At 65.5% G+C, this 50133-nt stretch carries 47 protein-coding genes, 1 tRNA gene, 1 other RNA gene and 1 riboswitch; of the genes, 21 read left to right on the top strand and 28 right to left on the bottom strand.

What is annotated here, in order from left to right:
- Positions 1-1218: S8 family serine peptidase (locus ACKAE7_RS08760; RefSeq protein ID WP_408978956.1), on the bottom strand; the 1218-nt coding region annotated here is incomplete at its 3' end.
- A gap of 514 nt (positions 1219-1732) precedes the next feature.
- Here ACKAE7_RS08760 and ftsE point away from each other — a divergent pair.
- From ftsE to ACKAE7_RS08730, 6 genes are all read left to right on the top strand, one after another.
- The gene (ftsE, locus tag ACKAE7_RS08755; RefSeq protein WP_408978955.1) at positions 1733-2512 is read left to right on the top strand and encodes a cell division ATP-binding protein FtsE; all 780 of its coding nucleotides are present in this window, start codon (positions 1733-1735) and stop codon (positions 2510-2512) included.
- Complete coding sequence (gene ftsX / locus ACKAE7_RS08750; protein ID WP_104184959.1) at positions 2509-3423, top strand: permease-like cell division protein FtsX; 915 nt, start codon at positions 2509-2511, stop codon at positions 3421-3423. The genes ftsE and ftsX overlap by 4 nt, the downstream gene beginning before the upstream one ends.
- Positions 3424-3449: 26 nt before the next feature.
- Positions 3450-4898: a peptidoglycan DD-metalloendopeptidase family protein gene (locus tag ACKAE7_RS08745; RefSeq protein ID WP_190610053.1), complete on the top strand. Its 1449-nt coding sequence runs from the start codon at positions 3450-3452 to the stop codon at positions 4896-4898.
- Between the two features lie 84 nt (positions 4899-4982).
- Positions 4983-5456 (top strand): SsrA-binding protein SmpB, encoded by a 474-nt coding sequence (gene smpB, locus ACKAE7_RS08740; RefSeq protein ID WP_050054575.1) that lies wholly within the window; start codon positions 4983-4985, stop codon positions 5454-5456.
- A 73-nt stretch (positions 5457-5529) separates the two neighbouring features.
- Positions 5530-5898: a transfer-messenger RNA gene (ssrA, locus tag ACKAE7_RS08735) on the top strand.
- Positions 5899-6090: 192 nt separating this feature from the next.
- On the top strand, positions 6091-7074 hold the full coding sequence (locus tag ACKAE7_RS08730) for a trypsin-like peptidase domain-containing protein (RefSeq protein ID WP_191034615.1): 984 nt from the start codon (positions 6091-6093) through the stop codon (positions 7072-7074).
- A 2-nt stretch (positions 7075-7076) separates the two neighbouring features.
- On the opposite strand, the gene ACKAE7_RS08725 is transcribed toward ACKAE7_RS08730, so the two are convergent.
- From ACKAE7_RS08725 to ACKAE7_RS08675, 11 genes are all read right to left on the bottom strand, one after another.
- On the bottom strand, positions 7077-7211 hold the full coding sequence (locus tag ACKAE7_RS08725; RefSeq protein ID WP_268238372.1) for a hypothetical protein: 135 nt from the start codon (positions 7209-7211) through the stop codon (positions 7077-7079).
- A gap of 94 nt (positions 7212-7305) precedes the next feature.
- Complete coding sequence (locus tag ACKAE7_RS08720) at positions 7306-7674, bottom strand: hypothetical protein (RefSeq protein ID WP_104184956.1); 369 nt, start codon at positions 7672-7674, stop codon at positions 7306-7308.
- A 53-nt stretch (positions 7675-7727) separates the two neighbouring features.
- The gene (locus ACKAE7_RS08715) at positions 7728-8147 is read right to left on the bottom strand and encodes a CrcB family protein (RefSeq protein ID WP_191034614.1); all 420 of its coding nucleotides are present in this window, start codon (positions 8145-8147) and stop codon (positions 7728-7730) included.
- Positions 8144-8572, bottom strand: a complete 429-nt coding sequence (locus ACKAE7_RS08710; RefSeq protein WP_408978954.1) for a fluoride efflux transporter FluC — start codon at positions 8570-8572, stop codon at positions 8144-8146. The genes ACKAE7_RS08715 and ACKAE7_RS08710 overlap by 4 nt, the downstream gene beginning before the upstream one ends.
- Positions 8569-9309 (bottom strand): metal-dependent transcriptional regulator, encoded by a 741-nt coding sequence (locus ACKAE7_RS08705; protein WP_188811815.1) that lies wholly within the window; start codon positions 9307-9309, stop codon positions 8569-8571. Before ACKAE7_RS08705 ends, ACKAE7_RS08710 begins: the two co-directional genes overlap by 4 nt.
- Before the next feature lie 49 nt (positions 9310-9358).
- Positions 9359-10117 carry a methyltransferase domain-containing protein gene (locus ACKAE7_RS08700; protein WP_191034612.1) on the bottom strand — a complete coding sequence of 253 codons (759 nt, stop codon included), beginning with the start codon at positions 10115-10117 and terminating at the stop codon, positions 9359-9361.
- A gap of 91 nt (positions 10118-10208) precedes the next feature.
- Positions 10209-11666, bottom strand: a complete 1458-nt coding sequence (locus tag ACKAE7_RS08695; RefSeq protein ID WP_191034611.1) for an aminotransferase class V-fold PLP-dependent enzyme — start codon at positions 11664-11666, stop codon at positions 10209-10211.
- A gap of 34 nt (positions 11667-11700) precedes the next feature.
- Positions 11701-11814, bottom strand: a riboswitch (SAM riboswitch).
- A 159-nt stretch (positions 11815-11973) separates the two neighbouring features.
- A complete protein-coding gene (gene hisN, locus ACKAE7_RS08690; protein ID WP_066277197.1) occupies positions 11974-12786 on the bottom strand; it encodes a histidinol-phosphatase in 813 nt (270 codons plus the stop codon).
- 47 nt (positions 12787-12833) lie between these two features.
- Positions 12834-13949, bottom strand: a complete 1116-nt coding sequence (locus ACKAE7_RS08685; protein ID WP_188811819.1) for a ribosome small subunit-dependent GTPase A — start codon at positions 13947-13949, stop codon at positions 12834-12836.
- A complete protein-coding gene (aroA, locus tag ACKAE7_RS08680) occupies positions 13939-15321 on the bottom strand; it encodes a 3-phosphoshikimate 1-carboxyvinyltransferase (RefSeq protein WP_191034610.1) in 1383 nt (460 codons plus the stop codon). Before aroA ends, ACKAE7_RS08685 begins: the two co-directional genes overlap by 11 nt.
- A 6-nt stretch (positions 15322-15327) precedes the next feature.
- Positions 15328-15876, bottom strand: a complete 549-nt coding sequence (locus ACKAE7_RS08675) for a DoxX family protein (protein WP_104184949.1) — start codon at positions 15874-15876, stop codon at positions 15328-15330.
- 349 nt (positions 15877-16225) lie between these two features.
- Here ACKAE7_RS08675 and ACKAE7_RS08670 point away from each other — a divergent pair, with 349 nt between their 5' ends.
- Both ACKAE7_RS08670 and rsrA read left to right on the top strand, forming a co-directional pair.
- Positions 16226-16990, top strand: a complete 765-nt coding sequence (locus tag ACKAE7_RS08670; RefSeq protein WP_188811821.1) for a sigma-70 family RNA polymerase sigma factor — start codon at positions 16226-16228, stop codon at positions 16988-16990.
- On the top strand, positions 16987-17247 hold the full coding sequence (rsrA, locus tag ACKAE7_RS08665) for a mycothiol system anti-sigma-R factor (protein WP_191034609.1): 261 nt from the start codon (positions 16987-16989) through the stop codon (positions 17245-17247). Before ACKAE7_RS08670 ends, rsrA begins: the two co-directional genes overlap by 4 nt.
- A gap of 89 nt (positions 17248-17336) precedes the next feature.
- Here rsrA and ACKAE7_RS08660 read toward each other — a convergent pair whose 3' ends face one another.
- The 5 genes from ACKAE7_RS08660 to ACKAE7_RS08640 form a co-directional block, all read right to left on the bottom strand.
- Positions 17337-17411 (bottom strand): 50S ribosomal protein bL37, encoded by a 75-nt coding sequence (locus ACKAE7_RS08660; protein WP_369299106.1) that lies wholly within the window; start codon positions 17409-17411, stop codon positions 17337-17339.
- Positions 17412-17534: 123 nt separating this feature from the next.
- Complete coding sequence (locus tag ACKAE7_RS08655; RefSeq protein ID WP_104184947.1) at positions 17535-18146, bottom strand: PadR family transcriptional regulator; 612 nt, start codon at positions 18144-18146, stop codon at positions 17535-17537.
- Positions 18146-18973, bottom strand: a complete 828-nt coding sequence (locus ACKAE7_RS08650; protein ID WP_191034608.1) for a DUF4097 family beta strand repeat-containing protein — start codon at positions 18971-18973, stop codon at positions 18146-18148. The genes ACKAE7_RS08655 and ACKAE7_RS08650 overlap by 1 nt, the downstream gene beginning before the upstream one ends.
- An 85-nt stretch (positions 18974-19058) precedes the next feature.
- A complete protein-coding gene (locus ACKAE7_RS08645; RefSeq protein ID WP_408978958.1) occupies positions 19059-19658 on the bottom strand; it encodes a GDSL-type esterase/lipase family protein in 600 nt (199 codons plus the stop codon).
- A 190-nt stretch (positions 19659-19848) separates the two neighbouring features.
- A complete protein-coding gene (locus ACKAE7_RS08640; protein ID WP_408978953.1) occupies positions 19849-23631 on the bottom strand; it encodes a multifunctional oxoglutarate decarboxylase/oxoglutarate dehydrogenase thiamine pyrophosphate-binding subunit/dihydrolipoyllysine-residue succinyltransferase subunit in 3783 nt (1260 codons plus the stop codon).
- Between the two features lie 552 nt (positions 23632-24183).
- Here ACKAE7_RS08640 and ACKAE7_RS08635 point away from each other — a divergent pair.
- The 5 genes from ACKAE7_RS08635 to ACKAE7_RS08615 all read left to right on the top strand — a co-directional run bounded on the left by ACKAE7_RS08635 (position 24184) and on the right by ACKAE7_RS08615 (position 29470).
- A complete protein-coding gene (locus ACKAE7_RS08635) occupies positions 24184-25590 on the top strand; it encodes a hemolysin family protein (RefSeq protein WP_408978952.1) in 1407 nt (468 codons plus the stop codon).
- Complete coding sequence (locus ACKAE7_RS08630; RefSeq protein WP_408978951.1) at positions 25587-26657, top strand: hemolysin family protein; 1071 nt, start codon at positions 25587-25589, stop codon at positions 26655-26657. Before ACKAE7_RS08635 ends, ACKAE7_RS08630 begins: the two co-directional genes overlap by 4 nt.
- 133 nt (positions 26658-26790) lie before the next feature.
- Positions 26791-27780: a metal ABC transporter solute-binding protein, Zn/Mn family gene (locus tag ACKAE7_RS08625; protein ID WP_408978950.1), complete on the top strand. Its 990-nt coding sequence runs from the start codon at positions 26791-26793 to the stop codon at positions 27778-27780.
- The gene (locus ACKAE7_RS08620) at positions 27777-28592 is read left to right on the top strand and encodes a metal ABC transporter ATP-binding protein (protein WP_190610080.1); all 816 of its coding nucleotides are present in this window, start codon (positions 27777-27779) and stop codon (positions 28590-28592) included. The genes ACKAE7_RS08625 and ACKAE7_RS08620 overlap by 4 nt, the downstream gene beginning before the upstream one ends.
- Positions 28592-29470 (top strand): metal ABC transporter permease, encoded by an 879-nt coding sequence (locus ACKAE7_RS08615; protein WP_408978949.1) that lies wholly within the window; start codon positions 28592-28594, stop codon positions 29468-29470. Before ACKAE7_RS08620 ends, ACKAE7_RS08615 begins: the two co-directional genes overlap by 1 nt.
- Here the strand turns inward: ACKAE7_RS08615 and ACKAE7_RS08610 are convergent.
- Entirely contained in the window at positions 29467-29931 is a 465-nt protein-coding gene (locus tag ACKAE7_RS08610; protein WP_188811828.1) for a Fur family transcriptional regulator, read from the bottom strand. The two genes, ACKAE7_RS08615 and ACKAE7_RS08610, sit on opposite strands and share 4 nt — an antisense overlap.
- 94 nt (positions 29932-30025) lie before the next feature.
- Between ACKAE7_RS08610 and ACKAE7_RS08605 the strand changes: the two genes are divergently transcribed.
- Positions 30026-30682 carry an MBL fold metallo-hydrolase gene (locus ACKAE7_RS08605; RefSeq protein WP_190610084.1) on the top strand — a complete coding sequence of 219 codons (657 nt, stop codon included), beginning with the start codon at positions 30026-30028 and terminating at the stop codon, positions 30680-30682.
- Here the strand turns inward: ACKAE7_RS08605 and ACKAE7_RS08600 are convergent.
- Complete coding sequence (locus tag ACKAE7_RS08600; protein ID WP_408978957.1) at positions 30679-31722, bottom strand: PLP-dependent cysteine synthase family protein; 1044 nt, start codon at positions 31720-31722, stop codon at positions 30679-30681. The two genes, ACKAE7_RS08605 and ACKAE7_RS08600, sit on opposite strands and share 4 nt — an antisense overlap.
- 136 nt (positions 31723-31858) lie before the next feature.
- On the opposite strand from ACKAE7_RS08600, the gene ACKAE7_RS08595 reads away from it, so the two are divergent.
- The 3 genes from ACKAE7_RS08595 to ACKAE7_RS08585 are packed head-to-tail and all read left to right on the top strand — an operon-like array spanning position 31859 to position 34322.
- Positions 31859-32755, top strand: a complete 897-nt coding sequence (locus ACKAE7_RS08595) for a sulfurtransferase (protein ID WP_408978948.1) — start codon at positions 31859-31861, stop codon at positions 32753-32755.
- Positions 32752-33900: an NAD(P)-dependent alcohol dehydrogenase gene (locus ACKAE7_RS08590; protein ID WP_408978947.1), complete on the top strand. Its 1149-nt coding sequence runs from the start codon at positions 32752-32754 to the stop codon at positions 33898-33900. Before ACKAE7_RS08595 ends, ACKAE7_RS08590 begins: the two co-directional genes overlap by 4 nt.
- Positions 33897-34322, top strand: a complete 426-nt coding sequence (locus tag ACKAE7_RS08585; RefSeq protein WP_188811838.1) for an HIT family protein — start codon at positions 33897-33899, stop codon at positions 34320-34322. Before ACKAE7_RS08590 ends, ACKAE7_RS08585 begins: the two co-directional genes overlap by 4 nt.
- Before the next feature lie 57 nt (positions 34323-34379).
- On the opposite strand, the gene hrpA is transcribed toward ACKAE7_RS08585, so the two are convergent.
- Both hrpA and ACKAE7_RS08575 read right to left on the bottom strand, forming a co-directional pair.
- The gene (gene hrpA / locus ACKAE7_RS08580; RefSeq protein WP_408978946.1) at positions 34380-38375 is read right to left on the bottom strand and encodes an ATP-dependent RNA helicase HrpA; all 3996 of its coding nucleotides are present in this window, start codon (positions 38373-38375) and stop codon (positions 34380-34382) included.
- Positions 38376-38465: 90 nt separating this feature from the next.
- Positions 38466-38633 carry a hypothetical protein gene (locus ACKAE7_RS08575; protein ID WP_188811843.1) on the bottom strand — a complete coding sequence of 56 codons (168 nt, stop codon included), beginning with the start codon at positions 38631-38633 and terminating at the stop codon, positions 38466-38468.
- 81 nt (positions 38634-38714) lie between these two features.
- On the opposite strand from ACKAE7_RS08575, the gene ACKAE7_RS08570 reads away from it, so the two are divergent.
- The gene (locus ACKAE7_RS08570; RefSeq protein ID WP_408978945.1) at positions 38715-39683 is read left to right on the top strand and encodes a GlxA family transcriptional regulator; all 969 of its coding nucleotides are present in this window, start codon (positions 38715-38717) and stop codon (positions 39681-39683) included.
- A gap of 56 nt (positions 39684-39739) precedes the next feature.
- On the opposite strand, the gene ACKAE7_RS08565 is transcribed toward ACKAE7_RS08570, so the two are convergent.
- The 7 genes from ACKAE7_RS08565 to ACKAE7_RS08535 all read right to left on the bottom strand — a co-directional run bounded on the left by ACKAE7_RS08565 (position 39740) and on the right by ACKAE7_RS08535 (position 45467).
- Complete coding sequence (locus tag ACKAE7_RS08565; RefSeq protein WP_408978944.1) at positions 39740-40072, bottom strand: protealysin inhibitor emfourin; 333 nt, start codon at positions 40070-40072, stop codon at positions 39740-39742.
- Between the two features lie 61 nt (positions 40073-40133).
- Entirely contained in the window at positions 40134-41186 is a 1053-nt protein-coding gene (locus ACKAE7_RS08560; protein ID WP_408978943.1) for a M4 family metallopeptidase, read from the bottom strand.
- A gap of 135 nt (positions 41187-41321) precedes the next feature.
- Positions 41322-42017, bottom strand: coding sequence for a hypothetical protein (locus ACKAE7_RS08555; RefSeq protein ID WP_408978942.1), 696 nt, complete (start codon positions 42015-42017; stop codon positions 41322-41324).
- Between the two features lie 369 nt (positions 42018-42386).
- Positions 42387-42462, bottom strand: a tRNA-Arg gene (locus tag ACKAE7_RS08550).
- 114 nt (positions 42463-42576) lie between these two features.
- On the bottom strand, positions 42577-44121 hold the full coding sequence (locus ACKAE7_RS08545; protein WP_408978941.1) for a ferredoxin--NADP reductase: 1545 nt from the start codon (positions 44119-44121) through the stop codon (positions 42577-42579).
- Entirely contained in the window at positions 44118-44990 is an 873-nt protein-coding gene (locus ACKAE7_RS08540) for an FAD:protein FMN transferase (RefSeq protein WP_190610099.1), read from the bottom strand. Before ACKAE7_RS08540 ends, ACKAE7_RS08545 begins: the two co-directional genes overlap by 4 nt.
- Before the next feature lie 3 nt (positions 44991-44993).
- The gene (locus ACKAE7_RS08535) at positions 44994-45467 is read right to left on the bottom strand and encodes an FMN-binding protein (protein WP_190610101.1); all 474 of its coding nucleotides are present in this window, start codon (positions 45465-45467) and stop codon (positions 44994-44996) included.
- Positions 45468-45646: 179 nt separating this feature from the next.
- Between ACKAE7_RS08535 and argS the strand changes: the two genes are divergently transcribed.
- From argS to ACKAE7_RS08520, 3 genes are read left to right on the top strand one after another with little or no spacing between them, the layout of a single operon-like run.
- Positions 45647-47311 carry an arginine--tRNA ligase gene (gene argS, locus ACKAE7_RS08530; RefSeq protein ID WP_188811857.1) on the top strand — a complete coding sequence of 555 codons (1665 nt, stop codon included), beginning with the start codon at positions 45647-45649 and terminating at the stop codon, positions 47309-47311.
- Positions 47312-47316: 5 nt separating this feature from the next.
- Complete coding sequence (lysA, locus tag ACKAE7_RS08525; protein WP_188811858.1) at positions 47317-48786, top strand: diaminopimelate decarboxylase; 1470 nt, start codon at positions 47317-47319, stop codon at positions 48784-48786.
- A complete protein-coding gene (locus ACKAE7_RS08520; RefSeq protein ID WP_188727864.1) occupies positions 48787-50115 on the top strand; it encodes a homoserine dehydrogenase in 1329 nt (442 codons plus the stop codon). It begins immediately after the preceding gene.
- The last annotated feature ends 18 nt before the right edge of the window (positions 50116-50133 follow it).

The following is a 50133-nucleotide window of genomic DNA, read 5'->3' as shown; positions in this document are numbered from 1 at the left end:
GGCGAGGGTTGGACGGTAGGTCTTAGTGCCGTTGGGTTCGGTCCAGCCGTTGCTGATCCCGTTGCCAGCGAGCCACGCTATCTCCTTGTAGAACACGTGATCGGGGGCCACGTCTGTGAAGGGCGACGCTGTAACCGGCGCCGAGGCCTTTGCCGGCCGCATATGCAGCAGTCGGTTTGGCGTGTTAGCCCCTGACCTTGCAATGACCCCTGTCACAGCTGCGGAGACTATAGTCTCGGATACCTGGGCAGGCGTCAGGAGGGGGTCCTGGGCCAGCAGGAGCACCGCGGCCCCAGCTACGTGGGGTGCCGCCATTGAAGTCCCGCTCGCCGACGCGGTCGCGGTTGTCGACGTGTGCCAAGCGGAACTGATTCCGACGCCCGGGGCGTACAAATCCACACAAACTCCGTAGTTTGAGAAGGAAGCCTGCCGGTCTGAAGAATCGCTGGCCGCGACACTGAGGGCAGCGGGAAGCCGCGCAGGAGAGCTGTTGCAGGCATCTATGGCAGAGTTTCCGGCAGCCACCACTGCGGCGACGCCGTCGTTGATGACGTTCTGGACAGCGACATCGAGCATTTTGCTGGTCGGGCCGCCCAGGCTGAGGTTGACTACGGCAGGGCTCCCGTCACGGTGGTCGGTGGCAACCCAGTCGAGCCCGGCTATTACATCTGAGTAGTAGCCCGAACCGTTACAGTCCAATACCCGGACTGGAACGAGCACCGCAGACTTGGCCACCCCGTGGATTTGCCCGCCGACGGTTGCAGCGACATGCGTGCCATGACCGTTGCAGTCGGTGGTTCCACGTCCGTCATTCAGTGCTGTCCAACCGGAAGTCACACGCCCGCCGAAATCTGAGTGGGATGCAAGGATCCCCGTGTCCACAACGTAGGCTCTGACACCTGACTGGCTGGAGGAGAAAGTAGTATAGGAGCCGGACAGGGGAAGGTTTTGCTGGTCCAACCTGTCCAATCCCCATGGAGCTGGTTGCTGGGTTTCGGAAATATTCACCCGTGCATCGATCTCCACGGCAGCGACCCTTTCTGAGCGGGCCAACGCCTCCGCTTGCCGCTCCGTTGCCTTGATTGCTGCACCGCGAAGTACTTTCCCAAACTTGTGGCTGACACCGATTCCCTTGGACTCCAGTGCGAGCACTTCCCGCGGGACGTCCACACCCGGTGCGAACTCAACCAGGTACCGTCCGGGCTCTTTCGCCGCCACAGGGCGTTCTGCTGCCGCCGTTATTTCCCCAGCTGCCGTCACCGGAGCTGAGATCAGCATGACGACTGAGACCAGGAGGACGACAAGGGCGCCGCGCCCCGGAAAAGCGAAATACATGTTTATTCCTCATGAAACTTGGGCGGGTGCTGAAAATGCACCGCTCGCCTTCGAATCTGAGCTTAGGGGGCGTCCCGTGCCCTCCAGACGAACCTCAGGATATTCTGTGGGGAATTTGTGGAACCTCGGCAAAAGCAAGCAAAGCAATCGGTTTTGGGCCGCATTCCCGCTCACGTAGCCACAGGACGGCCATTTGCCGGCACAGCGAAAAATAGGCCCCACAGCGGGGCCAGGCACACGGATCCGGCGACACGCCCCCTGAAACCGGTGTGATACGCGGGCACTCCTGCGTATAGTCGAGGGGCCGGGGCCCTACTTCCCCCACACGAAACCCGCGCACCGGCTGCAGAACTGGGCTGCATCAGAATCAGCCATGCCCTGCAGGGTACTTAGGGCCATGATCCGATTCGAAAATGTCACCAAGGTCTACGACCAGAAAGCGCGGCCCGCGCTGGACGCTGTCAACCTTGAGATTGACCGCGGCGAATTCGCCTTCCTGGTCGGTGCATCCGGCTCCGGCAAATCCACCTTCCTCCGGCTCGTCCTCAAGGAGGACCGGGCAACATCCGGTGCCGTCTACGTCGCCGGGCAGAATGTGGCCAAGATCTCCAGCTGGCGCGTGCCACGGCTCCGCCGCGGAATTGGCGTCGTCTTCCAGGATTTCCGGCTCCTGCCCCAGAAGAACGTCTTCGCAAACGTCGCCTTCGCCATGCAGGTCATCGGCAAAAGCCGCAGCGTCATCCGCGATACCGTCCCCGAGGTCCTCAAGACGGTGGGCCTCGAAGGCAAGGAACACCGCATGCCGCACGAGCTCTCCGGTGGCGAACAGCAGCGCGTGGCCATCGCCCGCGCCGTCGTCAACCGTCCAGGGATCCTGCTCGCCGACGAGCCCACCGGAAACCTCGACCCCACCACCTCAATGGGCATCATGGGCATCCTGGACAAGATCAACCAAAACGGGACCACCGTGGTCATGGCAACACACGACGACGACATCGTCAATGAAATGCGTAAACGCGTGGTGGAACTCAAGAGCGGCGTCGTCATCCGTGACGAGGCAAGGGCGCTCTACACCTCGATGATTCCGGTTGTAGGCCAGTCCCGCAGGCTCAAGGACGCCAGCGGGCGGGACGCCCCCGAAACTGGGGTTCCCGGCGAAGGCGAGGGGCAGCGATGAGGCTCGCGTTTATCCTCGGTGAGATCGGCAGCGGACTCCGCCGCAACCTCTCCATGGTGGTCTCGGTCATCCTGGTCACCTTCGTCTCGCTCACCTTCGTGGGTGCAGCAGGCATGCTGCAGATGCAGATCAACCAGATGAAGGGCTATTGGTACGACAAAGTCCAGGTGGCCATCTTCCTTTGCAGTGAAGGCTCGACGGCGGCAGGTTGCGCCAGCGGGCCGGTCACCGCCGAACAGCAGGCCAGCCTCAATACACTGCTGGAGTCTCCCGCCGTGGCGCAATACGTTAACGACTTCCAGTTCGAGTCCAAGGAGGAGGCCTACAACCACTTCAAGGACCAGTTCTCCAATTCGCCCATCGTGGACTCGGTGACCCCCGACCAGCTGCCGGCGTCCTTCCGGATCAACATGAAGGATCCGGAAAAGTACCAGATCATCAGCGAGACCTTTTCCTCCCAGCCCGGCGTTGAGACGGTCATTGACCAGCGCCAGCTGCTCGAACGCCTGTTCTCGGTGATGAACGGCGCCTCCCTGGTGGCAGTCAGCATCGCCGGCGTCATGATTGTCTGCGCAATCCTGCTGATCGCCACCACCATCAGGCTCTCGGCGTTCAGCCGCCGCCGCGAAACGGGGATCATGAGGCTGGTAGGTGCGTCCAAGACAGTGATCCAGCTGCCGTTCATCCTCGAGGGCGTCATCGCCGCGGTGATCGGCGCCGCCCTGGCCTCGGCAACGCTCTGGGCCGTGGCACACTTCTTCCTCGGAGAATTCATGTCCCAGCAGTATCCCGACACTGCCTTCATATCCTCCGGCCAGACGCTGATCCTGATTCCCGCACTGCTAATCCTTGGTGCATCCTTGGCTGGAATTTCGTCTCTCTTGACCTTACGCCGATACCTTCGCGTCTAGGTATGCAAATAAATCGAGGAATGCCCATGAATGCACCGGACAAGAACGCTTCCCGCTCCCGGCGAAACGGCGCGCGCAGTGCGGCGCCCCGCACCAGCCTGCTCAGTGGTGTGCTGGCTGTTGTCCTCGCCGCAGGGCTGGCATCGTCAACGCCGGCGGCCTTCGCTGACGAGCTTGAGGACCGGCAGAAAGCCCTTGAGGCCGAGGCCTCACGCGTCCAGCAGTCCCTGGAATTCGTCGATTCGCGCATCGCCAAGGCAGCCGGCGACCTGGTGATCTACCAGGGCCAACTTCCCGGGGCACAGCAGGCGCTCCTTGAAGCGCAGGGCCGTGTGGCCGGTGCCGTCAAGGAAGTCGAGGCGCTCTCCGCCCGCGTGGACATGGCACAGCAGAACAAGGCCAAAATCACGCAGCAACTCGAATCTGACAAGCAGAAGATCGCCGACACCAAGAAGCTGATCGGTCAGATTGCAACACAGGCCTACAAATCCGGCGGCGTACCCTCCAACCTTTCCCTTTTCTTTGGGTCCAACAACGGCGGCAGCCTGACCGAAACCATGGACCTGGCGGACCAGGCCATGCGGAGCCAAAACGCTGCCATGGACAAACTGTCGCAGCAGAGCGCCACCAACGTGAACTCTGAAGCGCGCCTCCAGGCGGTCGAGGCCGAGATCAAGGACCTGAAAGCCAAAGCGGATGCAGCCCTTGAGCGGGAAAAAGCCGCCCGCGATGAAGCGGCAGCGAAGAAGGAACAGGTCGATAAACTGATCGCCGACACCACCCGCCTGGACGCGGAGCTGCAGGCTGCCAAGCCCGGCATCCAGTCCCAGCTGGCAGGCGTCCAGGCGAGCCAGAATGCGGTGGCAGCCGAGATCCAGGAACGCGACCGCAGACTGCGGGAAGCCTGGGAAGCAGAGCAGCGCAGGAAGGCAGAAGCAGCTGCGGCAGCAGCGGCTGCAGCCGCCGCAGCCGAAGCCGCAGCCAGGAACCAGCCGCCCCCGCCAGCGCCCCCGGCACAGTCGTTCATGCCGCCAGTCGGGTCGCCGTCGGCATTTGGCCTCCGGCATCCCTTTGACGGCAGCGTTCCCATCACGTCCGGATTCGGATGGCGGGCCACCCCGCCGGGCACCATCGACTTCTACGGCCAAGGTGGGTACATGCACACCGGGCTGGACTTTGGCGCGGCCTGTGGCACACCCGTCTATGCGGCGGCAGCCGGGGAAGTATTCAGCTCCGGCTGGAACTCTGGTGACGGAGGCGGCTGGCGGGTGAAGATCTCCCACGGCCTCATCGAAGGCAATACCCTGAACACCATCTACTACCACAACGCCAGCATCGTGGTCTCCAACGGCCAGCGGGTCTCGCAGGGACAGCTGATCGCCTACTCCGGCAACACGGGCAACTCCACAGGCTGCCACGCCCACTTCGAAACCTGGCTGAACGGCAACCCGGTGGACCCAATGAGGCTGCTGTAGCACCGTCTTCACCCTGCCGTACACTGGTATGACTCCGCGCCGGTTGGCCCGGAGGACAACCGAACTGACCTGAGGAGCTTTCCCTTGCCTAAAGAAAGTGGCCGTAAAGTGGTGGCCACCAACCGCAAGGCCCGGCACGACTACCACGTGCTGGATACCTACGAGGCTGGAATCGCGCTCATGGGCACCGAAGTTAAATCCCTGCGCGAGGGCCACGCCTCCATGGTGGACGGCTTCTGCACCTTCTATAACGACGAGCTGTGGATGGAAGCCATCCACATCCCTGAGTACAACCAGGGAAGCTGGACCAACCATGCAGCCCGCCGGCGCCGCAAGCTCCTGCTGCACCGTGAGGAACTCATCAAGATCTCCCACAAGGTGCGCGAATCGGGCTATACCATCGTCCCGCTGCAGCTCTACTTTGTGGACGGCCGCGCCAAGGTGGAAATCGGTGTGGCCCGCGGCAAGCGCGAGTACGACAAGCGGCAGACCCTGCGCGAGCAGCAGGACAACCGCGAGGCGCAGCGTGAGATGCGGGAGCGCAACCGGCGCCGCTAGGAATGTTTTGACGCGGACGTGCGTTATGATGAATAGTCCGGTGGGCCAGCCTGCCGGTTTGATAAAAGAATATGGGGATGATCGGTTTCGACGATGTTAGTCGCGACAGGTGAAGCGGGCCGAGGATGCAGAATTATCTCGTAAACGCTGTCTGCAAACCAATAAGTGCCGAATCTAAGCGCACTGACTTCGCTCTTGCTGCCTAAGCAGTAAGACAGTCCGTCAGCCCGAGGTTGCTATCGCCCCGGATCCTGGCGTCATTTAGATAGCCACTGCTGTCCACCTCCGTCATCGGGGTGAACGGGACTCTTAGATGACTGGGCCCGGATCAGCCAGCTGTTTGCAGCATGGCTGGGGCCGAGAAAATCCGACGCAAACTGCGCCCGGAGAAGCCCTGACAACACGACATCGGACGGGGGTTCAATTCCCCCCATCTCCACATTTTGACAATGCCGCAAGGTACAACGAAAGGCCCGGACACCCCGTCCGGGTCTTTCGTTGCTTAAAAGCTGTTCACCGATGGCGTAGCGGTTCCGGGACTAGCGGCGGCCGTCCTTGGGTTGTCCCCTATAGGATCCGGCGTTGCAGTCCCCGGTCGAGCGCCGGAGGCGGTCGGAGCCGCCAGGAGGTACCCATGGACCGGATGCCCGGCGCCACTCCGGGGGAGTACGACGACGATGCCTTGGACTCGTACTCCCGAACGGTCATGCGCGTGGCTGAGATGGTGACGCCGTACGTTGCAGCCATCGAAATGACCAGCGCCCGACGGAACGGACGGTTCCGGGTGGGGGCAGGCTCGGCCGTCCTCTTTACCGAGGACGGTTATCTCCTCACGAATTCCCACGTCGTGGCCGGCACGCACAAAGGCCATGCTGCGTTCGCGGACGGCAGCCGGACTGATCTCGAACTCGTGGGGGCTGATCCGTTGTCGGATCTTGCCGTGGTCCGCGGGAAAGCGCCGAAAGCCACTCCTGCCCGGTTCGGCGACGCCGAGACCTTGCGTGTGGGACAGCTGGTGATCGCAGTCGGGAATCCGCTCGGGCTGGCGGGGTCGGTCACGGCCGGAGTGGTCAGCGGCCTGGGCCGTTCCATCCCGGTCTGGGCAGGCGGCAACCGGAGGGTGATCGAGGATGTCATCCAGACCGATGCGGCCCTCAACCCAGGCAGTTCCGGCGGCGCGCTGGCGGACGCGCATGGCCGGATCGTCGGCATCAACACGGCAGTGGCAGGCGCCGGTCTGGGACTCGCCGTTCCCATCAACACAACAACACGGCGCATCATCTCAGCCTTGTTGGGAGACGGGCGGGTCAGGAGGGCATACCTGGGCGTGGTCAGCACGCCGATCCGGCTGAACGCCAGCGCAGTGATCAGGACGGGCCAGCGGGACGGGCTCAGGGTGGTGGAGGTTCTGGCCGGGTCACCCGCAGACCGCGCGGGCCTGGAGGCCGGCGACGTCATCCTGACCGCCGGAAGCCGCGCCGTCAGCAACGCCGAGAGCCTGCAGAAGCTGCTGTTCGCCGATGCGATCGGACAGCCACTGCAGATCAGGGTGCTGAGGCGCGGCAGGGAAGAGGACCTCGTTGCCGTCCCCGAAGAAATGCAGGCAAACGGGCAGTAGGACTACCGGCGCTTCTTCAAATGCGCGACCGCGTCCTGGTCAGCCTCAGGGTGCTTGGACTTCTTCTCGGCGCGTTTTTCCTTGATGGTCTTGACCGGCTTCTTTGCCAGGTTCTGGTGGGGTGTTTTGTCCGGCATGGTGCGTGCTCCTTATAGCAGGGGACGGGCTGCGTCCCTCCTCGTAAGCTACGCCCTTTCGGCCCCGAATGTAATGGCCTGGCAGTGCGGGAAATCAGTCCGGGACAGGCACGTCTGCGATGCCCACAAAACGTGTCCCCACGCCGTCGAACTCGCTGCGGACGAACCCCGGGCGGACCGCAGGCACCTCGTCCGGGCGGTGGTGGCCGCAGATCACGTAGGTAAAGTCCGGCCACCACTTCTTGGGGCGGGCCGCCTCCTCGTAGCCGCAGACCGCGCATTCGAGGTGGACCCAGACCGGGCGCTTGCCCGTGCGGTTGGCACGGGACTGGACCAGCCAGGGCGGAGGGTTGTCCAGGATCTCGCCCAGCTGGGCCTCGGTCAGCCATTTTGGAAGGCCGTGGCGCTGTGCCATCTCCATGGGTACATCAAGGGCAATGGCCGCGTCGCGTCTGCTAATCATCACCATCCACGATACGGGAGCCCCCCAAATCAGGGCCCCCGGGGCCGCGCTTCCTACACCGTAGATACCAGGGCGATCCCCGCCGCCGCCGCAGCCAGGCCCAGGACCAGGTTGGCGGCAACGTTCACCGCAGCCGACCCGAGGCGTTCCTCGCTCAGCAGCCGCACCGTGGCCGTGGTCCAGGAGCTGAAGGTGGTGAGCCCGCCGGCTAAGCCTGTCGCCAGCCCCGCCTGCCACTCCGCGCCCAGCCCCAGTCCCGCACTTAGACCGTGCGCAGCGCCGATTATGAAGCACCCCGCCACGTTCACCAGCAGTGTGGCCCAGGGCCAGTGCAGCCTCACGGAGGTCCGGGCCCCATGGCCGCCGGCACGCACAGTCTGCCGGGAGCTGTGATGGGCGAACCAGCTGTCAATGCCGAAGCGGAGGAGGGCGCCTGCCACCCCGAAAAATCCCACCAGGACCGCGGCTATCATTGACCGCTCCCGGACGGTCGGCCAACAAGCTTTCCAGTCCGCCACCCAAGGCCCGCCGCAGCCAGCCCCAGCACCACCGAAAGCGCCAGATATGCAGTCCACATTCCGTGCTGACCCGCCCGCACCAGCTGGTCCAGGGAAAAGACCACGGCTGAGAACGTGGTGAAGGAGCCCAAGAGACCTGGCCCCAGCCCTGCCCGCAACCAGAAGGGGGTGCGCGGGCGGGCCATCCAGATGGTGGTCAGGGCGGCCAGGACAAAGCTGCCCGCCACGTTGACGCTAAGGGTGGTCCAGGGAATGGATCCGGAGACTTCCGGAAAGGCCAGCCCCAGGACGTACCGGAGTTCTGTCCCCGCCAGGCCCCCTGCGGCAACGGCCAGCCAGGCGCCTGCCCTGGGTGCCCACGATGTCTTCGGCCCGCTCATGCCCCGGGCGAGCTGGGGGGAAATCCGGCGTCCGCGAGAAGGCAGCCTGGGTGGGGGCGGTCGCTGTGGACCCACAGCGCCGACGTGATCTCATCGGCCAGGTCGTAGTCGCGCGTACGGCCTGAGTCCCGGACACGCACCACCAGGGCGCCTCCGAACGGCCTGCGGCCCACCACCTCCACTTCGGCGTCGAGGTCTATCTCTTCGGCCGCAAGGTAGCGGAGCAGGTCCGGGTTGTCATCGCTGATCCGGGTGATGCGGCCCGTGTGGCCCTGGTCCAGCTCTCCCATGAGGTGCGCTCGGGGCATAAAGACCTGGCCGTCCGCCGTGGGGATCGGATCGCCGTGCGGATCCCGCTGCGGGTTGCCCAGTTTCGCCGCAACGCGTTCTATGAACGTGTCCGAGACGGCGTGCTCCAGAAGCTCGGCTTCGTCGTGGACCTCGTCCCAGCTGTACCCAAGCTGCTGAACAAGGTAGGTCTCTATGAGGCGGTGGCGCCGCACCATGGCGAGGGCAAGCTGCAGGCCGGACGCCGTGAGCCTGATGGCACTGTACGGCTTGTGGTCCACCAGGCCCTGGTCCTTCAGCTTCCGGACCATCTCCGAAACGGAGGAATTGGCCACCCCCAGGCGCTGTGCCAGCTGGGAGGAGGTGATGGGTTTGTCCTGCCACTCAGTGAAGGAATAGATGACCTTGACGTAGTCCTCTATGGAGGAGGAGGGAGCACTGGTCTTCACAGGATCCAGCCTACCGGCTGCCCTTGGCCGCACGTGGACTGGAGGGCGCTCATGCCCGGACCGCCCGCCATGCGAGCGTCAGGTACGGCAGTTTCAATTCTTCGTCCGGCCCGTGGCCCAAGTGGTCGTGAAGGTACCAGTCCAGGTTGGCCAGCACTTTCGCCCGGGTGGCCTCGCCGGCGCGCAGGTAGTAGCTCCGGGATTTTGTCAGCTCCATGAGGTCTGCGGTTGTCACGGAGTCCTGCCAGCGCGTGAGGTGGTCCTCCAGCGCCTCGAACTCGGGTCCTATGAGCGGGCGGTGGCCGGGTTTGTAGACATCCCCGGCATGCATGATCCTGGAGAGCCGGTGAACCCAGGGGACGGACGTGTCCAGCTGGTTCCAGACCAGTCCCAGCGTTCCGTGGGGGCGGAGGACGCGGGCCAGTTCGGTGCTGGCCCTCAGGGCATCGCACCAGTGCCACGCCTGCGCTACGGTGACGACGTCGAAAGCCGCGTCAGGCAGGCCGGTCGCCTCTGCGGTGCCAAGGACAGCCGTGGCGGCGGGGCAGTGCTCAGCCAACTGCCCGAGCATGTCCGCTGACGGGTCCACGGCCGTGACGGACAGACCGAGGTCGAGCAGCAGTTCGGTGAATTTCCCGGTACCGGCGCCCACGTCGAGCGCATTGCGTGCCCCTGGAGGCACCAGCCAGCGCGCTGATTCGCCAGGGTAGCCGGGCCGCACCTGCTGGTAGTGCCTGCCGCCGTCCTGGAAGCTCTGGCCGAGCTCCCGGCGCCGGCCGTGATCCAGCCGTGGGCCACCCCGTGCCACGCGCGGCCTCCTTCATCCGGTTTTTTGGTGTCCTCCGAATTTACCGCATCAGCCGCAGCGGCAGGGCACCAGCCGGCAGGCCAGCCCCGGGTCAGTCGTCGATGCAGGGCGCGGCTCCGGCCGTTCCCGGTGTGTTGGGCGCCCAGTGGGGGTACGTGCGGTTGTCATGGGCCGGAACCCAGCGGCCCGCGTCCACCACATAGTCCCAGCCAAGGCCCTTGGTCCGCAGGTCCCGGATGCCGGTCAGCAGACGCTCGGCATCCTCCAGCCTTGAACCGACGCCGAAGCTGGCCCGAAGGGAACCGGAAGGAAGGCCCAGCCGCTTCAGCAGCGGGTGCGCGCAGAAGCGGCCGTCGCGCAGGCCCACTCCATGTTCTGCCGACAGGTAGGCGGCCACCAGGCCGGCGTCGTAGCCTTCCACGGAAAAGTTGACCACGCCGATGGTGTCGGTGTCCGGGTTCGTGTCCTTGAAGATCTGGTGGACGGTGACGCCGTCGATCTCCTGTAGGCCTTCCACCAGGAAGGAGCGGATGGCTGATTCGTGGGCATGCCAGCGGTCCTGGTCCAGTTCCGCGATGACCTGCGTGGCGCGGGCCAGGGTCGCCGCACCCAGCACGTTCGGTGATCCGCCCTCGTGGCGGGCCGGGCCGGTTGCCCAGCTGACGCCGTCGAGCCTGGCTTCCTTGACGGCGCCGCCGCCGGCAAGGTGCGGTGTTCCGGCGTCGAGCCAGTCCGGCCGGCCCACCAGCACGCCGGCACCAAAAGGTGCGTAGAGCTTGTGGCCCGAGAAGGCTACGTAGTCGACGTTGTCCGCGGTGATGTCGATCCGCCGGTGTGGGGCCAGTTGGGCCGCGTCCACCGCGATCCTTGCCCCGTGCTCGTGCGCCAGCGCGGCAAGGGCACGGATGGGAAGGATTTCGCCCGTGACGTTGGAAGCTCCGGTCACGGCGAGCAGGCTGACGCCGCCCTGCTGCAGTTCCGCACGGACGGTGTCAATCGTTTCCGCAATGGTGTCCGCTGCCACGATGCTGCGGTGGGGGACACCCTGCCACGGCAGGAGGTTGGCGTGGTGCTCAATGTCGAGGTAAAGGACGTCGCCGTCGGGCCGTCCGTCGGTGACAGGCAGGCATCCCGCCAGCAGGTTGAGGGAGTCAGTGGTGTTCCGGGTGAAGATCACCGAATCGTCCGGGCGGCCGCCCACGAAGTCGCGGACGATGGCGCGGGCGTTCTCATAGACCGAGGTGCTGATCTGGGACGCGTAGCCGGCACCGCGGTGGACGCTGGCGTAGAAGGGCAGGATCTCGTTGAGGTAGGCCGACACCACCGAGAGGGCGGGGGCCGATGCGCCATAGTCCAGGTTGGCGTACCGGACGTGGCCGCCGTGGATCAGCGGGGCCTGGATTTCGGCGCCGCTGACCGCGGCGAGCGGACGGCCGGCGGCGGTGCGGCGCTGGTTAAAGAGCTCCGGTGAACCCGGCAGGGCGGCTGCCTGATGCTGGACAGCGGCTTGGGGGGAGGCGGCTTCGGGGGAGACGGTGGCAGTTGTCACAGAGACCTCACTTCACAACAGGACTCCATGCAGGAATCCGCGCTTGCCGCATCCGTTCCGGACCGGCCTGGTCGTCACCCGGGGCACCCCACCGCGAATGGAGGGTTGCCGGCCAGCAAACCGGGGTTTTGCGCTGGCACTCGTGACCTGGTTAAGAGCGTAAGACATGGGCAGCGAAGGTTAAAAGCCCGCGGAAATGTTAAGGGCTTTGTTACGTACGGTTGAAAAGAGGCACCTGAACCGAAGAACACGACGGCGGACGCCTCCTTTCGGGGGCGCCCGCCGTCGATTATTCGTGCTGCCGGGACTAGAGGAGGTCGTCCAGGTTCGGGTTAAGCCGGCGCAGCACCTCGGAGTGCAGGATGGAATTGGTGGCCAGGGCGTTCCCGCCGAACGGACCGTCCTCGCCCTCCAGCGAGGTGAAGCGGCCACCCGCCTCCACCACGATGGGCACCAGTGCGGCCATGTCGTAGAGGTTCAGTTCGGGCTCGCAGGCGATGTCCACCGAACCTTCGGCCACCATGCAGTAGGACCAGAAGTCACCAAACGCCCGGGTCCGCCACACGTCCTCGGTAAGGCCCAGGAATTCATTAAGGTTTCCGCGTTCCTTCCAGCCGCCCAGGCTCGAATAGGAAAGGGAAGCATCGGACAGGCTGGACACATTGGACACCCGGAGGCGGGTGGCCGCGGCAAGGGAACGCCCCATGTAGGCTCCCATGCCCTTGGCGGCCCACCAGCGCTTGCCCAGGGCGGGAGCGCTGACCACGCCCACCACCGGCTCGCCCTCATCCACCAGAGCGATCAGGGTGGCCCAGACAGGAACGCCCCGGACGAAGTTCTTGGTGCCGTCAATGGGGTCGATAATCCACCGCCGCGACCCGTGGCCTGTGCTGCCGAACTCCTCGCCGAGTACGGCATCGCGTGGACGGGACCGGGAGAGCTGGCCGCGGATGGCCTCCTCGGCTGCCTTGTCCGCATCGGTGACGGGCGTCAGGTCCGGCTTGGTCTCAATGTGGAGGTCCTGGGCCTTGAAGCGGCTCATGGTCTGGTCATCCACGGAATCGGCCAGGACGTGGGCCAGGCGCAGGTCATCGTTGTAGCTCGAAGCGGGTTGGATCATGGTTCCAAACTACCGTCTGCGCGCCGTTCTGCCGGGAAGCGGGCCCGTCAGGTGACGCTTCCCAGTTCCTTTGCCTCCTGGGCTTCCAGCCGCGGGTCCGTGCCGAGGAGGCGCCGAAGGGAGCCAAGCCTTGCTGCTCCGGTGGGGCCGGCGTGCCCCGCGCCCACCCATGCGTCCAGTCCGCAGTTCACCGCAGTGGCGGTGTGCTTGCACCCTCGCTCGCAGTCGTCGATGCCGGGGGAGAGGTCCGGGAACGAGCGGAGGATGCGGTCCGGGTCCACGTGCGCCAGGCCGAACGAGCGGATGCCGGGGGTGTCGATGATCCAGCTTCCGGATGGCGCATCCGCCAGCTTCAGCGCAAGGGCCGACGACGACGTGTGCCGGCCGCGGCCCGTCACGGCGTTCACTCCGCCGGTGGCCCGTTCCGCCCCGGTCAGCGCATTGACCATCGTTGACTTTCCAACGCCTGAGTGTCCCAGCATCACGGTGACCTTGCCGTCCAGGTAGCCCCGCATCTCGGCGACGGCCGAGCTGTCCAGCCGGGCGGACAGGCCGTCGTCGGAACGGGCGTCAATGCCCGAGGCCGCGGAATCGGCCGTCCGGCTGATGATCACGGGAAAGTCCAGGTGGGTGTAGGTGGACAGCAATTCCGCCGGATCTTTGACGTCCGCCTTGGTGACCAGCAGGATCGGTTCGATGCCGGCGTCGTAGGCGGCCACAAGGGCTCGGTCGATGAAGCCGGTCCGCGGCTCGGGGTTCGCTGCTGCCACCACGATCACCAGCTGGTCGGCATTGGCCACCACTGCCCGTTCCACAGGGTCCGTGTCGTCCGCGCTGCGCCGCAGCAGGGTCTTGCGGTCCTGGATCTTCACCAGCCGTGCCAGGGTGTCCGGCTCCCCGGAGACGTCGCCGACCAGAGAGACAAAATCTCCTGCGACCACCGGGTTCCGGCGGAGTTCCCTGGCCCGGGCGGCAATGACTACCCGCTCCTTGCCGGAGTCTTCTCCCACCACTGCGGTGTACCGGCCCCGGTCAACGGTGATGATGCGTCCCGTGACGGCGTCATCATGGCTTGGCCTGTCCTTGGTGCGGGGCCGGGAGCCCTTCTTGCTGGGCCGGATCCGGACGTCCGATTCATCCCAGGAATCAGTGCTACGCGCCACCGCTGGAACCTTCCGACGCCGCTGCGGCGGGGCCATTCTGCGCCAGCATGTCTGCCCACAGCCGGGGGAAATCCGGCATGGTCTTGGCGGTGGTGCCGATGTCCTCCACCTGGACGCCCTCCACGGCGAGGCCGAGTATGGCTCCCGCGGTGGCCATGCGGTGGTCGGCATAGCTGTGCACGACGCCGGCATGCAGCTGTGCGGGACGGATCACCAGGCCGTCGCTGGTTTCCTCAGCGTCGCCGCCAAGTCGGTTGATCTCCGTGACCAGGGCGGCGAGGCGGTCCGTCTCGTGGCCCCGCAGGTGCGCGATGCCGGTCAGCCGGGAGGGGCCGGCAGCCAATGCACACAGGGCGGCCACGGTGGGCGCGAGTTCGCTGGTGTCGGCGAAGTCTCCGCCCTTGATGCGGGGGCCCCCGGTGACCGTGAGGACGCCGTCGTCCAGTGTTACCTCGGCGCCCATCGTGGCGAGGATGCTGCGCCAGAGGTCACCGACCTGCTGCGTTTCGTCCGGCCAGCCGGGGATCCGCACGGTTCCGCGGGAGGCCAGCGCGGCGGCGAGGAAGGGACCGGCGTTGGACAGGTCCTGCTCGATCCGCTGGTCGAAGGCGCGGATGGGGCCGGGGCTGACCACCCAGTGGTTGGGCACCGAGTCATCAACGGCAACCCCGGCGCCGCGAAGGACTGCCACGGTCATGTTGATGTGGTCGAGGCTCGGCACCGGCTTGCCCACGTGTTCGAGGTGCAGGCCCTCGGTGAACCTTGCGCCCACCAGGAGCAGCGCCGAAACGAACTGGGACGACGCGCTGGCATCGATGACTAGGTGGCCGCCGCGGACCTCACCTGTGCCTTCCACAACGAACGGCAGTGACGACGGCGTCCCGCCCCCCTCTGCGGAAACGGCCACTCCCAGCGCAGTGAGCGCCTCGATGATGGTTCCCATCGGCCGTTTGCGGGCATGGGGGTCGCCGTCGAACACGCTTTCGCCGTTCCGCAGCGCGGCCAGCGGAGGAACGAACCGCATGACCGTACCCGCGAGCCCGCAGTCGATCCTTGTGAGGGGAGACACAGCATCCGGGTCCAGCGGAACCACTTCCAGGTCGGGCCCGAAGGCACCGTCCCCGGGAACCTCCGTGATGGTGGCGCCCAACTGCCGGAGCGCCTCGATCATGAGGGCTGAGTCCCTCGAATGCAGGGGTGCCCGCAGGCGGGACGGCCCATCGGCCAAAGCGGCAAGAACCAGGTACCTGTTGGTCAGGGACTTCGAACCGGGCACGGTGACGGTGGCATCGACGGGCCGGGAGGCGAAGGGCGCGGGCCAGTGGGGAAGGGGCGTTCCGGAGTCATCCCGGACGGCGGCTGCTGCGGTCATGCGTTGTTAGGCCCCCGTGGCCTGTTCCACAGCGCGCCGCACAACCTTGTCCGCCTTGTGGAGCTTCTTGTTGGTGGTCTTCCGGGCGTCGGCCGCCAGGTGCGAGGCGTTCTTGCGTGCATCCGCGGCCAGGTGTTCCGCTCGCCAGGCCAGGCCCGGCTTGCCGGCTGTGTCAACGGATGCCAGCAGGGCGCCGCCGCTCAGGGACAGGTTCTTGAGAAGCTGGTTACGGCGGTTTTCCCGCCCTTCCTTGGTGCTGATGTCCGCACTGCGCCACTCAACAAAGGTGTTCAGCAGGGAGATCACCGTGAGCAGCGTGGCCGAGAGCCTGGAGAATTTGCCCAGTCCGAAAAGCACGCCGGCTCCCACCTGCGTTCCGCCGATAACGCGGGCCAGGGTTTTCTCGTCCGACTTGAAGGGCAGGGACGCGGCAGCCTTGCGAAGCAGCGGCGAAAGCTGCTGCGCGGTGTCATCGGCATTCTTGAGCTTATCCACTCCGGCAATGACGAAACTGGAGGCCAGCATGGGGCGGGCGAGCGTGCGGAAAAAGGACATGGATTTCCTCCTGGATGGACGAACCGCATCGAAAGCGGCGGAGTCCGTTCTAGTCTTGCACTTTTGGGGAATATTTGCCGAAGGCATGAGGTTATTCATGACGCATCCGGGAATGCTCTGCCGCAGGGAAACCCTGGGCTACATCTGGGCCTGCCGGCAGGCACAGATCGACGGATGCAGATTTCCAGATGCAGATACAGGGATGGACAAGCAGAGCGGAGTTGTGCCCTTGGCGCGGGTGTTGGACGGAATTGAAACAGCAGGCCCGGTGGCGATGGACTCATTCGAGGCTGAACCGCTGAGCTATGGCTCGCCGCGGGCGCGCAGCCTCCCAGTAGACTTGAAGGCAATGAGCACCCTGGATCCGGCCGTCGCGGCCATGTATGAGGCTTCCGACAGTGAAGCGAAGAGCAGCGCAGCAGCAGGGCATGAGGCTGCGGACTCGGCTGTGGTCCCGGCGCCTGCCGAAACCGGCGGGGACCTGGTGGATGTTTCCACTGAGTCGGTGGAACAGCGCCGCCTGAGGTTCGAACGCGATGCGATGCAGTACGTCGATCAGCTGTACTCGGCTGCCATGCGCATGGCGAGGAATCCGTCTGACGCCGAGGACCTTGTCCAGGAGGCCTATACCAAGGCCTTCTCTGCTTTCCACCAGTACCGGCCCGGGACCAACCTCAAGGCCTGGCTGTACCGCATCCTGACGAATACCTACATCAATCTGTACCGAAAGCGGCAGCGTGAGCCGCTCCAGTCCAACTCGGACACCATCGAGGACTGGCAGTTGGCGCGGGCCGAGTCACACACCTCCAGCGGACTCCGTTCCGCCGAGGCAGAGGCGTTGGACCACCTTCCGGATTCCGACGTCAAAAGGGCGCTCCAGGACATCCCCGAGGAATTCCGCCTTGCGGTCTACTTCGCGGATGTGGAGGGGTTCGCCTACAAGGAAATTTCAGAAATCATGAACACGCCCATCGGCACGGTGATGTCCCGGCTCCACCGTGGCCGGAGGATGCTGCGGGACATGCTGGGGGAGTACGCCGCGGAGCGCGGGTTCAAGACGGCCGCTACTTCACAGGACGCGGCAGAAAGCACACAACAGGAGAGCAGGAAATGAGCGACTGCCAGGGATTGGGCGACTGCGACGACAGCCGGATGCAACGCATCTACGAGTACCTCGACGGTGCCCTGACCCGTGAGGACATCACGGAGATCAAAAACCACCTTGATGACTGCCCGGAATGCACGGAGCAGTACGACCTTGAGTGCGTGATTCGCAACATGGTTAAACGCTCCTGCAGCGAAGCTGCTCCGGAGAACCTGAAGAACGCCATTCTTGACCGGATCCACACCATCCGGCCAGTGGACGCCTAGGACCGCCCCGCCCCAGCTGATAACAAAGGACCCCGGAAGCCATGTGGCTTCCGGGGTCCTTCGTTTGAACCGTAGTTCCTGGCATGTGCCTAGGTGTTGGGGCGCTTCCCGTGGTTCGCGCCGCCACGCTTACGGTCACGACGCTTGCGTGCACGCTTGCTCATAGCTGGCCTCCTTAATGTTGGTACTCAAAAGAGCTGCCCTCAAGTCTCCCACATCACGGGGCGGCCCGCGAACCAGGAACAGCCGGATGACCTGCGCATTGACGGCGGTGCGGCGCCTGGGGGTTAGGAGTTCAGCGAGTTGCGGATGGAGATGCCGGCCTGCTCCAGCACGGTCCTCAGCGTTTCCAGTGCCAGGGGACTGAGCGGTTGCCTGCCGGCCTGCAGCCGCAGCTCCGCCCTAAGGTCGTCCCGGAACTGCTGGAGCATCATTTCGGCTTCCTTGAGGGACCGCTGGCTTTCGGCCGGAAGCCGTCCGGGGACCCTGAAGTCCGTGGACAGTGCGCTGGCACGGGCTGCCTCGGCGGTGGCGGCAAGATCCGCACGCAGGCCCCTCATGTTGCTGCGGATGTCCTCGCGCAGGTTGTCAGCCAGCCGCCGGACAGAGGCTGAAATGTCGCTCTCCACCCCTGCCAGCTCGTCGCGGCGGCGGTTAAGCTCGGCCAGCCCGGCGGCGGTGATGTGGTAATTCGTGCGGCGGCCGGCTGATTCGGTGGCCACCAGGCCTTCCTCCTCGAGTTTGCCCAGCCGCGGGTAGATGGTGCCGGCGCTGGGGGAGTATGTTCCGCCGAACCGCTCCTTGAGCGCCTTGATGAGCTCATAGCCGTGTTTTGGCCCGGACTCAAGCAGCGCCAGGAGATACAGCCGGAGCGCGCCGTGGGCAAAGACCGGTGCCATTACGTGCCTGCTTCTGCGTTTCCTGCCACGGTCCTGTGGAAGATGGAGGTCTTTCCGGACACTGAGTTGGTCCGCACCAGCATCAGCTGGCCGTCAGGGCCCGCAATGGTCTCCACCTTGCCCCCCACTACCGTGTACCGCTGGTCTCCGATCACCACCGCGCCGCTGGCGGACTTGGCGATGATGTCCACGCCTACGTCGTGGGGCAGCCGGATGGTGAGGTCTCCCGAGACCGAGTTGGCTCCGAAATCGTGGGTGAAGCCCTGGAGGTCGAAACTCATGTCCCCGCTGACCGTGTTCGCCCGGATGTTGGTGAGGCGGCCGGATGCCGTCACTTCACCGGAGACGCTCTTGGCTGTCAGGACCCCGGTGTGGTTGCGGATGGAGACTTCTCCGCTGACAGTCTGGACGTGCAGTTCCCCGCTTGTGCTGTCCGCCATGACCGAACCGGAGACCGTGCTGAGGCGGGTGTTCGCGGCTATGCCGGACACCAGCCCATCGCCGCTGACGGTGCCGGCCTCAACGCTGACGTGGGCGGGGACGGCAATGCTGATGACGGCCGAGTTTTCGCTGTTGTGGTTGACCGTTCCCATGAGGTTCTTGAACCAGCCCTGGGGGCCGTGCAGTTGGTGGCGGACCTCCAGCCTTCCGCCGCTCAGTGAGACAGCCACCGGATCGCCGTGCACATCCGAGATCTCTACCCGGGTGACGGGTTCCTGGTGCGTGACGACGTCGAACCGTCCCTGCACCATGCCAAGTTTCAGGGACGTCACGCCGTCGACGTCGATGGTCTCCGGACTGGTGACAGTCCACTCTTGATCGGTCATGGGCCCTCCAGGCGATATATCGTGTTGACCTTCCCCAACGTACCCCCGCCGTAGGGGGCAGGTCAAGATATATCGCGAACCGGCGTTACTCCGGAGCGTCCAGGCCGAGCCACTGGAACCAGCCACGGTGCAGCACCAGCCACGCCATCAGCCCGTAGCCGGCCTGGCCGGGCGTGCCGCCCTGGGCTGCCAGATCCTGGCGCCACTGTTCGTGGTTCAGGAGCGGGGAGAAGGTGTCCACGTACAGGTGCTTGCGCCGGGTGGTGACATCGGCGAAGGCGGTGTTGAGTTCGTCAAGGCGCCTGTTCTGCGCGGGGTCCAGGGTGGGCGGCGGGCCCACGACGAAGACTTCGATGCGGTTCTGGGACGCCGAATCCAGGATGTTGGCCAGGTTGAGCCGGCTGCGGGCAGTGGAGAGCCCGAACTGTATGTCGCGTCCGGAGAGCCCGATCACCAGACGGTTCTCTGCTTTGTCGCTGAAGCGCCGGCCGGCCTCTTCGAGCCAGCGTGCGGCGAGGCCTTCCGTTCCTTCCTCCGGGCAGGGGAGGGCGTAGCTTTCGAGGAGCATGCTGTCCCGGGGAGTGCGGGCCAATACGCGGCCCAGCCAGCCGAGGGCCCGGGGGTCACCCAGTCCGGCCAGCAGTTCATCTCCTACAGCTGCAATCCGCAGCTTCCTGTCTTCCACGCGTTCCTCTTTACGTTGGTGCCTTGCCGCCGCCACCGTGGACCTGGTTCCGGCCACGGGGTTGGGCTGTGCATGCGATTGGGGCTTTTCATCCGGCGCTGTGTATTTCCACCAGCGCCGTGGACTCCATTAAACAGAACCGCCCGGCCGGAGTCTGGGATTTCGACGTCCGGCCGGGCAGCCTTAGTGCTTACTTCCGTGCAAATGCCTGCTTCAGGAGGACATCCTGTTCCGCGGCGTGCCGTTTCATGGACCCGGCGGCAGTGGATGCCGACGCCGGTCGCGAAACCAGCCGGACGGAGCGCTCCAGGGCACCCGGCAGGTTCAGGCCAATAAACGGCCACGGCCCCTGGTTGGCGGGCTCATCCTGCGCCCACACAACTTCCGCGTTCGGGTACTTGGCGAGTTCCTGTGCGATTTCCTCGTGCGGCAGCGGGTAGAGCTGCTCCACGCGGATGATCGCGGTGGTCTTGTCGTCCGTCTTCTGCCGGGTGGACAGGAGATCGTAGTACAGGCGGCCGGAGACCAGGAGGACGCGTTCGACGGCGTCTCCCGCCAGCTGCTCGTGTTCGCCGATGACGGGGCGGAACGTACCGGTGGTGAAATCCGCCACCGATGATGCGGCAGCCTTGAGGCGCAGCAGCTGCTTGGGCGTGAAGATGATCAGCGGCTTGCGTGGCCGGTTGTAGGCCTGGCGGCGCAGCAGGTGGAAATGCGAGGCCGCGGTGGTGGGGTTGGCCACGATCATGTTCTCTTCGGCGCACAGCTGCAGGAACCGCTCGATCCTTGCGGAGGAGTGGTCCGGACCCTGGCCCTCGTAGCCGTGGGGCAGCATCAGGACCAGCGAGGAGCGCTGTCCCCACTTCTGCTCCGCGGAGGAGATGAACTCGTCAATGATGGTCTGTGCACCGTTGACGAAGTCGCCGAACTGCGCCTCCCACAGGACCAGCGCATCCGGCCGCTCAACGGAGTAGCCGTACTCGAAGCCCATGGCCGCGTATTCCGAAAGCAGGGAGTCATAGATCCACAGCTTCGCCTGGTCGTCGGAAAGGTTGCCGAGGGGCAGCCATTCCTTGCCGTTGGCGCGGTCGTGGAACACGGCGTGCCGCTGCACGAAGGTGCCGCGGCGGGAGTCCTGTCCGGCCAGGCGTACGGGGACCCCTTCCATGATCAGTGAACCGAAGGCTGCGATTTCCCCGAATCCCCAGTCGATGCCGCCCTCGCGGGACATCTGCTCGCGCTTCTCGAGCAGCTGCTTCAGCTTCGCGTGGACCGTGAAGCCCTCCGGGATTTCCACGTGGGCCTTGCCGATACGCGCCAGGGTGTCTGCGGGAATGGCCGTCGAAACCGGCGCGGTGGTACCGGAGTCGGACTGCTGGGAGATGGGACGCTCGATGTCCGAGACGGCGGCAGTGTCTGCCGTGACGATCGGGATCGGGGACGTCTGGGCCGCGTGGGTTTCGGCGAAGACGCGTTCCAGACGCTCCTGGTAGTCGCGGAGCAGCTGCTCGGCTTCTTCCTCGGTGATGTCGCCACGGCCGATCAGGGACTCGGTGTAGAGCTTGCGGACGGAGCGCTTGGCCTCAATGAGGTTGTACATCAGCGGCTGGGTCATCGAGGGGTCGTCGCCCTCGTTGTGCCCGCGGCGGCGGTAGCAGACCATGTCGATGACGACGTCCTTGTGGAACCGCTGGCGGAACTCGTAGGCGAGCTGCCCGATGCGGACCACGGCCTCGGGATCGTCGCCGTTCACGTGGAACACAGGGGCCTGGATCATCTTGGCGACGTCCGTGGAGTATGTGGACGAGCGGGATGATGACGGGGCCGTGGTGAAACCCACCTGGTTGTTGACAACCACGTGGATGGTTCCGCCGGTGCGGTAGCCGCGGAGCTGGGACAGGTTGAGCGTTTCGGCAACCACGCCCTGGCCTGCAAAGGCGGCATCGCCATGGACCATGATGGGCAGGACGGGGAAGGATTCGCCCTGGTCCAGCCGGTCCTGCTTGGCGCGGACAATGCCCTCAAGGACGGGGTCCACTGCTTCGAGGTGGGAGGGGTTGGCGGCGAGGTAGACCTTGGTTTCCTTGCCGTTGTCCGAGGTGAAGGTCCCCTCGGTGCCCAGGTGGTACTTGACGTCTCCGGAGCCCTGCACGGAGCGCGGGTCCTGGGTGCCTTCGAATTCGCGGAAGACCTGGGCGTAGGTCTTGCCGGCGATGTTGGTGAGCACGTTCAGGCGGCCGCGGTGGGCCATGCCGATGGCTACTTCGTCCAGGCCGTCGTCGGCGGCGTCGGACATGATGGCGTCAAGCAGCGGAATCAGGGATTCTCCGCCCTCCAGGGAGAAGCGCTTCTGGCCGACGAACTTGGTCTGCAGGAAGGTCTCGAAGGCCTCGGCGGCGTTCAGCTTGGAGACGATGCGGAGCTGCTCTTCACGGCTGGGCTTGGAGTAGGGGTGTTCCAGCTGGTCCTGGAACCACTTGCGCTCTTCCGGTTCCTGGATGTGCATGTATTCGATGCCGGTGGTGCGGCAGTAGGCATCGCGCAGGACGCCCAGGATGTCGCGGAACTTGAGCATGGGCTTGCCGCCGAAGCCGCCGGTGGGCCATTCGCGGTCCAGGTCCCACAGCGTCAGGCCGTAGGTCAGGATGTCGAGGTCCGGGTGCTTGCGCTGGACGTATTCAAGGGGATCGGTGTCGGCCATCAGGTGGCCACGGACCCGGTACGAGTGGATCAGCTGCTGGATCCGCGCCACCTTGTTGATCTGGTCAGCCGGATCAACCTGCTTGTCGGCGCTCCAGCGCACGGGCTCGTACGGGATGCGGAGGGACTCGAAGATCTCGTCGTAGAAGTTCTGCGCACCCAGCAGCAGCTGGTGGACAAGCTTGAGGAACTCGCCGCTGCCGGCACCCTGGATCACGCGGTGATCGTAGGTGGAGGTCAGGGTGAGGACCTTGCTGATCGCGTTCTGGGCGATGATCTTTTCGCTGGCGCCCTGGAATTCCGCGGGGTAGTCGAGGGCGCCGACGCCGATGATGGCAGCCTGGCCCTTGGATAGGCGGGGTACCGAGTGGACGGTGCCGATGCCGCCGGGGTTGGTCAGCGACACGGTGGTGCCCTGGTGGTCCTCAGCCGTCAGCTTGCCGTTGCGGGCGCGCTTGATGAGGTCCTCGTAGGTGTGCCAGAACTCGGAGAAGTTGAGGGTTTCGGCCTTCTTGATGTTCGGGACCATGAGCAGGCGGGTGCCGTCCGGCTTCGGCATGTCGATGGCAATGCCGAAGTTGACGTGGGCCGGCTGGACGGCAACGGGCTTGCCGTCCACTTCGTCGTAGTACACGTTCATGGAAGGGAACTGGGAGAGCGCGCGGATCACCGCGTAGCCGATGAGGTGCGTGAAGGAAACCTTGCCGCCGCGGGCGCGGGCCAGGTTCGAGTTGATGACCACGCGGTTGTCGATCAGCAGCTTGGCCGGGATGGCGCGGACGCTGGTGGCCGTGGGCACCTGGAGGCTGGTGACCATGTTGGTGGCGATTGCCTTTGCCGGTCCGCGGAGGACGGAGACGACGTCTTCCTCAGGAGCGGTGGGTGCCTTGACGTTCTTGGGCAGCTGCGCCGGGATGGGCTGGGAGCCGGTTCCGGCCTCGGTCTTCTTGCCGCCGTCGCGGGCAACCGTGGCGGGGGCCTTCTTTGCCGGTGCGGGCGCGGACGCCGGAGGGGCGGACGGCACCGGCGGGACGGCTGGTGCTGCTGCCGGCGACGGTGCCGGGGCTGCATTTACTGACGGCATTTCCCGGGTAGCGGGGTGGGCCGAATTTCCATTGGAAGAAGAACTGCCCGACCCGAACGATTCAAACAGCGGCCACCACTTGGCATCCACGGCGTTCTTGTCCTGCTGGTACTGCTCGTACAGTTCGTCAACGAGCCACTCGTTTCCGCCAAATTCCTCTGGTAGACGGTGGCTAGGCTGCTCTGGCACTTGAAATACGCCTCTTCCATGAGTTTGATTTCTCCCCGGCCCCACGGTGCTTCAGCAACACGTTCGAACCGATTTCTGCGTCCTCTGAACCCAGACCTTTGCAAGTCTAGTGAGCATCGTGTGTTAACTGCCAATAAGGGTGACCCAAATCATGAAGTGACGCGGGGATCGCGGAATATGGCGGGAAACTGCGTCATCAACGGTGCGTTGCGCGGCGCCGGAATGTCCGCCCGCGAAGCGCCCGGCGGGCGGCAGCGCGGGTGAAGCGGGCGCAGGTGCCTCCTGTAGACTGAAGCTCTTATGGACAGTAAATCTAGGTGCCGGCCTGGGGGCTGTCAGCGGAGCATGAAGAGCAGCGCCGCGCAGTCCACCCGCAGAGCCGGCAAACCCCGAACACGAGCCCATCACCCGCCGGCAGCGCAGCCGGCCAGAGCCCCCGGGGAACTGGCGCCGGTTACCGCCGACCATCCTCCGCCGGGAAGACCTCCCAGACTCCGCATTTCCCCTTCTTTTGCCATGCCGTTCAGCACCGCCTTCCAGGAGGGATGCTGAATGGAATGGCTTCTCCTTGCAGCAGGCCTGCTGCTGATCGCCGGCACGGGTTTCTTCGTGGCGGTCGAATTCTCCCTTATTGCCCTGGACCAGCCCACGGTCCAACGTGCCATTGACGACGGCGACGCCGGCGCTGTCCCTTTGCTCACCTGCCTGAAATCGCTGTCCACGCAGCTGTCCAGCTGCCAGCTGGGCATCACTCTGACAACGCTCCTGACCGGCTATGTGATGGAACCCTCGGTGGGACGCCTCCTGGAAGCCCCCCTGGCCGCCGTCGGACTTCCCGACGTCGCCGTCGCTTCGGTCTCCCTGGTCCTGGCCATGGTGCTCGCCACCCTGCTCTCGATGCTCCTGGGCGAACTGGTGCCCAAGAACATGGCCATCGCGCTGTCCTTCCCGGTTGGCCGGGCGCTCGCCCGGCCCCAGCTGATGTTCACGGCCGTCTTCAAACCGGCCATCGTGCTGCTCAACGGGTTCTCCAACAAGGTGCTGAACGTCTTCGGACTGGAGGCGAAGGAAGAAATTTCCGGGGCCCGGACACCGGCGGAACTAGCTTCGCTGGTGCGCCGGTCCGCGGCCATGGGAACGCTCGACGCCGGCACTGCCAACTTCGTGGCGCGTACCCTGAACTTCTCCGCCAGGACAGCGGCTGACGTCATGACGCCCCGCATCCGGGTGGAAACGATCGATGCCGGCCAGCCCGTGTCGGATGTCCTCAGTGCTGCACGCCGGACCGGATACTCGCGGTTCCCGGTGATTGGCGATTCCGCCGATGACATCCGGGGTCTGGTCCACGTTAAGAAGGCTGTGGCTGTGCCGTGGGACCGCCGCCAGAACCTGGAGTCCGGTGCCATCATGACGGAGGTGCTGAGGGTCCCCGAGACCATCCACCTCGACGCCCTGCTTGCGGAACTCCGCGAGGGCAACCTCCAGCTCGCCGTCGTCCTGGACGAGTACGGCGGAACCGCCGGCATCGCCACGCTCGAGGACCTGGTGGAGGAAATCGTGGGAGAGGTGGCCGACGAGCATGACAAGGTCCGCCCTGGACTCCTGCAGAGTGCCTCCGGGGACTGGTACTTCCCTGGCCTGCTCCGCCCGGACGAGCTGTCCGAGCAGATTCCCCGGCTGAGCGTCCCGGACGAAGCCGCCTACGAAACGGTGGGCGGATACGTCATGAGCAAGCTGGGCCGGATCGCCGTCGTTGGGGATACTGTCCCCGTTGGCGGCGGTACGCTGAGCGTCACCAGGATGGACGGGCGCCGCATTGACCGGATCTGCTTCCGGCCGGCTGCCGACTCCGACGACAACGACCGGGCGGACAGCTCCCAGCGGGACGACCATTCCAGGCAAGACGACAAGTCCACACGTAACGGCAGGAACCAACGCGACGACAGGGCTGAACGATGAGCGACTGGGCCGGAATCGTCTGGCTGGCTGTGCTGCTGCTCGGCAACGCCTTTTTTGTGGCCGCTGAATTCGCAGTCATGTCCGCGCGGCGCAGCCAGATCGAACCGCTGGCCGAGGCCGGGTCCAAGCGGGCGCAGACCACCCTCCGCGCCATGGAAAACGTGTCGCTGATGCTGGCGTGCGCCCAGCTTGGCATCACCGTCTGCTCCCTCCTGATCCTGCTGGTGGCCGAACCGGCCATCCACCATCTCCTCGCCGTACCGCTCGAGACGCTCGGCCTGCCCAAGGAAGTTGCCGATGTGGCTGCGTTCGCGGTGGCGCTGATGCTGGTGACGTTCCTGCATGTGACCTTCGGGGAAATGGTGCCAAAGAACATCTCGGTCAGCGTGGCTGACAAGGCGGCGCTCCTGCTTGCCCCGCCGCTGATGTTCGTTGCGCGGCTGGTCCACCCCGTTATTTCGGTCCTCAACTGGTCGGCCAACCACATCCTCAAGCTCCTTCGGATCGAGCCCAAGGATGAGGTGAACTCCTCCTTCACACTGGAGGAAGTGCAGTCCATTGTTCAGGAGTCCACCCGACACGGGCTGGTGGATGACGACGCCGGGCTCATCACCGGCGCGCTGGAGTTCTCCGAATACACAGCCGCGGACATCATGGTTCCCCTGGAGAAGCTGGTCATGCTCCGGGCCGCCACCACTCCCGTGGAGTTCGAGAAGGCCGTGAGCCGCACCGGATTTTCCCGGTTCCCCATGCTTGACGAGGACGACATGCTGTACGGCTACCTCCACGTTAAGGATGTACTGTCCATCCCCGAGCAGGCCTATGAGCGGCCCATCGCCGAGAGCCGCATCCGCTCCCTGGCCAACCTGGCGCTGGACGATGAGATCGAGAAGGCAATGTCCGTTATGCAGCGCACCGGATCCCACCTTGCACGGGTGATCGGACCCGATGGCAACACCAAGGGCGTCCTGTTCCTGGAAGACGTGATCGAGCAGCTCGTCGGCGAGATTCGGGATGCAACCCAGGCCACGGGCATCCGGCGGCTGGGGCAGCCCAACGGGGGATAGCGGAACGGTGCCCTTCTCCGGCGTGCGGAGGGCACCGTCGCCATGGCACCCTTCTTTTCTAAATAGGAATCATTCCCATTTAGGTATAAACTGGGATGGTTGTTTTTGCCCCTCCCCACTGAATGAGGTTTCCGTGCGCCGTCCCGCCGCTGCCCGATCGTCCCTCGCTGCCCTTGCCGGGCTCGGCCTGCTCCTTACCGCGTGCAGCCCGCAGGCGGAACCCGCTCCGGGAGCCGCCGACGGAATCAACATCGTGGCCTCAACGGACGTCTATGGTGACATCGCCAAAACGATTGGCGGCGACAAGGTCAGCGTGACCGCCATCATCACCAAGACCAGCCAGGACCCGCATTCCTACGAAGCCACCGCCCAGGACCGGCTTGCGGTCTCGAAAGCCGACCTCGTTCTCGAAAACGGCGGCGGCTACGACGACTTCATCCACACCCTGGCGGAGGACAGCGGCCTTGACGACGCGAAGGTGCTCAACGCCGTCGAACTTTCCGGCCTGGCGCACCCTGAGGAAGAGGAAGCCACCGCGGACGCCCCGCCGACGGAACCCGCGGCAGAGGACGAATCTGGCCACGACCACGGCGAGTTGAACGAGCACGTCTGGTACAGCCTCCCGGCGGTGGAACAGCTGGCCGATGAGATCGCCGCCAAGCTGGCCGAACTCGAGCCCGCCTCTGCCCCGACATTCCAGTCCAACGCCGCGGCTTTCAAAGCCGGCATAGAAGAACTGCACGGAAAGCTGGACGCACTGAAGGCTGCTTCGGCGGGTGCCCAGGTGGCCGTAACTGAGCCGGTGCCGGTATACCTCCTGGCGGATGCCGGGCTGGTGAACGCCACGCCCGAGGACTACACTGCTGCGATTGAAGAGGGCTCGGACGTCCCGCCGGCAGTGCTCAAGGCCGCCACGGACCTTGTGGCCTCGAAGTCGGTGCGCCTGCTCGCCTACAACAGCCAGACCGAAGGCCCGCAGACGGAGTCGCTGAAGAAGGCGGCAGAAACTGCGGGGGTTCCGGTGGTTGACTTCAGTGAAACACTGCCGGAGGGCAAGACGTACCTCCAGTGGATGACGGACAATGTGGACAACATCACCAACGTTCTGGAGACAAATAGTTGAAACCCGTGGTCAGCCTCACCGGAGCGTCCCTGAAGTTCGGTAAGCGGGCGCTCTGGGAGGATCTGGACCTGGACATCATGCCTGGCGAGTTCTTCGCCGTACTGGGTCCCAACGGAAGCGGCAAGACCAGTTTCCTGAAGGTCCTGCTGGGGCTCCAGGACCTTCACCGGGGGCAGGCCATGCTTGGCAGCCGCCCGGTGGAACGCGGCAGCAGCCTCATCGGCTACATACCCCAGCAGAAATCGTTCGCCCCGGACACCCCCATGCGGGCCCGGGACCTCGTTGGCCTGGGCGTTGACGGCCACCGGTGGGGCCTGCGTCTGTCCCCGGGCAAGGCCAACCGCAAAATCGACCAGCTCCTTGAACTGGTTGGGGCCACGGAATACGCGAAAGTTCCGGTGGGTCAGCTGTCCGGCGGCGAACAGCAGCGGCTGCGGGTTGCGCAGGCACTTGCCACGGATCCCCAGATCCTTCTGTGCGATGAACCCCTGCTCTCCCTGGACCTCCACCACCAGCAGGCGGTCAGCGCCCTGATCAACAAACAGTGCCGTGAGCAGAACAGTGCCGTGGTTTTCGTGACGCACGAAATCAACCCCATCATCGATTACGTGGACCGGGTGCTGTACTTGGCCGGCGGCCGCTTCAAGGTGGGTACGCCCGAAGAGGTCATGACCACCGAGGTCCTGTCCGACCTTTACGGAAGCCATGTTGAGGTGATCCACGCCAACGGGCGCATCGTGGTGGTGGGCCTGCCGGATGCCACCACCCACCACCATGCACCTGCGCATGTGCTGGCAGGAGAGGCAGCCTGATGGACGCGGACAGCATTCTCGGCGCGATCTTCAGCTTCGAAAACTACGGCGAACTCCTGGTGCTGGTGCAGAACTCCATCTGGGCCGGTGCCGTCCTGGGCCTCCTGGGCGGCCTGGTGGGGACCTTCGTGATGAAGCGCGACCTGGCGTTTGCGGTGCACGGCATCTCCGAACTCTCCTTCGCCGGGGCCGCCTTTGCGCTGCTCATCGGCGCCGACATCGTTTTTGGATCGCTGATCGGATCCGTCACCGCGGCGCTGCTGCTGGGCCTGATGGGTGTCCGGGCCAGGGACAAAAACTCGATCATCGGCGTCATCATGCCATTCGGGCTGGGGCTGGGCATCCTGTTCCTGTCCCTGTACGAAGGCCGGGCCGCCAACAAGTTCGGCCTGCTTACAGGACAGATCGTCTCCGTGGACACGGTCCAGCTGCAGGCGCTTGCCGGAACGGCCGTGGTGGTGATGGTGGCCCTGGTGGCCATCTGGAGGCCCTTGAATTTCGCCAGCGTGGATCCCGAACTTGCCGAGGCCCGCGGGGTTCCGGTGCGGACGCTTGCCATCGTCTTTATGGTCCTGCTGGGCGTCAGCGTGGCCCTGTCCATCCAGGTGGTGGGAGCCCTCCTGGTCCTGGCCCTGCTGATCACGCCCGCCGCGGCCGCGCTCCGGGTGACGTCCTCTCCGGTCGCCGTGGTGCTGCTCAGTGTGGCATTTGCGATGACCGCCACCGTGGGCGGGATCCTGCTGGCACTGGGAGGACGCATTCCCATCAGCCCCTATGTCACCACGCTGTCCTTCCTGATCTACGTGGTGTGCCGGGTGGTTGGCTCGGTGCGGGCCCGCAAGGGAATCAACGGGCGGGTCCTGGCGGGAGCGGCTTAAAGGCTGCCGGCGGCCTTGCGCGCCGTGCAGTCCGGACACAGGCCGAAGATCTCCACGGTGTGCGCCACCTCTGTGAACCCGTGCTCTGCGGCTGTGCGCGCCGCCCAGGTCTCCACCGCCGGAGCCTCCACTTCCACTGCCTTGCCGCAGTTCCGGCACAGCAGGTGATGGTGGTGTCCGGTAACGGCACAGCGGCGGTACACGGCCTCGCCGTCGCCGTTGCGCAGTACATCCACCAGGCCCTCGTCCGCGAGCGACTGGAGAATCCGGTAGGCGGTTGCCAGTGAGACCGAAACGCCCTGGTTCTGGAGGATCCGGTAGAGCTCCTGGGTGCTGACGAAATCATCCAGTTCATCCAGGGCCGCGCTGACGGCCCTGCGCTGCTTCGTGACGCGCTGCTCCTTGCCGCTCCCCGTCCCCGGGGACGACGTGGTGGAATCAGCCTTGGCGCCGACGGGCATGGGTGGACTCGCTTCCTCAGGATGGTGGCAAAGATCCAGATTACCAGCCGGAGCTTCGTGGACATGGTCCCGGGGCGGACCCTAGGCTGGCGCTATGAAGCTGACGAAGTACACCCATTCCTGTGTCCGGCTGGAAAAAGACGGCAGGGTCCTGGTCCTGGATCCGGGCAACTTCTCGGAATCGGCTGAGGCCCTGCAGTCCGCTGAAGCGGTCCTGGTAACGCACGAGCATGCCGACCACATTGACGTTCCGGCCGTGGTGGACGCTTTGCGCGCAAACGCGGGACTGGCGGTCTTCGCCCCGGCGCGTGTTACCGGCCAGCTGCAGGACAAGGCCACCGGCGAAGCCGCGCGCATTCACGCCGTGAACCCGGGCTCCACCTTCCAGGCGGCCGGTTTCACCATCCGCAGCTTCGGCGGCCAGCATGCCCTGATCCACCCGCAGATCCCCATTGTGGCCAACATCGGCTACCTGATTGACGACAATGTCTACCATCCGGGGGACTCCTTTGTGATCCCGGACGGCATCAGCGTCAAGACGCTGCTGGTTCCCCTCCACGCGCCGTGGAGCAAGGCAGCCGAGGTGCTGGACTTCGTGATCGGCGTCAGGGCGCCGCGCGCATTCCAGATCCACGACGGGCTGCTCAACGAGAACGGCCTGAGGGTTGTGGAAGGCCATGTCCAGCGGATCGGTGCCAAATACGGCACCGAATACACGCACCTGGCAGCCCGGGAGTCTGTGGAGGTCTAGGCCGGGTCTCCGGTCCAGGTGCCCGTGTCCATGAATTGCCGGAGGACCGCTTCGTACGGCGCAGGGTCCAGCCCCTGGGCGGCCAGCCAGTCCTGGTTGTAGTAGTTGCCCGCATAGCGTTCACCGCCGTCGCACATCAGCGAAACGATGCTGCCTGAGCGGCCCGTGGCCACCATCTCTGCCACCAGCTGCCACACACCCCAGAGGTTGGTCCCAGTGGAGGGGCCGGCGTGGAGTCCCGCAAGGCCGTGGAGGTGGCGCATCGCGGCCACTGACGCGGCGTCCGGCACCTGCACCATGCGGTCGATCACGGACGGCACGAAGCTTGGTTCCATCCGCGGCCGCCCGATTCCCTCGATCCGGGACGGCAGGCCTGCCGGCGCGCCGGAAGTGCCCCGCCAGCCCGGGTAGAACGCCGAATTTTCCGGATCCACCACCAGCAGTTGTGTTGGGTAGCTGTGGTAGCGGAGGTACCTGCCGATGGTGGCACTGGTTCCGCCGGTGCCGGCTCCCACCACGATCCACTGGGGTACAGGGTGTTCCTCCAGCGCGAGCTGGCCAAAGATCGACTCGGCAATGTTGTTGTTTCCCCGCCAGTCAGTTGCCCGCTCGGCGTAGGTGAACTGGTCCATGTAGTGGCCGTTGCAGGTCTCCGCGACCTCCTGGGCGGCCGCGTACACCTCGAACGCGTGCTCCACCAGCAGGCAGGACCCGCCGAACTGCTCGATCAGGGCGATTTTCTCGGGACTGGTGGTGCGTGCCATCACGGCAACAAAGGGCAGGCCCAGGAGCTGCGCGAAATATGCCTCGGACACAGCCGTGCTGCCGCTGGAAGCCTCCACGATGGTGGTGTCCTCCCGGATCCAGCCGTTCACCAGCCCGAAGAGAAACAGGGAGCGGGCCAGCCGGTGCTTGAGGCTGCCGGAGCGGTGCGTGGACTCGTCCTTGAGGTAGAGGTGGACGCCCCAGTGCTCCGGAAGGGGGACAGCGTAGAGATGGGTGTCGGCGGAGCGGTTGTTTTCTGCCCTGATCTTGCGCATTGCCTGGTCCGCCCAGTCCCGGTCCGAGGTGTACCGGCTGGCGCTGTGCTCGATCTTCACCGCACCAGCCTACCCGGGGCTGTAAGGGCTGCCGTTAGAGTGGAGCCGTTGGCCCTACCACCGCTGGAGGAGTGCAGTGAACCCCCTGATGGATGTTGCCGGGCTGCAGGCCCGCCTTGCGGATCACCGGCGCACGGTACTGCTGGATGTGCGTTGGGCGCTGGGCGATCCCCACGGCTACCGCCACTACCTGCAGGAGCACCTGCCGGGTGCCGTGTTTGTGGACCTGCAGACAGAACTTGCTGCCCCTGCAGTTCCCGAACGGGGCCGCCACCCGCTGCCGGCGGCCGAGGATTTCGAAGCGGGCGCCCGGCGCTGGGGCATCAACGACGGTGACGTCGTGGTGGCCTACGATGACAGCGGCAACATGGCGGCGGCGCGGGTGTGGTGGATGCTCCGTAACGCCGGGCTGGCGGAGGTATACCTGCTCGACGGCGGCCTGGCCGCCTGGCGTGCCGCGGGGCTTCCGCTCGAAGCGGGGCCCGTTGTTCCGGAGCCCGGCGGTGTGCATCTGACGAACGGGAAGATGCCGGCCATCGACGCCGCCGCAGCCGTTGCCTGGCCGGACGCGGGCCTCCTGCTGGACGCACGGGCGGGGGAGAGGTACCGCGGCGAGTTTGAGCCCATCGATCCGCGGGCCGGGCATATTCCCGGGGCTATCAGTGCGCCGACATCGGAAAACGTGGACGGCAACGGGCGGTTCCTGGCCGCTGGCGCGTTGCGCCGCCGGTTTGAGTCGCTGGGTGTCCGCGACGGAGTGCAGGTCGCGGTGTACTGCGGATCCGGGGTTACTGCCGCCCATGAAGTCGCAGCCCTGGAAATCGCCGGATTCCCCGCTGCACTCTATCCGGGCTCCTTCTCGGAGTGGTCCAACAACCCGGCCCTGCCCGTGGCCACCGGGGCTGAACCGGGCCGCGGCAGCGGATGGCCGGGTGGCACCACGCCTCCGGGCAAGGGTAGCGTCGCACTATGACTCCAGGACGCCCCGTACCTCCGCCCCTTGCACACCCTGCCACCCCTTTGACGGCGGCGTCCGGCGGAGGCGTTCCAGCGGCCGCTTACGGCGCAACGTCCCCGGACAGCGGGTTGGTGCCGCTGACCCTTGCCCGGCACACCCCCCAAGCCGACGACGTCGAAATAGCCATCGAATTCTGCGGCCTGTGCCACTCGGATGTGCACGCCACCCGCGGCGAGTGGGGCGGCAGTACCTGGCCGCTGGTGCCCGGACACGAGATCGTGGGCACCGTCAGCCGGATGGGTTCCGCTGTTGTGGACTTCGCCGTGGGTGACCGGGTGGGCGTGGGGTGCATCGTCGATTCGTGCCGTCACTGCGAAAGCTGCCTGGACGGCCTTGAGCAGTACTGCGAAAACGGCATGACCGGCACCTACGGTGCCGTGGACCGCCGGAACGGTGACGCCGTTACCCAGGGCGGCTACTCCTCGTCCATCGTGGTGGACCGGCGCTACGTCCTGCGGGTGCCGGAATCGCTTGACCCTGCCTCCGCTGCGCCACTGCTCTGCGCGGGAGTGACGACCTTCTCCCCGCTGCGGCACTTCGAGGTCGAAGACGGCGATGTTGTGGGCGTGGTGGGGCTGGGCGGCCTGGGCCACATGGCCGTCAAGCTTGCCAAGGCCATGGGCGCAACGGTGGTGGTGTTCACGACGTCGGAGGCCAAGGTTGCGGCCGCCCTTGAGCTCGGCGCGGACGAGGTTGTCCTGTCCCGGGACGAGGACGCGATGGCCGCAGCCAACCGCACCATCGATCTCATCATCGACACCGTGGCAGCTCCGCACGACCTCAACCCCTACTTCCGGACACTCCGCGTTGACGGTGCGCTCTTCCAGCTGGGGCTCCCCTCGGAGCCGATGCCGCCCGTCAACCCCGGCGCACTGATCCGGCGCCGGATTGCCTACGCCGGCTCCCTCATCGGCGGCATTGCAGAAACGCAGGAGATGCTGGACTTCTGCGCGGAGCACGGAGTGGCCGCGGAGATCGAGATGGTCCGCGCCGACCAGCTCAACGAAGCCTACGACCGGATGGTGGCAGGCGATGTGAAATACCGGTTTGTGCTGGACACCAGCACCCTGCACGCACCCGCCAAGGAGGCACACGCATGAGCACACTGTTTACCAGGATCCTGAACGGCGAAATCCCCGGCCGCTTTGTCTGGCGGGAACCGGAGGTAGCTGCCTTCCTCACCACCGGGCCGCTCGCGGACGGCCACACGCTGGTGGTCCCCACCGAGGAAGTGGACCGCTGGACCGACGCATCCCCGGAGACATTGGCCAAGGTCATGGAAGTGGCCCGCCGCATCGGCGCGGTCCAGGTGGAGGTCTTCGACGCGGCGCGGGCAGGCCTGATTGTGGCCGGCTATGAGATCAACCATCTCCACGTGCACGTCTGGCCTTCCCGGAGCATGGCCGAGTTCAACTTCGCCACCGCGGACCAGAACCCGGCCCCGGACGTCCTGGACGCCAATGCGGAGAAACTCCGCCAGGGCCTCCGGGCTGCGGGATACGGCGAGTTCGTCCCGGCCTGATTTCCAGTCCGGCGTGGACCCGGCTGCGGGTCCGCGCCGCGACAGGGGGAGGGACTCCTAGGCCGGGGCCAGCGCCTTGTTGAGCACGGCACGGATGCGCTTCTCGGACACCGAGTACGCTGTTCCGAGCTCGACGGCGAACAGGCTCACCCGGAGTTCTTCGAGCATCCAGCGCACCTGGGTTAATTCAGGTCCGGCCTTGCGTCCCGGAAGCAGTGCAGACACGGCGTCGTCGTAGTCGTCCTCGAGCCGCTGCACCACGGCCATGTTGAGGGCATCCCGCTGGACGTTGCCCGGCAGGCGTTCCAGCCGCTTTTCGATGGCGGAAAGGTACCTGGGGAGCTGGCTGAGCTGTGCATAGCCCGTCCGTGCTACAAAGCCCGGATACACCAGCTGCTCCAGTTGGCTCTTGACGTCATTGAGGGCAGAAATCAGCGCCAGGCTGGTGGTCCCCTTCAGCTGCTTTTCGATCCGCCGGGTGCTGGCAAGGATGCGCTCCACTACGGCCGTCACACTGAACACCGTATCGATCAGTTCTGCCCGGACCACCTCATACAGGCGGTCAAAGGACGCCCGGTCCCACGGCAGTTCCTGGGGCGTGAGCTTGTCGATGGCAGCCAGCGCACAGTCGGCAATCAAGGCCGAGACGGAGCCGTGCGGGTTCTGGCTGAACGTCAGTTTCTCGGTGTTGCTCAAGTGCTCCAGCACGTAGCGGTCCGGTGCAGGGACGCGCAGGGCCAGCAGGCGGATGACGCCCCCGCGCATCGCTTCCGCCTGTTCTGCCGCCGTCTGGAACACCCGGAGCGCCACCGACGTTCCCTGGTCCACAAGCGCCGGGTATCCCGTGACGGTGTGGCCCTTGACTGAGTTGCTCACCTGCCGCTGAAGGGTCCCGAAATTCCATTCCGCCAGGCCGTCCTGCTCCCTGAAACCGGCTGCAACTGCGGTTCCCGGCACCGTGGCCGGCTGCTGTGCCCCGGGGGAACCGCCGTCGAACGCTGTCCCGGACGCCTGCGCCGCTTTCCTGCCGTTGCCGGAGGACTTGCCGCTGCCGGGTGCCGTGGAGGCGGGCGTGGCGCCGAGGGATTCGGCAATGGCCCGCCGGGTGGCCGGAGCCAGCTTCTCCTGCAAGGCTGCGAGGTCCTTGCCCTCATCCAGGACCTTGCCCCTGCTGTCCACCACCTTGAAGGACACGCGCAGGTGGGCCGGGACGGCATCCCAGTTCCACGATCCAGGCGGGACGATATGCCCGCGGATGCGGCGCAGGGCAAGCTCAAGGGACGGCTCCAGGTCATCGGCCGCCGGATCAAAGTCGGCTTCCAGCACTGCCACTGCCTGGCGCGCCACGTCCGGGGCAGGAACGAAGTTCTTCCGGATCTGCTTGGGCAGCGACTTGATCAGGGCTGTCACCAGCTCCACGCGCTGCCCGGGGATCAGCCAGCGGAAGGCTTTGTCGTCCAGCTGGTTGAGGAACAGGACCGGCACTTCGGCGGTAACGCCGTCGGAGGGGTTGGGCGGTGACCCCGGAGCCACGGGGTGGAACTCGTAGCTCAGCGGAAGCTCGAAGCCCTTGTGTACCCAGGTTTTGGGGTAGGCGGAATCATCGAGGCCGTCCGCGTCGTCGCTGAGGAGGAGCGACTTGTCGTAATCCAGGAGGTCGGGGTTCTTCTGCCGCGCCTCCTTCCACCACTTGTCGAAGTGCCGCTCGGACACCACGTCAGGTCCGATCCGCGCATCGTAGAACTCGAACAGCGTCTCGTCATCCACCAGGAGGTCCCGGCGGCGCATCCTGGCCTCCAGCTCCTCAACCTCATGCAGGAGGGCCCGGTTGCGGTGGAAGAACTTGTGGTGGGTTTTCCAGTCGCCTTCCACCAGGGCATGCCGGATGAAGAGTTCCCGGGCGACGACGGGGTCAACCCTGCCGTAGTTGATCCTGCGCTGGGCGATGATGGGCACGCCGTAGAGGGTGACCTTTTCGTAGGCCATCACTGCACCCTGCCGGGTGGACCAGTGGGGTTCGCTGTAGCTGCGCTTCACCAGGTCCGGTGCCACCTGTTCGGCCCACACAGGATCGAACTTCGCAGCCACCCTCGCCCAGAGGCGGCTGGTCTCCACGAGCTCCGCCGCCATCACGAACGTGGGCGACTTCTTGAAGAGGGCCGAGCCGGGGAAGATGGCGAACCGGCTGCCCCGGGCACCTGCATATTCGCGCTTGCGTTCGTCAAGGATGCCGATGTGGCTCAGGAGCCCGGAAAGAAGGCTGATGTGGATGCCCTCGTGGTTGCCTACGGGATCGGCAAGGCGCTTGTTGTCGAGGCTGATGCCCAGGGGCCGGGCGAGTTGCCGCAACTGGGCAAACAGGTCCTGCCACTCCCGGACCCGGAGGTAATTGATGAACTCGGCCCGGCACATCCGGCGGAAGGCCGACGAGGACAGCTCCTGCTGCTTCTCCTGGATGTAGTTCCAGAGGTTAAGGAAGCCTGTGAAGTCCGAGTTCTCGTCCTTGAACCGGTTGTGCTTTTCCGCCGCGAGTTGCTGCTTGTCGGTTGGACGCTCGCGCGGGTCCTGGATGGTGAGGGCAGCTGCCAGGATCATCACTTCGCGGACGCAGCCGCGTTTTCCCGCCTCCACGATCATCCGGCCCAGCCTGGGGTCTACCGGCAGCTGGGCGAGCTGCTGCCCGACGGCGGTGAGCCCGCCGCCGCTTTTCGCCCCGTCCGTGCCGTTCTGCGGCCGGGCGGCAGCGAGGGCGCCGAGTTCGCGGAGCAGCGTGACGCCGTCGTTGATTGCCCGCGTTTCAGGTGGTTCCACGAACGGGAAGTTTTCGACGTCCTTGGGGCCGCGGGCCACTCCCATGGCGGTCATCTGGAGGATGACGGCAGCGAGGTTGGTCCGCAGGATCTCCGGGTCCGTGTAGAGGGGCCGGGACTCGAAGTCTTCCTCCGAGTAGAGGCGGATGGCGATGCCGTCCGAGACGCGGCCGCACCGCCCCGAACGCTGGTTGGCGGACGCCTGCGAGACGCGCTCGATGGGCAGGCGCTGGACCTTGGTGCGGTGCGAGTACCTGGAGATGCGGGCGGTTCCGGTGTCGATCACGTATTTGATGCCAGGCACGGTCAGCGAGGTTTCGGCCACGTTGGTGGCCAGTACGATCCGCCGCTTGTTGCCCGGGTGGAACACCTTGTGTTGTTCCTGCAGGCTCAGGCGGGCGAAGAGCGGAAGGACTTCCGTTCCGGCCAGCCGGCGGTTGGACTGGATGCGGGCCTGCAGCGCGTCGGCCGCATCCCGGATCTCGCGCTCGCCGGAAAAGAAGACCAGGATGTCGCCGGGTGCTTCGGCGGCAAGTTCGTCGACGGCGTCGCAGACGGCGTCGAGCGGGTCGCGGTCTTCCTCGAGTTCGTCGTCGGAACCATTTTCATCATCGGGGCCAGCACCACCGGGCGGCTGCGACAGCGGGCGGTAGCGGATCTCCACGGGGTAGGTCCGCCCGGAGACCTCGACGATGGGGGCGGGTTGGTCGGGGGTGCCGAAATGGTTGGCAAACCGTTGGGGGTCGATGGTGGCGGAGGTGATGATCACCTTGAGGTCCGGCCGCTGCGGCAGGATCCGCTTTAAGTAGCCCAGGATGAAGTCGATGTTCAGGCTGCGCTCGTGGGCCTCATCGATGATGATGGCGTTGTACTTACGGAGCAGCTTGTCCCGCTGGATTTCCGCGAGCAGGATGCCGTCCGTCATCAGCTTGACCTTTGTGGCGCGGCTGACTTCCCCGGTGAAGCGGACCTGGAAGCCCACTTCCTGCCCGATGTCCACGCCCAGTTCCTCGGCGATGCGCTCAGCCACGGTGCGCGCGGCCAGCCGGCGGGGCTGAGTATGGCCTATCAGGCCATTCTCGCCCAGCCCAAGCTCAAGGCACATCTTGGGAATCTGGGTGGTCTTACCGGAGCCGGTCTCGCCGGCAATGATGGTGACCTGGTGTGCTGCGATGGCTGCCATCAGGTCTTCGCGCCGTTCGGAGACCGGCAGCTCAGCGGGATAGGCGATGTGAAGTGTCATGTCTGCTGACAGTCTACTGCGGGAGCCCGGGCATCCCGCTTCGACTGCCTGCAGTTGCGGCCCTTGCTGGCCGGAGGAGGTGCTCCCGGCTTAGAAGACGCGGAGCGTGTAGTTGATGCTGGGAAGGTCCAGGGCGGACCACGCTTCGTGGGATTCCACTGGAGGCGTATGTCCCCTTCCGTCACGCAGAAGCGCTGAAACGGTGGCGGCGAGAACGAGGAGGATCACGATGAGGAGGGCGGTGACGAGGAGTTCCATGCCTCCATGCTTCTCCTGTCAACAGCAGGACAGAAGTGGCAGAAATGCCCAAAAAGCTTAAATTCCTGCCACAATGGAAGCATGCTCAAATCAGTGGCAGTCATCGTGGTTCCCAATTTCTCGATGTTCGAATTCGGTACTGCGTGCGAGGTCTTCGGCATCGACAGATCGGCCCGGGGTAGCGGGGTTCCGGCTTTCGATTTCCGGGTGTGCACCCCCTACCCGGGAAACGTGCCGTTGAAGTCGGGGCTGTCCATGACCGTGGGCCTCGGACTCGAGGCCACAAAGGATGCGGACCTGGTCATCATGGCCCCCTATGGCCGGGACGACGAACTGCCCGAACCGGTTCTGGAGGCGCTCCGCGCTGCGGATGCCAGGGGCGCCTGGGTGATGTCCATCTGCTCCGGAGCGTTTGCCCTGGCCCGGGCCGGCTTGCTCGACGGGCGCCGCTGCACTACCCACTGGCACTATTCGGGCCAGTTGGCCGCCGAACATCCGCTCGTGCAGGTTGACGAAAACGTGCTGTATGTCCAGGACGGCAACATCATCTCCTCCGCCGGTACCGCCGCGGGGATCGATGCCTGCCTCCACCTGGTGCGTGTGGAACTGGGGGCGCACGTGGCTGCCGCGATCGCCAGGGACATGGTGGTTCCTCCGCACCGCGATGGCGGCCAGGCGCAGTTTATCGACCGGCCCATGCCTACCTGCGGTTCAGCCCCCATGGAAAAACTGCTGCGCTGGATGGTGGAAAACCTGGAGCACGAGCACACCGTGAATGAACTGGCGGCACGGGTCCACATGTCGCCGAGGACCTTTGCACGGCGGTTCAGGTCGGAGACTGGAGCCACCCCCGCCGCCTGGCTTAACTCGCAGCGTGTTCTCCGCGCCCAGGAGCTCCTTGAATCCACTGATCTCACCATCGACGAGATCGCCAGGGAGTCAGGCTTCGGGCATCCTGTCCTGTTGCGCCACCACTTCGCCAGGGTCCTGGACACCAGTCCGCAGTCATACCGCCGGGCCTTCCGCGGCCAGCTGGCCGGGGTGGGGTAGCTCCTGCCTGGCACAAGCGGTCCGGACTCCGGCCGCAGCCCGGCTTTCCGGACCACTCAGCCGGGGGATGCCCCGTCCTGCCGCCGCTGGGCGCGCGATGCCTCAGCCGCTTCCCGGGCGCTGTCCACCAGGACCCGCCATGGCCCGGTGACTGCCTGCTCCGGAAGTGCAGCCCGGTGCTGCCCCGCCCGAATGGCATAAATAAACCTGTCCGGCTGCTGCCCGGCGAACTTCTCCGCAGCGGCCCGTGGTGTCCTGGGCACCGAATCCCACGGGCACGCCTCAACAATGGGCTGCCACTGGTTGAGAGCGGTCTCGGAACGGGCTTCCACCGTCCACACCCTTGGTATTGCGGCGATTCCTCCGGTGCGCTCAACGCTGATCTTCATGGCCTGGTCCTTGGGCTTCCCCTACAGCCCGGACGGCCGAAAAGCGCCGGCCGGGCGTCCGTTAAAGCTTGACCTTCACAGTTTCCCACGCCAGCTGTACGGCGTCATGCTCGGGGGACCCGGAACCGAAGAGTTCCAGGGCAGACGCAGCCGTGGCGCGGGCAAAGACCCTGAAGGTGGCGGCAGGCGGAAGCGATCCGCCGGTGAGCGTCTCGTACCAGATGCGCCCGGGGGAGTCCCAGGCGTTGCCGCCAAGAGACTCCGCTACCAGGTAGAAGGCACGGTTGGGGATGCCGGAATTGATGTGGACGCCGCCGTTGTCCGCGCTGGTCCTCACGTAGGTGTCCATTGAGTCCGGCTGGGGGTCCTTGCCCAGCACGTCGTCGTCGTACGCCGTTCCGGGGGCCTTCAGGGAGCGCAGGGCGCGGCCCTCCACATCAGGTGTGAAGATGCCCTCGCCAATAAGCCAGCTGGCCTCAGCAGCGGACTGGTTGTTGACGTACTGTTCCACCAGCGCGCCGAAGACATCGGACATGGATTCGTTGAGGGCACCGGCCTGGTTCCGGTACACGAGCGCAGCTGAAAACTGGGTAACGCCGTGGGCGAGCTCGTGCCCGATGACGCTCAGGGATTTTGTGAACCGTTCAAAGACTTCACCGTCCCCGTCGCCGAAAACCATCTGCTTCCCGTCCCAGAAGGCGTTGTCGTAAAACTGGCCAAAGTGGACCGTGGCGTTCAGGGGCAGCCCCCGTCCGTCGATGGAGTTCCGTCCGAACACGTCGGCGTAGAGCCGGTGCGTGTGGCCAAGCCCGTCATAAGCTTCGTCGGCCGCAGGGTCGCCGACAGGTGCCTCGCCTTCCTTGCGCACCAGCGTGCCAGGGAGAATTTCCGCGCTGTTTGCGTCAAAGACGGTCCGGTGCGGTGGTCCGGGCTTGGCCGGGCGGACGCCTGCCGGAACGTCCGGTACGGGCTGGGCCCGCGCTGAACGAAACGATTCGACATGGCCTAGAGCTTCCCTGGCTGCCCTGGCCGCCGACGAAAACTCCGGCGCACCCTGTTTGGCCAGCCTTCTCAGCATGTATGGCGGGACGATGGAACAGAACGGACCGTGCATGGCGTACCCCCTCAACTTGGTGAATTCAGACTACGAGGAGCCACCGACAATCCTTGGCAGGCTCACGCCGCACCTGGTCTGCGGTACGAATCCAGACAGAATCCAGACTGAATCCGTCCCGTTCCCGGACCGTGGTCAGGACCCTCCGGCCAGCACGTCCACATGGACGTGGTCGAGGTGGCGCAGGATCTCGTTGCGGGGCTCGGGTGCGCGGTACTCCTGCCATAGCCCCCGGGAGCTGTGCACGCTCCAGAAGCGGTCGTCGAAAATGACGTACTGGATGTCCAGCTCGTCGGCATGGGCGACCAGCCAGTGGGCCAGCATCCACCCCGCACGCCGGTTCTCCCCGGTCACCGGGCGGAAGAACACATCGACAGCCCGGCCGTCGTAGTGCGTGGACTCAGCTCCATGTCCCTGGCCGACGCCGCCTGGCGCGAACCCTCCAAGGCTTTGGGTGCCGAACACCTCGGTCATGGCTCCGCGCAGCCGCTCGGCACGGGGTGTCAGGCCGGTGTCACCCAGCTGTTGTTCCACCAGGCCCGAGGCGGCCGAGCCCCGGCAGCTGAGGGAAGGACCGGCGTCCCCGGGTGGGCCGGCGGCCAGCTGCTGCAACACCGCCGCGTCGATGCCGGAGGTGTCCGGTGACTCCACACCGCGGGCCAGGAGTGCGACGGCTGTTGTGGCCCGTTGCGCCTCCTCACGGTTGAGACCTACCTTTCCGTCAGGGGTCTCCACAATGCACTCCGGGTTCCACACCAGCGAACCGCCGGCGCCCCGCCAACCGCTGAGCAGGCCCGGCCCAAGGATTACCAGCGCTGATGCGAACAGCACAAAAACAAGAAACCCCGGGAGCAGTCGAAGCGGCCCGCGCCGGCTTCCTTGAGTTCTGTCGCGGCTCAGCATGGGACCCCACAGGTAGGCCGCAACGGGACATCGGCGTTGGGACTGGCCAGCTCCCGGGGCAGGGCCGGCCCGGGAACTTTCGTGCTGGTCACGGCGTTTCGGCCTACGATGACGCGCCTCTCGTTGGGTGGCAGTGCTCCGGTGATGGGAAAGGGGGTGCACTGCTGAAAGGTTTAATTCACAGCCCTGGCCAATAGTTCCCACGGGAGGAGTCCCGGGCCCGGGGTGCGAGTTGAATGCAGCACCCGCCGAAATGCAGAGAACCACCAGAAATCCGTGATTTCTGGTGGTTCTCGTTGGTGCCCTCGATAGGATTCGAACCTACGACCTTCTGCTCCGGAGGCAGACGCTCTATCCCCTGAGCTACGAGGGCAATCCGGGGTTCCTGCCGTTGCCGGCGGGACGTCCTAGAGCTTAGCAGTAAGGTGGCCCGCAAGTGAAAATCGGCGCGGCCGCACTGCCCCAGGCGCCTCCCAGCGGTGAAAAGTCAGTAGCCGGAGAACGAGTCAACGTGGACTTTTGCCGCCCCGGCCTGTTTGGCGGCCCGCCGCAGTGACGCAACGCTCGCAGGGGATCCCGAGACGTACACCTCCCGGCCGGCGACGTCGGGGACCAGGGCACGGATGGCCTCGCCGTCCACCCGCGTGCCATCCCAGGACGCGCCGGCCAATCCCGACGGCGGCACGGAACCATCCGCCACGCGGACCAGGACGCGGATGCCGGCCGCCCGCAACTCATCCGCATAGGCAACCTCGTCCGCGCTCCTGGCCAGCAGGAGCAGCACTGCATCCCGCTCCCGCAACCCTCCGGAGGACACGTGTGAAAGGTAGGGCGTGACGCCTATCCCGGCGGCAATCAGCAGGACAGGCTTGCGCGGATCGCGGGGGAGGACAAAATCCCCTCCAACCGACGTGGCCGTCACCTCGTCTCCCGGGTTCAGCGACAGGAGGACCTTCTTGGCTGCGGACAGGGGCTCCGCGGTCCGCACCCCAAACTTGACCAGGCGTTCACTGGGCGAACCCGTCAGGCTGAACACCCGGCGTCGTCCCTTTCCGTCCGATTTTGCGTGCGGAAGGTCCAGCTCCATGTATTGCCCAGGCACAAAGCGGACAGGCCGGGACGGCTCGAAACTGAACTCGGTGGTGCTGGGCGTCAAAGGACTGGTTCCGGTGAAACGGAGGAGCACCCTGCCCCGCTGCCCCATCAGGAACGCGATCACATTGCCCAGCAGCAGCGCTGCCTCCGGAGAATTGGCCAGGAAACCGAAGTTGTAGGGGACGGCGAACACCACGCCAACAACAGCAGCCAGTGCCAGCTGCTGCCACCTCCGAGGCGGCAGCGTGAGTGGTTCGGTGAGCATGAAGCCAACAAAAAACAGCAGCGGCCGCTGTGCCAGGGATTGCCACAACGCCATGCCAACGGACATTCCGGCCTGCAGTAGTTCCGCAGTGATGATGGCGGTGGCCACCGCAAGGAACACGGAGGCCATCAGGAACTTCCGGGTTCTGTGCAGGACCAGGAGGACGCCGGGCACCAGCACCCACAGCATGGCAGGGGTGGCTGCCCACCAGGTTGCGATATTGAGCCCGGTGAGCCCGGCCATGAAGGCTCCCGCCGCGGCGGCGTTGAAGATGTGGCGGCCGCGCCAGGCGAGCGCATACTTTGATGCCGACGCCAGCACGCAGGCCAACGCCACACCTGCCACGTCCAGCGGGGCGAACGAGGGCCAGAACAGGAAGTACAGCAGCAGGCCGGTGATGAGCGAGGACTCGGAGTGCGGCCGGACCCGGAACAGTGGCGCCAGCGCCCTGTTCGACGCGTACGTCAGGCCGAGGCACAGCACCAGGTGCGCCAGCATTTCGGGAATACCGAACGTCAGCCACCCAAGGGCATTGAGCACCAGGCTGCACACAGCCAGGACTGCAAGGACAAGGAGGACCAGCCGGTACATGGTGAACCGGCCCAGCGCGGTGTCCAACCGCGCGCCCAAGGAGGCGCCCGGCGGGGCCTTCGGCGTTTCAACAGGGCTCATGTGAACAGTGTCCCTTCAAACTCTGCGGAGTGGGCTGCACTTCCGTCCGAGAAAACGGTCAGCCAGGAGAAGTCGAAGGCCCGCTGGAGCTCGGCGCCGGGGACAAAGAAGAGTGCCGTTGCCAGGGCGTCGGCCAGCATCGTGGTGTCTGCCAGCGCCCACGTTGCCACGGCGGTCCTGACAGGCCGGCCGGTCTTTCCGTCCAGGATGTGGTGCAGGCCGTCCCCCCAGGCGCGCCGGTTGGCCGCGGAGGCGCACAGCGCCCGGCCCGACAGCTGCACCACCCCTATGGCCTGTGTTGGGTTGTACGGATGTTCGAGTGCCACCGGAACGGGATCCGGCCCATGCGCCAGCAGGTCTCCGCTGGCATCAACGATGAACGCGTCCATGCCTCCCGCCTCCAGTTCGGCAGCCACCAGGTCCACCAGCAGCCCTTTGCCGGCAGCGCCGATGTCCAGCACAACGGGAGCCCCGGTGGTGAGGGTGCTGCCTGCCCACTCCAGCACATCGTCCCAGGCCGGCGCCGGCAGCGCGGACCCGGAGGGGCGAAGGGAGTAGCCTGCGTCGTAGCCCAAACGCTCCAGGCTGGGTCCGATGAGCGGCGTCATGGCCCCGCCGCTAACCTCATAAAGAGTCCGGTACAGCTGCCCCAATGCACCAGCCTCCGCCGGAAAGTCATACCTGCCGGGATCCCTGGCCATGGCACTGACGCGGGAATCCGCCCTGAACCGGGACCAGTCGGCGTCGAACCGCTCCACCAGGCCGAGCAGGCGCGCCCGCAGGAGGGGATCGAGGGGCCGGGGCGAGGATATCTCCCAGTGCGTGCCGATCCCCTCAAACGCAAACTCCTCCCAGCCGCCGCCCGGCACGTCCTACCTGGCCTCCGACTTGATCTGCTCCACTGCCTGGTTGAAGCCGCCGCTGGTGAGGGAGGAACCGGCAACCTTGGAAACATTGAGCTCATCAATGTTCCTGCCCACCACCTGCCCGGCGATCCCGCCGGCGAACTCGCCCTGGAACTTGCGGGTGTTCGGGTTGGACGGGTGCTGGGTGATCTGCACGTCCGTGACGGCCCCGGACGCCAGGGTCAGCTCCACACCCACAGTTTCGGTACCGTTCGGCGAGACGTACGTTCCATCCGCGCTGTAGGTGCCGTCCTTGTAGCCGGATCCACTGCCGGCCGGCGTTGATGCGCCGGGCGAGGGACTGCCTCCGGTGGTGCTGCTGCCGGAGGCTGCGGGCGCGGGCGAGGAGTCTCCGGCAGACGGGGCGCAGGCGGCCACCGTTCCGGCCAGGGACAGGCCGGCGATTCCGGCATAGACACTTTTACGGACTGAGGGTCTCATCAGGGCTCTCGTTTCGTCGGTGGGCGGGGCAGGAACTGCTGGGTGGTTACGGTGTTGTCAACGCCAAACCCAGCGTATTGGTTCAACCTGTGACCGCCTTCACCGTTTCCTGTGGACCACCAGGCATCGGAAACGCCTTGAATTACTTGCTGTTACTGGGCCCCCGGTAGGCTAGAGGGGTGACTCCCGAAGAACTCTCCCTCGCCATATCCGCCTGCCTGAAGGAAGCCGTCGCCGCCGGCGACATCGCCCTTCCTGCATCAGCTGTGCCTGACGAGGTGCGCGTGGAGCGTCCAAAGAACAGGGACCACGGAGACTGGGCCACCAATATCGCCCTTCAGCTGGCGAAGCAGGCGGGCACAAACCCACGGGAATTCGCCACGATCCTCAGCGCACGGCTGAAGTCCATCGACGGCGTGTCCGCCGTGGACATCGCCGGGCCGGGGTTCCTGAACATCACTGTGGACGCCGCTGCTGCCGGTGCGCTCGCCAAGGCGATTGTCGAAGCCGGAAAGCAGTACGGCACCAACTCGGCGCTCGCCGGCCACACCGTGAACATGGAGTTCGTTTCCGCCAACCCCACCGGGCCCCTGCACATCGGGCACACCCGCTGGGCAGCCTTGGGGGATGCGATCGCCCGCGTCCTGCGCGCCTCCGGTGCCGAGGTCACCGCCGAGTACTACATCAACGACGCCGGCACGCAGATGAACGTCTTCGCCCACTCCGTCTACAACCGGCTCCACGGGCTTCCCGTGCCCGACGGCGGCTACCCCGGACAGTACATCGCCGACCTTGGCCACGAGGTGCTTACCGAGCACCCGGACATCCGCGAACTGACGGAAGTAGCGGCCCTCCCGGTCATCCGCGCCGCTGCCTACCAGGCGCAGATGAAGGACATCAAGGCCACCCTTGCGGACTTCGGCGTGGAGTTCGACGTCTTCTTCTCCGAGCAGGAACTGCACGACGCCGGCGCCATCGAAAGTGCCGTGGCGCGGCTGCGCGAGCAGGGCCACGTGTTCGACGACGGCGGTGCGGTGTGGCTGCGGACCACGGACTTTGGCGACGACAAGGACCGGGTGATGATCCGCGCCAACGGCGAACCCACCTACTTCGCCGCGGACGCCGCCTACTACCTGTCCAAAAAGGACAGGGGCTTCACCGAGAAGATCTACCTGCTCGGCGCGGACCACCACGGGTACATCAACCGGCTCAAAGCCATTGCGGCCTGCGCCGGCGACGATCCCGAGCTCCACATCGAGGTGCTGATCGGACAGCTCGTGTCCGTCAACGGAGCCAAGTTGTCCAAGCGGGCCGGAAACATCATCGAGCTCAAGGACCTGATCGACTGGCTCGGGAAGGACGCTGTCCGCTACTCCCTGGCCCGGTTCCCTGCGGATTCGCCGTTGACCCTCGATCCGGAGCTGCTGAAGAAGCACAGCAACGAAAACCCGGTGTTCTATGTGCAGTACGCGCACGCCCGCTCCCGCGGCGCCGCCCGGAACGCCGTGGCCGCCGGTGTGGAACGCCAGGTGGACGGCACGGACTCCTTTGACGCTTCCCTGCTGGACCACGCCACGGAGAACGAGCTGCTCTCCTACCTGGGCAGCTACCCCTCGATCGTGGCCAAAGCCGCCGAACTGCGCGAGCCGCACCGGGTGGCCCGGCACCTTGAAGTGATTGCCGGTGCCTACCACCGCTGGTATGACGCCTGCCGTATTGCGCCGATGGGCGACGAAGCGGTGACTGACGTCAACCGCACCCGGCTGTGGCTCAACGACGCCACCAGCCAGGTGCTGGCCAACGGTCTCGATCTGCTGGGTGTCTCCGCCCCGGAACGGATGTGACCCCCATGTCACCGCAGAGCAAAGACTCCCCGCTGGCACCCGAATGGCTTTCGGTTCCTGCCGACCTGAACACCCTGGAGCCCAAGATGTGGGCACAGGACGCAGCCCGGAACGATTCCGGCGAACTCACCGTCGGCGGCATTCCGGTCAGCGAGCTTCAGCAGCAGTACGGGACACCACTGTTCGTCATGAGCGAGGACGATTTCCGCGCCAGGGCACGCGCCTTCAGCGATGCATTCAACAATGCGTTTGCCGATATCTGCGGGGGAGTGGACGTCTACTATGCCGGCAAGTCGTTCCTGTGCACCGCCGTGGTGCGCTGGGTCGAAGAGGAGGGCCTCCGGCTGGATACTGCTTCCGGCGGTGAGCTTGCTGTCGCGGCAAAGGCCGGCATACCCGGCGCAGACGTTGCCTTGCACGGCAACAACAAGTCCGACCTCGAGATCCACCGTGCACTGGACATGAAGCTCGGCAGGATTGTGGTGGACAGCCTCGGCGAGCTGGTCCGGGTGGGCGACATCGCCGAACGCCGGGGGGAACAGGCCAAAGTGATGCTGCGGCTGACGCCCGGCGTACACGCCCACACCCACGAGTTCATCGCCACTGCCCACGAGGACCAGAAGTTCGGCCTTTCCATGGCAGCGGACACCACTGAACAGGCCGGCCTGTCAGCTGCCGAGGAAGCCGTCGCGGCTGCGTCGGCGCATCCGGGCATCGAACTGCTGGGGCTGCACTGCCACATCGGCTCCCAGATCTTCGAACCGGACGGTTTTGCCCTGGCCGCCCAGAAGCTCCTCCGCTTCCTCGCCGCCATGCAGGAAAAGTACTCCATCGTCCTGCCCGAACTGGATCTTGGCGGCGGCTACGGCATTGCCTACACGTCTGTGGACACCCCACGCCCCGCAGCGGAAATTGCGGAGGCGATGGCCGCCGTCGTGCGTTCCACCTGCGCTGAACTGGGCATTGACTCTCCCCGCATCTCCATCGAACCCGGCCGCGCCATCGTGGGCAGCACCACGTTCACCCTCTATGAAGTGGGAACGCTGAAGACCGTACGCGTTGACGCCCCCGCCGAGGCAGGGGCAAGTGACGGCGGCAACAACGTTACGTATCCGCGCCGCTATGTTTCGGTGGACGGCGGCATGAGCGACAACGCCCGCCCGGTGCTGTACGACGCGGATTACTCGGCAATCCTGGCGTCCCGCACTTCCACAGCCGGCCCGCAGCTGTCCCGCGTGGTGGGCAAACATTGCGAGAGCGGCGACATAGTTGTTAGAGATGTATATCTGCCCGAGGACGTGGCAGCCGGTGATCTGCTTGCTGTACCGGGTACCGGCGCCTACTGCTGGGCCCTGTCAAGCAACTACAACTATCTGGCCCGGCCGGGCGTTGTCGCGGTGCGCGACGGATCTGCCCGGCTGATTGTCCGCGGGGAAACCGAAGAAGATCTGCTCAACCGCGACATGGGAGTCTGAATGACCGAATTGCGAACCCTGAAAGTGGCCCTGCTGGGCTGTGGCAACGTTGGGGCCCAGGTTGCGCGGATTCTCATTGAGGACGCCGACACCCTTGCCGCCCGCGCGGGCGCGAAGCTGCAGCTGAGCGGCATCGCCGTGCGCAACGTCCACGCCCAGCGCGACGTGGACCTTCCCCAGGAGCTCTTCACCACCGACGCCGACACCCTGGTGAAGGACGCGGACCTGGTGATCGAGCTGATGGGCGGCATCGAGCCTGCCCGCACGCTGATCCTCTCTGCACTCCGCAACGGTGCCTGCGTTGTCACGGGCAACAAGGCGCTCGTGGCGCAGGACGGCCCCACCCTGCACGAGGAGGCTGACAAGGCGGGCGTCCAGCTTTCCTATGAGGCCGCCGTTGCCGGCGCCATTCCTATCCTGCGGCCCATCCGCGACAGCCTTGCCGGCGACCGCATCACGCGCGTCCTGGGCATCGTCAACGGCACCACCAACTTCATCCTTGACCAGATGGACACCACCGGAGCGCAGTTCGCCGATGCCCTCGCCGAAGCGCAGCGACTTGGCTACGCAGAGGCGGACCCCACTGCCGACGTCGAAGGCCACGATGCTGCCGCAAAGGCCGCCATCCTTGCCTCGCTGTCCTTCCACACCCGGTTTGCCCTGGAAAACGTCCACTGCGAAGGAATCACCTCGGTGACCGCGGCGGACATCGCCGCGGCCAAGGACGCCGGCTTTGTCATCAAGCTACTGGCGATTGCGGAAAAGCTTAATGTTGCAGACACAGAAACAGGCGGCGGCGAGGGCGTCTCCGTGCGCGTGCACCCCACGCTGCTTCCGCGCGAGCACCCGCTGGCCGCCGTCCACGGCGCCTTCAACGCAGTGTTCATCGAAGCCGAGAACGCCGGCGAACTGATGTTCTACGGACAGGGAGCCGGTGGTACCCCCACGGCGTCCGCTGTCCTGGGCGACCTTGTCTCGGCCGCGCGCAGCCTGGTCCTGGGCGGCCCGGGCCGGACGGAAACCACCACCGGCCAGGTTTCGGCGCTGCCGATCGACGCGGCCGTCACCAGCTACTACATCGGGCTCGACGTCGCCGACCAGCCCGGCGTCCTGGCCAGGATTGCCCAGCTCTTCGCCGAGCATGGCGTGTCCATCGAGATCATGCGGCAGACCATCCACCGCGACGCGGAGTCCAACGTGGAATCCGCCGAGCTGCGGATCGTCACCCACCGTGCGTCAGAGGCTGCCCTTGCGGCCACCGTCGAGGCCGTGAAGGGCCTGGACGTCATCAATTCAGTTACATCCGTTCTGCGGGTAGAAGGAGTCTAAGTGGCTCACCAATGGCGC

Source organism: Pseudarthrobacter sp. NKDBFgelt, from assembly GCF_046097905.1.
In the GTDB taxonomy this organism is placed as follows: domain Bacteria; phylum Actinomycetota; class Actinomycetes; order Actinomycetales; family Micrococcaceae; genus Arthrobacter; species Arthrobacter polychromogenes.
Note: the sequence above shows the minus strand (reverse complement) of the source record. Positions and strands in the feature narration are given on the sequence as shown.

Coding starts and splice junctions, on each gene's coding strand:
- ACKAE7_RS08635 (WP_408978952.1), top strand. CDS start 24,184: ATGGAATGGCTTCTCCTTGCAGCAGGCCTGCTGCTGATCGCCGGCACG.
- ACKAE7_RS08575 (WP_188811843.1), bottom strand. CDS start 38,633: ATGGAACTCCTCGTCACCGCCCTCCTCATCGTGATCCTCCTCGTTCTC.
- aroA (WP_191034610.1), bottom strand. CDS start 15,321: ATGACCGCAGCAGCCGCCGTCCGGGATGACTCCGGAACGCCCCTTCCC.
- hisN (WP_066277197.1), bottom strand. CDS start 12,786: ATGATCCAACCCGCTTCGAGCTACAACGATGACCTGCGCCTGGCCCAC.
- ACKAE7_RS08670 (WP_188811821.1), top strand. CDS start 16,226: ATGAGCACCCTGGATCCGGCCGTCGCGGCCATGTATGAGGCTTCCGAC.
- ACKAE7_RS08745 (WP_190610053.1), top strand. CDS start 3,450: ATGAATGCACCGGACAAGAACGCTTCCCGCTCCCGGCGAAACGGCGCG.
- ACKAE7_RS08730 (WP_191034615.1), top strand. CDS start 6,091: ATGGACCGGATGCCCGGCGCCACTCCGGGGGAGTACGACGACGATGCC.
- ACKAE7_RS08615 (WP_408978949.1), top strand. CDS start 28,592: ATGGACGCGGACAGCATTCTCGGCGCGATCTTCAGCTTCGAAAACTAC.
- rsrA (WP_191034609.1), top strand. CDS start 16,987: ATGAGCGACTGCCAGGGATTGGGCGACTGCGACGACAGCCGGATGCAA.
- ACKAE7_RS08605 (WP_190610084.1), top strand. CDS start 30,026: ATGAAGCTGACGAAGTACACCCATTCCTGTGTCCGGCTGGAAAAAGAC.
- ACKAE7_RS08565 (WP_408978944.1), bottom strand. CDS start 40,072: ATGAAGATCAGCGTTGAGCGCACCGGAGGAATCGCCGCAATACCAAGG.
- lysA (WP_188811858.1), top strand. CDS start 47,317: ATGTCACCGCAGAGCAAAGACTCCCCGCTGGCACCCGAATGGCTTTCG.
- ACKAE7_RS08720 (WP_104184956.1), bottom strand. CDS start 7,674: ATGATTAGCAGACGCGACGCGGCCATTGCCCTTGATGTACCCATGGAG.
- ACKAE7_RS08715 (WP_191034614.1), bottom strand. CDS start 8,147: ATGATAGCCGCGGTCCTGGTGGGATTTTTCGGGGTGGCAGGCGCCCTC.
- ACKAE7_RS08520 (WP_188727864.1), top strand. CDS start 48,787: ATGACCGAATTGCGAACCCTGAAAGTGGCCCTGCTGGGCTGTGGCAAC.
- ACKAE7_RS08600 (WP_408978957.1), bottom strand. CDS start 31,722: ATGCGCAAGATCAGGGCAGAAAACAACCGCTCCGCCGACACCCATCTC.
- ACKAE7_RS08545 (WP_408978941.1), bottom strand. CDS start 44,121: ATGAGCCCTGTTGAAACGCCGAAGGCCCCGCCGGGCGCCTCCTTGGGC.
- ACKAE7_RS08570 (WP_408978945.1), top strand. CDS start 38,715: ATGCTCAAATCAGTGGCAGTCATCGTGGTTCCCAATTTCTCGATGTTC.
- ACKAE7_RS08725 (WP_268238372.1), bottom strand. CDS start 7,211: ATGCCGGACAAAACACCCCACCAGAACCTGGCAAAGAAGCCGGTCAAG.
- ACKAE7_RS08650 (WP_191034608.1), bottom strand. CDS start 18,973: ATGACCGATCAAGAGTGGACTGTCACCAGTCCGGAGACCATCGACGTC.
- ACKAE7_RS08710 (WP_408978954.1), bottom strand. CDS start 8,572: ATGAGCGGGCCGAAGACATCGTGGGCACCCAGGGCAGGCGCCTGGCTG.
- ACKAE7_RS08630 (WP_408978951.1), top strand. CDS start 25,587: ATGAGCGACTGGGCCGGAATCGTCTGGCTGGCTGTGCTGCTGCTCGGC.
- ACKAE7_RS08535 (WP_190610101.1), bottom strand. CDS start 45,467: ATGAGACCCTCAGTCCGTAAAAGTGTCTATGCCGGAATCGCCGGCCTG.
- ACKAE7_RS08675 (WP_104184949.1), bottom strand. CDS start 15,876: ATGTCCTTTTTCCGCACGCTCGCCCGCCCCATGCTGGCCTCCAGTTTC.
- hrpA (WP_408978946.1), bottom strand. CDS start 38,375: ATGACACTTCACATCGCCTATCCCGCTGAGCTGCCGGTCTCCGAACGG.
- ACKAE7_RS08560 (WP_408978943.1), bottom strand. CDS start 41,186: ATGCACGGTCCGTTCTGTTCCATCGTCCCGCCATACATGCTGAGAAGG.
- ftsE (WP_408978955.1), top strand. CDS start 1,733: ATGATCCGATTCGAAAATGTCACCAAGGTCTACGACCAGAAAGCGCGG.
- ACKAE7_RS08655 (WP_104184947.1), bottom strand. CDS start 18,146: ATGGCACCGGTCTTTGCCCACGGCGCGCTCCGGCTGTATCTCCTGGCG.
- ACKAE7_RS08585 (WP_188811838.1), top strand. CDS start 33,897: ATGAGCACACTGTTTACCAGGATCCTGAACGGCGAAATCCCCGGCCGC.
- ACKAE7_RS08610 (WP_188811828.1), bottom strand. CDS start 29,931: ATGCCCGTCGGCGCCAAGGCTGATTCCACCACGTCGTCCCCGGGGACG.
- ACKAE7_RS08590 (WP_408978947.1), top strand. CDS start 32,752: ATGACTCCAGGACGCCCCGTACCTCCGCCCCTTGCACACCCTGCCACC.
- ftsX (WP_104184959.1), top strand. CDS start 2,509: ATGAGGCTCGCGTTTATCCTCGGTGAGATCGGCAGCGGACTCCGCCGC.